The 57,671-nt window shown below is 49.4% G+C and carries 49 protein-coding genes and 1 pseudogene (2 of these 50 cut by a window edge); 21 read left to right on the top strand and 29 right to left on the bottom strand.

Annotation, left to right across the window (positions count from 1 at the left end; translation table 11 throughout):
• The 6 genes from ispH to murJ all read right to left on the bottom strand — a co-directional run.
• Positions 1-929, bottom strand: partial view of a 4-hydroxy-3-methylbut-2-enyl diphosphate reductase gene (gene ispH / locus C2M34_RS12140; protein ID WP_105200975.1) — the 5' portion only. It extends 1 nt beyond the left edge of the window; the window shows 929 of its 930 coding nt (coding positions 1-929); its start codon is at positions 927-929; only part of the stop codon is in view: it crosses the left edge, with 2 bases visible at positions 1-2.
• A complete protein-coding gene (gene fkpB, locus C2M34_RS12135) occupies positions 929-1,369 on the bottom strand; it encodes an FKBP-type peptidyl-prolyl cis-trans isomerase (protein WP_105258938.1) in 441 nt (146 codons plus the stop codon). Before fkpB ends, ispH begins: the two co-directional genes overlap by 1 nt.
• Positions 1,362-1,859 carry a signal peptidase II gene (gene lspA, locus C2M34_RS12130; protein WP_442792493.1) on the bottom strand — a complete coding sequence of 166 codons (498 nt, stop codon included), beginning with the start codon at positions 1,857-1,859 and terminating at the stop codon, positions 1,362-1,364. Before lspA ends, fkpB begins: the two co-directional genes overlap by 8 nt.
• 20 nt (positions 1,860-1,879) lie before the next feature.
• The gene (ileS, locus tag C2M34_RS12125) at positions 1,880-4,702 is read right to left on the bottom strand and encodes an isoleucine--tRNA ligase (RefSeq protein ID WP_105258937.1); all 2,823 of its coding nucleotides are present in this window, start codon (positions 4,700-4,702) and stop codon (positions 1,880-1,882) included.
• 21 nt (positions 4,703-4,723) lie between these two features.
• Positions 4,724-5,674, bottom strand: coding sequence for a bifunctional riboflavin kinase/FAD synthetase (gene ribF, locus C2M34_RS12120; RefSeq protein ID WP_105213068.1), 951 nt, complete (start codon positions 5,672-5,674; stop codon positions 4,724-4,726).
• A gap of 63 nt (positions 5,675-5,737) precedes the next feature.
• Complete coding sequence (gene murJ / locus C2M34_RS12115) at positions 5,738-7,318, bottom strand: murein biosynthesis integral membrane protein MurJ (RefSeq protein WP_105258936.1); 1,581 nt, start codon at positions 7,316-7,318, stop codon at positions 5,738-5,740.
• Between the two features lie 326 nt (positions 7,319-7,644).
• Here murJ and rpsT point away from each other — a divergent pair, with 326 nt between their 5' ends.
• Positions 7,645-7,905: a 30S ribosomal protein S20 gene (gene rpsT, locus C2M34_RS12110; protein WP_105190149.1), complete on the top strand. Its 261-nt coding sequence runs from the start codon at positions 7,645-7,647 to the stop codon at positions 7,903-7,905.
• 130 nt (positions 7,906-8,035) lie between these two features.
• On the opposite strand, the gene C2M34_RS12105 is transcribed toward rpsT, so the two are convergent.
• Positions 8,036-8,416: a response regulator gene (locus C2M34_RS12105; RefSeq protein ID WP_105200969.1), complete on the bottom strand. Its 381-nt coding sequence runs from the start codon at positions 8,414-8,416 to the stop codon at positions 8,036-8,038.
• Positions 8,417-9,005: 589 nt separating this feature from the next.
• On the opposite strand from C2M34_RS12105, the gene C2M34_RS12100 reads away from it, so the two are divergent.
• Together C2M34_RS12100 and smrA are read left to right on the top strand one after the other, a co-directional pair.
• Positions 9,006-9,242: a hypothetical protein gene (locus C2M34_RS12100; protein ID WP_105200968.1), complete on the top strand. Its 237-nt coding sequence runs from the start codon at positions 9,006-9,008 to the stop codon at positions 9,240-9,242.
• A gap of 112 nt (positions 9,243-9,354) precedes the next feature.
• Complete coding sequence (gene smrA, locus C2M34_RS12095) at positions 9,355-9,948, top strand: DNA endonuclease SmrA (RefSeq protein ID WP_105259287.1); 594 nt, start codon at positions 9,355-9,357, stop codon at positions 9,946-9,948.
• Between the two features lie 318 nt (positions 9,949-10,266).
• Here smrA and C2M34_RS12090 read toward each other — a convergent pair whose 3' ends face one another.
• Positions 10,267-11,190 (bottom strand): 2-hydroxyacid dehydrogenase, encoded by a 924-nt coding sequence (locus C2M34_RS12090; RefSeq protein WP_105213070.1) that lies wholly within the window; start codon positions 11,188-11,190, stop codon positions 10,267-10,269.
• A 178-nt stretch (positions 11,191-11,368) separates the two neighbouring features.
• Here C2M34_RS12090 and C2M34_RS12085 point away from each other — a divergent pair, with 178 nt between their 5' ends.
• Positions 11,369-13,108 (top strand): GNAT family N-acyltransferase, encoded by a 1,740-nt coding sequence (locus C2M34_RS12085; protein WP_105258935.1) that lies wholly within the window; start codon positions 11,369-11,371, stop codon positions 13,106-13,108.
• 75 nt (positions 13,109-13,183) lie between these two features.
• On the opposite strand, the gene dapE is transcribed toward C2M34_RS12085, so the two are convergent.
• Positions 13,184-14,359: a succinyl-diaminopimelate desuccinylase gene (dapE, locus tag C2M34_RS12080; protein WP_105259286.1), complete on the bottom strand. Its 1,176-nt coding sequence runs from the start codon at positions 14,357-14,359 to the stop codon at positions 13,184-13,186.
• Between the two features lie 230 nt (positions 14,360-14,589).
• On the opposite strand from dapE, the gene C2M34_RS12075 reads away from it, so the two are divergent.
• Entirely contained in the window at positions 14,590-15,243 is a 654-nt protein-coding gene (locus C2M34_RS12075; RefSeq protein ID WP_105200965.1) for an OmpW/AlkL family protein, read from the top strand.
• A gap of 203 nt (positions 15,244-15,446) precedes the next feature.
• Here C2M34_RS12075 and C2M34_RS12070 read toward each other — a convergent pair whose 3' ends face one another.
• Positions 15,447-15,980, bottom strand: coding sequence for a thioesterase family protein (locus C2M34_RS12070; RefSeq protein WP_105258934.1), 534 nt, complete (start codon positions 15,978-15,980; stop codon positions 15,447-15,449).
• A 192-nt stretch (positions 15,981-16,172) separates the two neighbouring features.
• Positions 16,173-17,728: pseudogene (tyrR, locus tag C2M34_RS12065) on the bottom strand (transcriptional regulator TyrR).
• A 423-nt stretch (positions 17,729-18,151) separates the two neighbouring features.
• Between tyrR and C2M34_RS12060 the strand changes: the two are divergent.
• The 5 genes from C2M34_RS12060 to C2M34_RS12040 all read left to right on the top strand — a co-directional run bounded on the left by C2M34_RS12060 (position 18,152) and on the right by C2M34_RS12040 (position 24,068).
• Positions 18,152-19,621 (top strand): peptide MFS transporter, encoded by a 1,470-nt coding sequence (locus C2M34_RS12060; RefSeq protein WP_105200963.1) that lies wholly within the window; start codon positions 18,152-18,154, stop codon positions 19,619-19,621.
• 263 nt (positions 19,622-19,884) lie between these two features.
• On the top strand, positions 19,885-20,931 hold the full coding sequence (gene hppD / locus C2M34_RS12055; RefSeq protein ID WP_105258933.1) for a 4-hydroxyphenylpyruvate dioxygenase: 1,047 nt from the start codon (positions 19,885-19,887) through the stop codon (positions 20,929-20,931).
• Between the two features lie 130 nt (positions 20,932-21,061).
• On the top strand, positions 21,062-22,372 hold the full coding sequence (fahA, locus tag C2M34_RS12050; RefSeq protein ID WP_105258932.1) for a fumarylacetoacetase: 1,311 nt from the start codon (positions 21,062-21,064) through the stop codon (positions 22,370-22,372).
• A 189-nt stretch (positions 22,373-22,561) separates the two neighbouring features.
• On the top strand, positions 22,562-23,674 hold the full coding sequence (locus C2M34_RS12045) for a M23 family metallopeptidase (RefSeq protein ID WP_105258931.1): 1,113 nt from the start codon (positions 22,562-22,564) through the stop codon (positions 23,672-23,674).
• A gap of 7 nt (positions 23,675-23,681) precedes the next feature.
• Positions 23,682-24,068, top strand: a complete 387-nt coding sequence (locus C2M34_RS12040) for a bactofilin family protein (RefSeq protein WP_233997986.1) — start codon at positions 23,682-23,684, stop codon at positions 24,066-24,068.
• Positions 24,069-24,071: 3 nt separating this feature from the next.
• On the opposite strand, the gene C2M34_RS12035 is transcribed toward C2M34_RS12040, so the two are convergent.
• Complete coding sequence (locus C2M34_RS12035) at positions 24,072-24,545, bottom strand: hotdog fold domain-containing protein (protein WP_105200958.1); 474 nt, start codon at positions 24,543-24,545, stop codon at positions 24,072-24,074.
• An 876-nt stretch (positions 24,546-25,421) separates the two neighbouring features.
• Between C2M34_RS12035 and C2M34_RS12030 the strand changes: the two genes are divergently transcribed.
• The 4 genes from C2M34_RS12030 (at position 25,422) to C2M34_RS12015 (ending at position 31,018) form a co-directional block, all read left to right on the top strand.
• Positions 25,422-26,471, top strand: a complete 1,050-nt coding sequence (locus C2M34_RS12030; RefSeq protein WP_105213076.1) for an alpha/beta hydrolase — start codon at positions 25,422-25,424, stop codon at positions 26,469-26,471.
• A gap of 505 nt (positions 26,472-26,976) precedes the next feature.
• Entirely contained in the window at positions 26,977-28,185 is a 1,209-nt protein-coding gene (locus C2M34_RS12025; RefSeq protein ID WP_267894354.1) for a multidrug effflux MFS transporter, read from the top strand.
• A 279-nt stretch (positions 28,186-28,464) separates the two neighbouring features.
• Positions 28,465-30,279: a S8 family serine peptidase gene (locus C2M34_RS12020; RefSeq protein ID WP_442792791.1), complete on the top strand. Its 1,815-nt coding sequence runs from the start codon at positions 28,465-28,467 to the stop codon at positions 30,277-30,279.
• A 100-nt stretch (positions 30,280-30,379) separates the two neighbouring features.
• Positions 30,380-31,018 carry a LysE family translocator gene (locus C2M34_RS12015; RefSeq protein WP_105200954.1) on the top strand — a complete coding sequence of 213 codons (639 nt, stop codon included), beginning with the start codon at positions 30,380-30,382 and terminating at the stop codon, positions 31,016-31,018.
• Between the two features lie 22 nt (positions 31,019-31,040).
• Here the strand turns inward: C2M34_RS12015 and C2M34_RS12010 are convergent, their stop codons facing one another.
• The 4 genes from C2M34_RS12010 to C2M34_RS11995 all read right to left on the bottom strand — a co-directional run bounded on the left by C2M34_RS12010 (position 31,041) and on the right by C2M34_RS11995 (position 36,426).
• Entirely contained in the window at positions 31,041-31,694 is a 654-nt protein-coding gene (locus C2M34_RS12010; protein WP_105258929.1) for an HAD family hydrolase, read from the bottom strand.
• 48 nt (positions 31,695-31,742) lie between these two features.
• Positions 31,743-32,033 (bottom strand): hypothetical protein, encoded by a 291-nt coding sequence (locus C2M34_RS12005; protein WP_105190169.1) that lies wholly within the window; start codon positions 32,031-32,033, stop codon positions 31,743-31,745.
• Between the two features lie 112 nt (positions 32,034-32,145).
• Positions 32,146-34,437, bottom strand: coding sequence for a TonB-dependent receptor (locus C2M34_RS12000; protein WP_105258928.1), 2,292 nt, complete (start codon positions 34,435-34,437; stop codon positions 32,146-32,148).
• A 384-nt stretch (positions 34,438-34,821) separates the two neighbouring features.
• Entirely contained in the window at positions 34,822-36,426 is a 1,605-nt protein-coding gene (locus tag C2M34_RS11995; RefSeq protein WP_105258927.1) for a mechanosensitive ion channel family protein, read from the bottom strand.
• 185 nt (positions 36,427-36,611) lie between these two features.
• On the opposite strand from C2M34_RS11995, the gene C2M34_RS11990 reads away from it, so the two are divergent.
• Both C2M34_RS11990 and C2M34_RS11985 read left to right on the top strand, forming a co-directional pair.
• Complete coding sequence (locus C2M34_RS11990; protein WP_325042620.1) at positions 36,612-37,850, top strand: Xaa-Pro dipeptidase; 1,239 nt, start codon at positions 36,612-36,614, stop codon at positions 37,848-37,850.
• Between the two features lie 9 nt (positions 37,851-37,859).
• Positions 37,860-38,411 carry an HdeD family acid-resistance protein gene (locus C2M34_RS11985; RefSeq protein WP_105200950.1) on the top strand — a complete coding sequence of 184 codons (552 nt, stop codon included), beginning with the start codon at positions 37,860-37,862 and terminating at the stop codon, positions 38,409-38,411.
• 117 nt (positions 38,412-38,528) lie between these two features.
• Here C2M34_RS11985 and C2M34_RS11980 read toward each other — a convergent pair whose 3' ends face one another.
• The 6 genes from C2M34_RS11980 to C2M34_RS11955 all read right to left on the bottom strand — a co-directional run bounded on the left by C2M34_RS11980 (position 38,529) and on the right by C2M34_RS11955 (position 43,171).
• Complete coding sequence (locus C2M34_RS11980) at positions 38,529-39,101, bottom strand: tRNA-(ms[2]io[6]A)-hydroxylase (protein WP_105201093.1); 573 nt, start codon at positions 39,099-39,101, stop codon at positions 38,529-38,531.
• A 75-nt stretch (positions 39,102-39,176) separates the two neighbouring features.
• Complete coding sequence (locus tag C2M34_RS11975) at positions 39,177-39,818, bottom strand: sulfotransferase family protein (protein WP_105258926.1); 642 nt, start codon at positions 39,816-39,818, stop codon at positions 39,177-39,179.
• A 179-nt stretch (positions 39,819-39,997) separates the two neighbouring features.
• The gene (locus C2M34_RS11970; RefSeq protein ID WP_105258925.1) at positions 39,998-40,702 is read right to left on the bottom strand and encodes a LiaF domain-containing protein; all 705 of its coding nucleotides are present in this window, start codon (positions 40,700-40,702) and stop codon (positions 39,998-40,000) included.
• A 177-nt stretch (positions 40,703-40,879) separates the two neighbouring features.
• Entirely contained in the window at positions 40,880-41,482 is a 603-nt protein-coding gene (locus C2M34_RS11965; RefSeq protein WP_105258924.1) for a YqaA family protein, read from the bottom strand.
• Between the two features lie 66 nt (positions 41,483-41,548).
• The gene (locus C2M34_RS11960; protein ID WP_105258923.1) at positions 41,549-41,932 is read right to left on the bottom strand and encodes an MmcQ/YjbR family DNA-binding protein; all 384 of its coding nucleotides are present in this window, start codon (positions 41,930-41,932) and stop codon (positions 41,549-41,551) included.
• Between the two features lie 54 nt (positions 41,933-41,986).
• Complete coding sequence (locus tag C2M34_RS11955) at positions 41,987-43,171, bottom strand: DUF4124 domain-containing protein (RefSeq protein WP_105258922.1); 1,185 nt, start codon at positions 43,169-43,171, stop codon at positions 41,987-41,989.
• Positions 43,172-43,323: 152 nt separating this feature from the next.
• Between C2M34_RS11955 and adhP the strand changes: the two genes are divergently transcribed.
• Together adhP and C2M34_RS11945 are read left to right on the top strand one after the other, a co-directional pair.
• Positions 43,324-44,337: an alcohol dehydrogenase AdhP gene (adhP, locus tag C2M34_RS11950; RefSeq protein ID WP_105258921.1), complete on the top strand. Its 1,014-nt coding sequence runs from the start codon at positions 43,324-43,326 to the stop codon at positions 44,335-44,337.
• A gap of 188 nt (positions 44,338-44,525) precedes the next feature.
• Entirely contained in the window at positions 44,526-46,409 is a 1,884-nt protein-coding gene (locus C2M34_RS11945) for a propionyl-CoA synthetase (protein ID WP_105258920.1), read from the top strand.
• 46 nt (positions 46,410-46,455) lie between these two features.
• Here C2M34_RS11945 and C2M34_RS11940 read toward each other — a convergent pair whose 3' ends face one another.
• A complete protein-coding gene (locus C2M34_RS11940) occupies positions 46,456-49,767 on the bottom strand; it encodes a bifunctional diguanylate cyclase/phosphodiesterase (RefSeq protein ID WP_105258919.1) in 3,312 nt (1,103 codons plus the stop codon).
• A 248-nt stretch (positions 49,768-50,015) separates the two neighbouring features.
• Entirely contained in the window at positions 50,016-50,489 is a 474-nt protein-coding gene (locus C2M34_RS11935) for a VOC family protein (RefSeq protein ID WP_105258918.1), read from the bottom strand.
• Between the two features lie 150 nt (positions 50,490-50,639).
• Here C2M34_RS11935 and C2M34_RS11930 point away from each other — a divergent pair, with 150 nt between their 5' ends.
• The 3 genes from C2M34_RS11930 to C2M34_RS11920 all read left to right on the top strand — a co-directional run bounded on the left by C2M34_RS11930 (position 50,640) and on the right by C2M34_RS11920 (position 53,914).
• Positions 50,640-51,050, top strand: coding sequence for a hypothetical protein (locus C2M34_RS11930; protein WP_105258917.1), 411 nt, complete (start codon positions 50,640-50,642; stop codon positions 51,048-51,050).
• An 18-nt stretch (positions 51,051-51,068) separates the two neighbouring features.
• On the top strand, positions 51,069-51,362 hold the full coding sequence (locus C2M34_RS11925) for a hypothetical protein (RefSeq protein ID WP_105258916.1): 294 nt from the start codon (positions 51,069-51,071) through the stop codon (positions 51,360-51,362).
• Between the two features lie 368 nt (positions 51,363-51,730).
• Positions 51,731-53,914, top strand: a complete 2,184-nt coding sequence (locus C2M34_RS11920; protein ID WP_105258915.1) for a S8 family serine peptidase — start codon at positions 51,731-51,733, stop codon at positions 53,912-53,914.
• A gap of 120 nt (positions 53,915-54,034) precedes the next feature.
• Here C2M34_RS11920 and C2M34_RS11915 read toward each other — a convergent pair whose 3' ends face one another.
• The 5 genes from C2M34_RS11915 to C2M34_RS11895 all read right to left on the bottom strand — a co-directional run.
• Entirely contained in the window at positions 54,035-54,790 is a 756-nt protein-coding gene (locus tag C2M34_RS11915; RefSeq protein ID WP_105200932.1) for a GNAT family N-acetyltransferase, read from the bottom strand.
• Complete coding sequence (locus C2M34_RS11910; protein ID WP_233997983.1) at positions 54,780-55,229, bottom strand: DMT family transporter; 450 nt, start codon at positions 55,227-55,229, stop codon at positions 54,780-54,782. Before C2M34_RS11910 ends, C2M34_RS11915 begins: the two co-directional genes overlap by 11 nt.
• Before the next feature lie 8 nt (positions 55,230-55,237).
• The gene (locus C2M34_RS11905) at positions 55,238-55,864 is read right to left on the bottom strand and encodes an NAD(P)H-dependent oxidoreductase (RefSeq protein WP_105258914.1); all 627 of its coding nucleotides are present in this window, start codon (positions 55,862-55,864) and stop codon (positions 55,238-55,240) included.
• Positions 55,865-55,949: 85 nt separating this feature from the next.
• On the bottom strand, positions 55,950-56,561 hold the full coding sequence (locus C2M34_RS11900) for a Crp/Fnr family transcriptional regulator (protein WP_233997982.1): 612 nt from the start codon (positions 56,559-56,561) through the stop codon (positions 55,950-55,952).
• Between the two features lie 177 nt (positions 56,562-56,738).
• On the bottom strand, positions 56,739-57,671 hold the 3' portion of the coding sequence (locus tag C2M34_RS11895; RefSeq protein WP_105258913.1) for a M56 family metallopeptidase. Its footprint extends 660 nt past the window's final position; 933 of the gene's 1,593 nt are visible here — the last part of the coding sequence; its start codon lies off the right edge, out of view; the stop codon is at positions 56,739-56,741.

Below are 57,671 nucleotides of genomic sequence, written 5' to 3'. Positions count from 1 at the left end.
TATCTAAGCTCTGCAGGAACGGCAAAGACTATATCTTCTTCACGTCCCGGGTTTTCCACCACCTGCTCACCGCCAAGTGATTTAAGGTGATTGACCACCTCTTTTACCAACACCTCTGGCGCCGATGCGCCTGCTGTTACGCCAACGCTATCAACATTTTGTAACCAGTTGGCATCAATGGAGCTGGCATCATCAATCAAATAGGCTGTGGTGCCCATCTTACTGGCCAGTTCGCGTAGGCGGTTAGAGTTGGAGCTATTCTTAGCACCGACAACTAAAAGCACATCAACCTTGTCTGCCAAATCACGCACCGCATCCTGACGGTTTTGTGTGGCGTAGCAGATATCGTCCTTACGCGGGCCATCGATATCCGAAAAGCGCTCACGCAATGCGTCTATCACATCGGCGGTATCATCCACCGACAAGGTGGTTTGGCTGCAGTAAAACAGCTTACTAGGATCTTTAACCTCAAGCTTGGCCACGTCCTCTGGGGTTTCCACCAGATAGATACCGCCTTCAGGGTTGTCGTATTGACCCATGGTGCCTTCCACTTCTGGATGACCCTGGTGACCGATCAAAATACATTCGGTGCCACGGCGTGAAGCCCGGGTTACTTCCATATGTACCTTAGTAACCAAAGGACAGGTAGCGTCAAATACTTTCAGCTCACGACGTTTGGCTTCCTGGCGTACCGCTTGCGATACTCCATGAGCACTGAAAATCACGATACTGTCATCGGGTACCTGATCCAGCTCTTCAACAAACACGGCGCCTCGGTCTTTTAGACCATTGACCACGTATTTATTGTGCACCACTTCATGACGCACATAGATGGGCGCCTCGAAAATATCCAAGGCACGCTCTACTATACTGATCGCTCTATCGACCCCGGCACAAAATCCGCGCGGGTTGGCTAACATGATTTTCATCAGTTAATTACCTCTAAGATCTCCACCTCAAACGTCAGCTTTTGACCGGCTAAAGGATGGTTGAAATCAATGGTCACCGACTCGCCTTGCACTTCACGCACTACACCCGGTAGCTCGGTGCCATCTGGCTGAGTAAAAGCAATAATTGCGCCCACCTTAGCTGGCGCTTCGGCGCTGAACTTGCTGCGATCCACATGATAAATGTTGTCCGGATTAGGTTGGCCAAAGGCATCCTCAGGCTCAAGCTCAAAGCTTTTTTCCTCACCGGCACGCAGGCCCAGCAAACACTTCTCAAAGTTTTCCGTCAGGCTGCCATCACCCATTACCAGTTTAGCAGGCTTGTTGTGAACCTTGGTGGAATCGGCGGCAGAGCCATCCGACAACTTGATCGAAAAATGAAACACTACTTCAGAATTAGCACAGATAATGGCTTCACTCATTGACCGACTCCTTTTTACTGCTTGATTTAAAGGCATCAATTAACAATAGCGCGGCACCAATACAGATGGCGCAATCGGCAATATTAAACTTGGGGTAATGCCAGTTCTGATAATACACATGAATAAAATCAATCACATAGCCATAAACCATACGATCATAAAGATTACCTAGGGCGCCAGCCAACACAAGGGCATAGGCACAGCCAAGTAATTTATTCGATGCGGGTAAGCGTTTAAGCCACCAGATCAGTAACACCGAAATCGCCACCGCAATGGCACTTAAAAACCAACGTTGCCAGCCACCGGCATCGCTTAAAAAGCTAAATGCAGCACCTGGGTTATGTACATAGGTAATATTAAAAACAGGCAGAATATCTATGGTCTGCCCTAAGGTCATGGTATTCACTACCAGGGTTTTGGTGGCCCAGTCGACCACCAAAAGCACCACAGTAAGTACCAACCAAATTAATCCATTACGCTTAGCTGACACATTCACTCCTACAGCTGAGATTATGCAAATTGACGTGTTTCGCCATCGCCATCAACGTTAGTAACACAGCGACCACACAGCTCCGCATGCGCTTCAACACTGCCTACATCATCACAATAGTGCCAACAACGCTCACATTTTTGTGCATTAGTGGCGGCCACGAATACGGCTAAGCCAGTCAATTCAGACTCTTCAATGTCAGCCGGCTTATCAACATGGGCAAGCACGGATACTTTAGAAGTCAGCAGCACAAAGCGCAGCTCGTCAGACAAGGCATCCAGTGTCGCTTTAAGCTCGTCATTGGCGTACAGAGTCACCTCTGCTTGCAAGGTAGCACCGATAATGTCTTCCTTACGGGCACTTTCCAGGACACGGTTTACCGCATCACGGACGGTCAACACGGTTTGCCATTGCTCATCAGAGAACTTACCTTCAACCGAAGTTAAACCTTCATACCAGGTAGCGGTAAATACAAACTCGCTGCGCTCACCCGGCAGCACCTGCCAGATTTCTTGAGCGGTAAAGCTTAGAATAGGCGCCATCCAACGTGTCATCGCCTCGGCAATATGGTACAGAGCGCTCTGACATGAACGACGAGCGTGCGAGTCAGCCTTGGCCGTATACTGACGGTCTTTGATCACGTCTAGGTAGAAAGAGCCCAGCTCGCCGGTACAGAAGTTCATTAGCTTCTGTGTAACCACAAGTAGCTGATACTCGTCATAGGCATTAACGATTTCTTCTTGCAACTGCGCCGCACGAGAGACGATCCAACGGTCAAGCTCAACCATGTCGGCCACATCAACCAAATCAGTGCTTGGGTTAAAGCCATTTAGGTTAGCCAGTAGGTAACGGCTGGTATTACGAATACGACGGTAACGATCCGCGGCGCGTTTGAAAATTTCATCCGATACCGTCATCTCTGCGGTAAAGTCGGTCGACGCCACCCAGAGACGCAGAATGTCGGCGCCCATTTTATTCATCACGTCTTGCGGTGAAATCACGTTGCCTAAAGACTTAGACATCTTACGGCCGTTTTCATCCACGGTGAAACCATGGGTCATCACCTGGCGGTATGGCGCGCGGCCATGAATGGCAACACTGGTCATTAGCGATGACATAAACCAACCACGGTGCTGATCCGACCCTTCCAGGTATAGATCCGCAGGTGAGCTCAGCTCATCGCGAGCATCCAGCACACAAGCGTGAGTTACACCCGAGTCAAACCACACGTCCAGAGTATCTTGTACTTTTACATAACGCTCGGCATCCGCACCTAATAGGGTTTCCGGCTCAAGGTCATACCATGCCTGAATGCCACTTTTTTCTACCAGTTGCGCCGCTTTTTCGATTAGTTCGCTGGTATTCGGGTGTAAATCACCCGTGTCTTTATCAACAAACAAAGCAATCGGCACACCCCAGGTACGCTGACGCGAGATACACCAGTCCGGGCGACCTTCAACCATGTTTTCGATACGGCTTTCACCCCAGCTTGGCAACCACTCTGTCTTCTTGATTTCAGCCAGTGAATCCTGACGCAAGCCCGCTTTATCCATGGCAATAAACCACTGCGGCGTAGCACGGAAGATAATAGGCGTTTTATGGCGCCAACAATGTGGGTAGCTGTGCTGAAGCGCATGGTGATGCAACAAGGCACCTTTTTCTTGCAGCAGCTCAATCACATTCGGATTGGCTTTAAATACGTGCTGACCGGCGAAAATAGGTGTATCCGGAAGATACACACCGTTAGCACCAACCGGGTTCGCCACTTCAAGGCCATAGGCAAGACCTGCCGCATAGTCTTCTTGACCATGGCCCGGCGCGGTATGAACGATACCTGTACCCGAGTCCGTAGTAACGTGGTCGCCAAGAATAACCGGTACATTGAATTCTAAAAATGGGTGCGCTGCTTGCAGGTTTTCAAGGGCAGAACCTTTGGCATAACCAAGCGTGTGGAAATGCTTAAAGCCAAAACGGTCCATACAATCTTTAACCAGTTCAGAGCCAAGCACTAAACGCTGTTGTTGACCTTCGTCTTCTACCTGAACTAAGGCATATTCAAGATTAGCGTGTACCGCTACAGCACGGTTTGCTGGCAAGGTCCAAGGCGTTGTGGTCCAAATCGCGGTGGCGATGCTGCCTGTGCCCTTGTGCTCTGCGCTCAACGCAAATGCCGCTTCAACGGCCTGCTCATCGGCGAACACAAACTTCACATCGATGGCTGGCGACTGCTTGTCTTGGTATTCAACCTCAGCTTCGGCCAGGGCCGAACCACAATCCGTACACCAGTGTACCGGCTTAGCACCCTTATGCAGGTGACCCTTGTCGATAATACGACCTAAAGTACGGATGGCATTGGCTTCGAAATCGAAGTTCATGGTCAGATACGGGTTGTCCCACTCACCGAATACGCCCAGGCGTTTAAAGTCGGCTTTTTGACCTTCCACCTGCTTGGCGGCGTAGTCACGACATTTTTGTCTGAATTCTGCGGCTGTTACCTTGTGACCCGGCTTGCCTACTTTTTTCTCTACCATTAATTCAATTGGCAGACCGTGACAGTCCCAGCCCGGCACATACGGGGCATCGAAATCCGACAGGGTTTTCGACTTGATAATCACGTCTTTTAGGATTTTGTTTACTGAGTGACCTAGGTGAATGTTGCCATTGGCATAAGGAGGTCCATCATGCAAGATGAAAGACTTCTTACCTTTTTTTGCGGCGCGAATTTGTCCGTACAAGTCTTGCTCGTACCATTGCTTTAACATTTGCGGTTCGCGTTGGGCTAGGTTGCCACGCATTGGAAACTCGGTTTCCGGTAAGTTTAAGGTATGTTTATAGTCGCTCATTAATCCTACTTTCCGTATCGGCTACAGACTGCCGCTCTGGGCGGTGGTCGCTAAAGTAAAAAACTGCTTTGCCGCGATGGCATCGTGCTTAATTTGCTGCACCAATTCATCGAAGCCATTAAATTTTTGTTCGTCGCGAAGCTTATGTTTAAGCTTCACTTCTATAAATTGTCCATAAATCGACTGGGCAAAGTCGAACAAGTGTACTTCCAACAAGGCCCGGGTACCATTAAATGTAGGTTTGTTACCTACATTTGCTACCCCATTGTAGGTGCGCCCGGCTATCACCGCCTGCACCGCAAAAACGCCATTAAGAGGGCATACCTGGCGTTTAAGGGCGACATTGGCGGTCGGAAAACCCAACTCGCGACCTTTTTTCCAACCATGGATCACCCGGCCACTGATGGCATAGTCATGACCCAGCATGGTTTTCGCCAGTTGCAAGTCTCCCGCTTTCAAGGCGGTACGAATAGCAGTGCTGCTCACTCTGGCATTGGCTTTTTTAAAGCTTTCCGTGCTTTTTACCGCCATACCGGCGCCCTTGCCCAGCTCTTGCAGCAAAGAAAAGTCACCTTCCCTGCCACGTCCGAAGCGAAAGTCATCGCCCACGGTCAGGGCCTGTACGCCCAGCTTGTCAATCAACACTTGCTGTACAAAATCAGCAGCGGCTAAATTGGCAAATTTGCGGTTAAAGCTGACACAGATCACCCGCTCAACCCCAAGCTTGGCAAGTAAAGCCAGCTTATCACGCAGTCGCGTTAGCCGTGCCGGAGCCTGATCTTTACAAAAGAACTCCTGTGGCTGCGGCTCGAAGATCATCACTGTGCTGGGTAGGTTTAACGCCTTGGCGTCCTCTAGTAACCCCTTGATCACCTCAACATGGCCTAAGTGCACTCCATCAAAGTTACCTATGGTGAGTACACAGCCGTGATGCTGGTCGCGTATATTGTGGATTCCGCGTATAAGCTCCATCGCTCAAAATGCCTTGTCTTTGCGCACTACTGCTGACGAAAGTGCTCGATTATAATCTTTTTTTTAATGTGATTCAGTAGTTGCCACATTTTTTATCGTACTTGGGCGCACACCAAAAATAAAAAGCATACCAAAGTAAGTGCTTGCCGCCGCCCCTATCAGGCCAGCCAGCAGCATTATCTGCTCAAGCAAGGGCCAATCTTGCCACGCAAACTGGGCTTGCACCAGGTAAACCAGGATACCCATAACCACGCTAGCAATAAGGCATTTACTGCTAAAGGCCAAACTAAAGCGGGAAAAATGATACACCTCGTCCTTGGCCAGCTGACGATACAGCAAAAAGGCATTACAAGTAGCCGACAGCGCCGTGGCCAGAGCCAATCCCAGATAACCGATAAAGGGTGCCAACATAAGGTTAAACACCATGTTCAGCGCCATGGCGATAATACCAATGCGCACCGGAGTACGGGTATCCTGACGGGCATAAAAGCCAGGCGCCAATACCTTAATGAGCATAAAGCTCACCAGGCCCACCGCGTAGGCGGCAACACCTAAGGCCACAGCCCTTACATGGTCTTCACCGGCACTGGCAAAGGCGCCATGGTCGAACAGCACGGTAATGATCAGCGGGCTGATGAGCATCAAGCCAACCATGGCCGGCAGTCCAAGGAAAATCACAAAGCGCACGCCCCAGTCCAGAGTAACCTGGAAGTCCGAACCTTTATCGCCGGCATGTAATTTTGACAGCGTCGGCAAGATCACCGTGGCAATGCCTATGCCAAATAGCCCGAGTGGGAATTCAATTAAGCGGTCGGCGTAATAAAGCCAGGCAATGGAGCCGGTCACCAGGAAGGACGCTATAACCGTATCCAAGAAGAGATTGATTTGCGACACCGACACCCCGAACAGCGCCGGGATCATCAGGGTTCTTACCTTTTTCACCCCTTCATCATGCCAGCCCCAACGGGGCCGAACCAACATCTTGGCGCGATATAAAAAGGGGATTTGAAATGCCAGTTGCACCACGCCACCGACAAAGACACCTATGGCCAACGCATAGGCCCCGACATCGAATTGCTGATGCAGAAAAATAGCACAGCCAATAATGGCCACATTAAGCAGCACCGGGGTAAAGGCGGCCACCGCAAAACGGTTATAAACGTTTAAAATGGCGCCACTGAAGGCCACCAAGGAGACGAAGAATAAATAGGGAAAGGTCCATTTCAACAAGCTTGAGGCAAGCAGAAACTTTTCCCCATCGGCGCCACCTTGATACCAGTCCACAAACCAACCGGCACCAAACAGCGCGGCAATTATGGGCGAGCCTATCACCCCAAGCAGGGTAACAATAATTAATATGGTGCCCAGGGTGCCGGCGGCGTGGGCGACAAAAAGCCGTACCGCGTCATCCCCTTGTTGTTCTTTTATCTCGCTCAGAACTGGCACAAAGGCCTGCGCAAACGCACCTTCGGCGAATAAGCGACGTAAAAAGTTGGGAATGCGATTAGCGAATAAAAATACGTCGGCACTGGCATTGGCACCCAATAGATTGGCCACCACCGCATCGCGTACTAATCCTAATACCCGCGAAATCATTGTCATGGCACTGACAATCATACCGGAACGAAACAAGCTGTTAGCCACACATCCTCTCTTGGGCCGACATTAATTGCGGCATTATGCCAATAAAAGCCGAGCGAATACAGCGCTGGTCGCCGCTCATTTGCTTTGCTATAATCCGCCGCGGTCACAGGCCATTAACTGCAATAACAAACCAAATTTTATTGGGTATAGGGTGCGCTAACCCGCTATAGCACCTTATATATGTGTCTCCCGGTAGGCATTGGCGATTCGTTACTCCTGCAGTTGGCTGTGCCACGTGAGTAAATTTGATTGACAAATTGAAAAAAAACGGGCATAGTCCACGGCCTTTAAATATAAGCTTTATTTAAGATTGTTAGGAGCAAACCTTGGCTAACATCAAGTCTGCAAAGAAACGCGCTGTAACCAGCGAAAAACGCCGTCAGCACAACGCAAGCCGTCGTTCAATGATGCGTACATACACAAAGAAAGTAATTGCTGCCATCCAAGCTGGTGACAAAGAAGCTGCACAAGCGGCTTTCGCAGTAGCTACACCTATTTTAGATCGTTACGCAACTAAGGGTCTAATCCACAAAAACAAGGCAGCTCGCCATAAGAGCCGTCTTGCTGCTAAGATCAAAGCGCTATAATTTAGCTCTTAATCTAGCAAAAAAACCGGCCTAGGCCGGTTTTTTTATGTCTGCAAATCAATCACGTTCGAATAAACACATGATTAAGCAGGCGCGGTATACACCTGCTCCCCATTTCTTGAGTTGCCTCTTAGGCAAACTCTATGCTGGGATAAAACTTTTTCAGCATCGCCGCAATCTTCTTTGGTGAAAAGGGTTTCACCACAAAACCTTTGGCGCCCTTGTCTATGGCATCCTTTACATTATCAATAGTAGAATGCGCGCTAACCATCACTACCTTGGCCTCGGGCAAAATAGCGTTAATGTCGGCTATCATCGCCTTTCCGTCACCATCGGGCAGTTCGATATCTAAAAATACAATCTGGTAACGCTTTTGCGCACAGGCCGACATACATTGCGCCGCAGTCGCTGCTTCATCGACATCGTCTATCCCTAAATGCATCAAGGTTTGGTTGAGAAAACTCCGTACCGTGCCAACATCATCCACTATTAATATTGCTATATCGTCCATTGAAACTTCCTAACTTATCCTACTGAATGGGGCAATCCTAAGAATTAACTTAGATAACCAAACTACACTAAAAACCGCCCTTATTATAGAGCGATGCGACTGTTAGGCCAAGCATCTGCCAGCGCCTTGGTAACCAAGCTTACGAGGTAGAAATGACGGGGCGCTTAACTGCCTTATTAAACATTAAGCAAACTTATGTTTATTCTATCGACTTAACCTCAATCAAGTTCCCTATATAGTCATAAAGAAAACGCTAGCCTGCATTAGTTCTAATCAGTAATGCATCATTATCTATTTTTTCAGATGCTAAAAAAAATGATGAACGCCTCCTTAACCACTGATTTGCAGTCATTTACCCCCCTGAATTGGCAATTATCCTGATTTTACCTGAATTCCTTTATTGTCCGGCTAATGCCCAACGGCCCAGATCCTGCACCTCAATATGGATGTATTCTCACTCTGAGCGCATTAAATTTCAGATTAATAAAACTTATCCGAAAATGATATTTTTTTTAGTTTGTTTGCACCCATAATGGCTCGCATAATAGCGCCTCTTTTTTAGTCCTATTACACTTTGGAGTCGAGCAACTTGGACGTCAACCTTGGAATTCAAATCATACTTGGAGCACTGGCTATTGGCGCTTTCTTTATTAGTCATGGCACCCTGCTGCGTATCGCCGCAAGTATCGCCATTGGTTTGTTATTTTTTGTCCATGCTCAGCAGTTGGTTACACCTAATGGTTTGACTAACATTACCCTAGTGTTAATTAATACCTTCTATTTATTTAAGGTATACACCAGCCGCGTTGGCCGCACTCTAGTCTAAAACAGCGCGCAAAAATAACGCACTTGGTACCACGGCACAAAAATGCTGTGGTACAAGTCAAATAAAATAGGCTAACATCAGCCTAGCTGTAATTTATTTGGCCGAGGCGATTATGAACTCTTCTTCTCCAGCACGCGACAGCGACCTATTTGCTGAGTTTATGGGCGATGTTACCCCCATGGCAAAGCCAGATACCGTCAGTTATTTTCAACGCTCATCTAAACCCACGCTTGCACAGCAGGAGAAACGTCGGGCAGCGGAGCAAGCGATCCAGTTCGATGACAACCTGCTCGCAAGCGAACATGTTGAACTGCTCGATCCCCATGATTTTCTAGCCTTTAAAAAATCCGGTGTGCAAGAAGGCGTGTATAAAAATCTGCGCCTTGGTAAATATGATGTGGATGCCACCTTAGATTTGCACGGTCAAACCCTGATCCAGGCACGCAAGGCCATGTATGAAACCATTACCGACTGCCATGAACGGAATATTCGCGTATTACTGATAAGGCACGGCATTGGAGAAAAGAGCCAGCCCCATAGAGGCCTGCTAAAAAGCTATGTGAACCATTGGCTGCAGCAACTCGATTGTGTTTTGGCTTTCCATAGCGCCCTAAAATGCCACGGCGGCCTTGGCTCCACCTATGCATTATTGAAAAAAAGTGCGCAGAAAAAACTGGAAAACCGAGAACTGCACGCCAAGCGCTAAGACTCGAATATCAGGCAAAAAAAAGCCGAGCTCAGCTCGGCATTTTTATGCATTGGAATGGTAGTGTTCTAGCCCTAGACCTTATAAAGGCATGGCGTTAGCTTGGTTGAACCAGGCCGCTAATCCGAGAAAAGCAACCCAAATCAATATATAGCTAAACTTAGCTCCACCTTGATTGTGTTTCATAACGCTTCCCACTTGGCTTAGCCTTTTAGCGGCTAAGATTATTATTATTATTTTTTACATCAAGTATGTAACGGCACACACTATAAGCAAGCGGCAAAAAATTAACAAGCTGTTTACTTAGACAGTAGTAATTTAGTATTGCCGCTGCCTGTCTATGCAATGGAGCAAAGCTTCGCCCCGCTGTAAGCGCTGATAATTAGTCACCACCTGCTCAACCACGGTATCTATCCTGCTTAGCGCACTGCAATGGGGAGTGACGATCAGGTTTGGAGTTTGCCAAAACATGTGCTCTGCGGGCAAAGGCTCCTGATTAAAGACATCGAGAGATGCGCCACCAAGTTGCTGCGCTTGCAGCGCCGCCAGTAAATCCTCTTCCACCACATGGGCACCACGGCCAACATTTATCACTACCGCATGATCGGGCAGTTTAGCCAGCAAATCGGCATTGATTATCCCTCTTGTTTGCTCGGTCAAGGGCAAAATACACACCAGATAATCGCTTTGTGCCAACATGGTATTCAGACCCAGTTCACCATGAAAATGCTGCACCTCATCACTATCGGTTTTAGCGCCATTAGAATAAGCCATCACAGAGCAACCATTAGCGCTTAAACGCTTGGCTATGGCTTGCCCAAGTTGACCAAAACCCAGCAAACCCACCCGATTATGAGAGCGTACTCGCTTGGGCCGCCAAACTTGCTGCTCTTGCTGATGCATATAACGGGGCATATTGGTTTTATGCAGTAACACCTGAGTTAATACATATTCGGCCATATCCGCAGCCAACTCAGGGTCGACAATGCGACCGACGGGCAGGTGCGCGGGAATAGCCGCCAAGTTCAATCCATCGACACCGGCACCAAAAGACATTACCGCGCGCACATTCGGCAACTGCGACCATAATTCTTCAGGTACCTGCCAGCCGAGCACCATGTCTACGCCCTCGGCATCAACTATATTCGGCCATACCTGTACCTTATCAGCCCCCAATTGCGCCTGAAGCTGGGCTTCTAAACGCTCGATATTACGATTAGGAATGGCTAACAATAAGCTCATCGACTACTCCCGAACAATAAAAAAGAGCAGTATCACATAGCCTTAGTGCAGCGTCACTAGGCTATTTTGCAATGGCCGCTTTAACCCTCGCCCAGTCTTAAAACTGTCACTTATTTTACACCTTAGTGTCATGGTCGATTTTTAATCTAGCTATTATTTCGTTGCCAAAGGGCACAGTATGATCAGCATTGATAAGGTCGTAGAAGATAACCTACCGAGTTTAGCAAACTCACCCAAGGTAAAGGGGCTGGTTAAAAAAGGCCTGGGTTATTTGTTACATGAGCAGGAGTTTGTTGCTTTTGGTGATAATTACCCACACTTACAGGGCCTGGAGTTTATCGAGCAAGTTTTAGAAGAGCTGGATTTCAGCGCCCGATTTAACTCCGCGCAACTGGACAATATTCCCAGCGAAGGGCGCTTGGTAATAGTGGCTAACCACCCTATCGGCTCACTTGATGCCCTGGCATTGATCAGCGTGTTGGCGCGAGTCCGCCCGGATATCAAGGTGGTCGCCAACCGCTTACTGATGAGTGTCACGCCCATGCACTCCTTATTATTGCCGGTGGACAATATGTCCGGCAACAGCCGTAAAAAAGAGCTGGGCGCTATTCATCAACATCTTAAGGGTGAAGGAGCCCTGTTGATTTTCCCCGCCGGGGAGGTATCGCGTTTGCGCCCAACCGGCGTCAAGGACTGCACCTGGAACCACGGCTTTTTGCGCATAGCTAAAAAAGCCAGCGCCCCTGTTTTGCCAATTTTAGTTAAGGCCAAGAACAGCCCGCTGTTTTACGGCACCTCGATGATCTACAAGCCGCTGGCCAGCCTCTTGTTAGTCAAGGAAATGTTCAAGCAAAGACAAAAGTCGCTGGAATTTGAAATTGGCGCCGCCATAGTGCCCAAGTCATATCTGCTTGATAACCTCAACGATAAAGAGATCAGCCGCCTGATCCGCAAACAGCTTTATCGTCTTGGCACGAAAAAGCCTGAGCTATTAAAAACTCAGACGCCCATTGCCCATGCCGAATGCCGCAAGGCCTTGGTATCGGCCCTTAATGACTGCGAGCGTTTGGGAGAAACTCAGGACGGCATGCATATTTATCTGTATCAGTATCAGGGCAGCTCGGCGCTGTTTCGCGAACTTGGCCGTCTGCGGGAAATCGCCTTTCGCGCCGTGGGCGAAGGCAGTGGCAAACGTCGCGATATAGACAAATATGATATGGACTATCATCACCTCTTGCTTTGGGATCCAAAGCAGCTGGAGTTAGTAGGCGCTTACCGACTGGCCTGTGCCGACGAAATCATCAATAAACAAGGGCGTCAGGGCCTGTACACGGACAGCCTGTTCGACTACGAGCCGGGCATGGATGAATATTTCCAGCAAGGCATAGAGCTCGGGCGCAGCTTTGTGCAACCAAAGTACTGGGGCCGCAAGAGCCTGGATTATTTATGGTTTGGCATTGGTGCCTTCGTTAGCCGCTACCCCAAGTACCGCTATCTATTCGGCGCCGTCAGCCTCTCTAATGCACTGCCGGAAAATGCCAAGGAGCTGCTGGTGTACCACTACCAACATTATTATGGACAAGTGCAGCAACTGGCTATTCCTAAACATGAGTTTAAACACAGTGACGATACTCAGGCCTATGCGCAAAGCCTGTTCTGCGGAAATGATGTTAAAGCGGACTTTACCGAGTTAAAGCATATTTTGGCCAATATGGGCGCCCAGGTGCCAACCCTGTTCAAGCAATACACTGAACTTTGCCAGGAGGACGGGGTCTCATTTTTAAGCTTTAGTGTCGACCCTGACTTTAATAACTGTATCGACGGCCTGGTATTGGTCGATATGGCCAAGCTGAAAGAGAAAAAGGCGCAGCGCTATCTCACCAATGATGCCCTGATCGCCCGTACAAAAGAAAACTAGTTAACAGATTCCCCCAACCACAAAAAAGCCGGTTTTCACACCGGCTTTTTCATCTCTTAATTACAGTGCCCACTCTTAAGAGCAGGCAAACACCTGCTTTAGCGTCTGGGCATAAATATCGGTAATAGCAGTAAGATCCGCCAATGCAACCCGCTCATTATCCTGATGGATGGTGTGGTTGCGTACACCACACTCCACCACCTGAGTGTGCTCGTTGGCAAAAAAGCGCCCATCGGATGTGCCGCCACTGGTGCTGAGCTTAGGATAACTGTGAGTACAGGCATAAATGGCGCTTTCCAATACCGCAATCAGATCGATATTGCCACCACCGGAGGTGTAATAAGGCTCACAAGGGCGCTCCCAACTGATTTCAATCTCATTTAACCAGGGCGCCAGGGCCTGATTGACCATGTCCTGCACATCATTACTGCGATAACCATGGCTATAGCGCACATTAAAGGTCAGCTGGCACTGGGCTGGCACCAGATTATCCAAACTGTTAGGCACATGCAGGCCGGTCACCTGTAATGTGGTTTTCGAGCCCTCAATATCCTTATGCCAGTGAATTTGTTGCAGCGCCACCGCCAATTGCGCACCAATATGCGCGGCATTGACCGTATGCTCAGGATAGGCAACATGTCCGGCGCGACCCTTAACACTAATACGCGCCGACAAGGCGCCACGACGACCATTTTTGATGGTATCACCGGCATGCAAATCAGCGGTGGGCTCGCCGACAAGACAGGCGTCTAAACGCACACCCTGATTTGCCAGATGCTTAGCAATCTCGGCACTGCCAAACTCGGCCTCGCCCTCTTCATCCGAGGTGATCAACCAATAGAATTGGCCCTGAGTCGGCTTAGCCGCCAATAAGCGATCGGTGGCCGCCAGCATGGCCGCGACCCCGCCCTTCATATCCGCGGCACCTCGACCATAAATTTCGCCATCGATAATGTCGCCAGCGAAAGGATCGCAGCGCCAACGCTCGGCGGCGGCTGGTACCACATCTATATGGCCGCAAAACGCAAAGGCACTCCCTGGGCCAAACTCGTATTTAGCTATCAGATTGCTCACCCCTTGGCACTCAAAGAGCTCACAACTAAACCCCCGCTGTGTAAGTTGCTGATCAAGCCAGGCGATGGCGCCGGCCTCATTGGGAGTAACCGAGGGAAAACGAATAAGCTGTTGCAAGTACACAAGCTCATCCGCAAGATTCGAAACCTTTGCCTTAAGGCGAGCAGCGTTCGACATAAAATGCTCCATAACATGGCGTTAAAGCCATTACAGCGCCTTTTTATGACAGCCTTATGTCAACTTTTTGCCTTATAACCGACGCAAAGTTTAATCTAAATCAAAGATCCACCGAGGCGATACGCAAACGCGGATGAAAGCTTGATCTAGAACAGTTTTTATTTTCCAACAGCCCTGATAATGGCGCCATCTGCACAACAAATTTAAAATTTCTACTTAGGAAGATGAAGATGAAAAAAACACTTAGCGCAGCTTTAGTTGGCCTTTTACTTGGAACCTCTTCTCTTGCTCACGCAAACCTGAGCATTAATGTGGGTGCCATTAATGTAAACCCAGACAGCGAAGTGTCTAAAATCGACCAAGATCCAACGCTTGGCCTAAACGTTGATGACGATACGCAGCTGGGTATTACCATCGACTACGCCCTAAACGACAACTGGGTGTTAGAGCTAATCGCAGCCACGCCATTTAGCCACGACGTGGACGGTCGTACCGGTCTTAAAGGCGCATCAATCGGTGAAGTTAAACACTTACCACCTACGCTTCTTGGCCAGTACCACTTCGGTCAGGCCGGCGATAAGTTCCGCCCATTCGTAGGTGCCGGTATTAACTACACCATCTTCTTCGATGAGCAAGCGAGCCAAGATCTTAAAACCGTATTGGGTACAAACGACGTAGAATTAAAGCTAGACGACTCATTGGGCCTTGCCGCTCAGGTTGGTTTTAACTACGCGCTGGACAAAAACTGGGGTCTACACGGCATGGTCAGCTACATGGATATCGACAGCGACGCAAGCGTTTATGCTGATGGCGTTAAGGCACTGACCGTTGACGTTAAAATCGACCCTGTTGTTGCCATGTTCGGTGTACGTTACAGCTTCTAAATACCAATTCTGTTAAGTATGTGAACAGATATAGCGCTGAATAAATGATGTGATAACAAGGCGGAGTTTTTCTTATGTAGTTATTCTACATACAAAAATTCCAACGCAGTGAGCACGATATTTAGCCCGCTAGAATGATTAGCTATTTAAGTGAATTGGTATAACCAAGCCCACACTTGCTAATGTAAGCAAAGCAAAAGCGACTAACCCTGATTAGTCGCTTTTTTTTGTTCCAGCATGGCCTTCCAATGCTCTATCTCCGGCGGCAAAACCGGCGTTTCACCCTTATAACCAGTCAAGGCCACTATCTCTTCAACATCCACCACACCTTGGCGGCTGCGAAATACGCCGCGCACATAAGCAATGGCATGTAAGCCTTTCTCTGTTGTAAATTTTTGTTCGATATAGAAGTACTTATGATCCCAGCCCACCAAGCGTGTGGACACGGTGAATTTTTGCCATGGCTTAATATCGCGAATATAGGTGATGGCGGTAGCATTAACTATAGGAAACCAGCGGCGCTTCATCACCGCCCCCAGCATGCCCAGTCGCTCTGTCATCCAGGTGCGGGCAATATCCATCAAAGCCAAATAGCGGGAATTAGTCAGATGCAGATTAATATCACAATCCAGGGGCCAGGCGCGAAAGTCGATATCCACGGATTCCAGTAAAGATTGGCGCGCTTTATTACGTTTAATCTTAAAAAATAACCACAACAGCCGAAAATATAGGTTCAAGGTGTGCTCCTAGAGATCCATTAAAACAGGTAAGACCAGCATGGTATCACCGCTTTAATAAAAGCTCACCTATTGCTTTACCCCATTAAAACATACCAGCAAGGCATTGAATCCATTACCTTCATAGGTAAGGGCATATAAAAATGGGCACCCTAAGGTGCCCATCTAAAATAATTTGGCAAAAACTGCCGATTACACTTTTACGGTCTTTCGGTTAATACCGTATTCGCGCAATTTGTTGGCTACCGCGGTGTGACTGAGTCCTAAGCGTTTAGCCAACTGCCGTGAGCTTGGGTAAGCAGGATAAAGCTTGCGCAACAAGGTGGCTTCGAAACGCTTAACCGCCTGATCTAAACTGCCTTCAAAATCCGACTCCAGGTAACCCAGATCATTGGTAAAGGTCGGCAATTGCAGATGCTCTACGGTCAGCTCACTGTCATCGAGTAAGGACACGGCACGATAAATGGCATTTTCCAACTGGCGGACATTGCCCGGCCAAGGGTACTGCTGCAAATACTCTATGGTTTCTTCACTTAAGGTGGGAACCGGAGCACCATTTTGCTGCGCATATTTTTGCACAAAATGCTCGGCCAGCGGGCCAATATCGGCCTTGCGATCGCGCAGTGGCGCAATGTCCAAGGTCAATACATTGATGCGGTAATAGAGATCTTCACGGAAGGTTCCCTCTTGCACCATGGCCGGCAGGTCTTTTTGTGTCGCGGCAATAATACGCACGTTAACCTTAACCTCGTTTTCATCACCGACCTTGCGGAAAGTGCCGTCCTGCAAAAAGCGCAGCAACTTGGTTTGCAGCTGAGATGACATCTCCCCCACTTCATCGAGGAAAACCGTGCCGCCATCTGCCTGCTCTAACACCCCGCGCTTTGGCGCGGCGTTGTCTTCATAGCCGGCATAACCAAAGAGTTCAGACTCGGCAACATCATCGGGAAGCGAGGCACAAGACAGGGCAATAAAGGGCTTAATAGAACGGTTCGACGCATAATGGCAGGCCCGCGCCAATAGTTCTTTACCGGTACCGGTTTCGCCGGTGATCAGAATGGGCGCTTCTAACTGCGCCATCTTTCGGCTTCACGCACGGTGCGGCGCATGGCCGTTGAATAGTTATGTATGGTGGCAAAACTTTCCTGACCGTAACGACGAAACGCGCTAACCTGCTGTCCCAATCGGCTTTGCGATTTGATGTTGATCACCGCACCGGCCAGGGCATTTTGGTCATCCCCTTGCGGGACGGATATTGGCAGAATATCGGCGATAAAGTCTTCCCCGCCCACTTCTACCCGAGTGGTTTGTCCCAACACTTCTTTACCCTCAAGCCAGCGGGTAAAGTTAAAGCCTTTAAGCAGGTTATTTATGTTGGCACCCACAGCTTCCTGCTCTGTCATTTGCAAATCGCGACAGGCGGCGGCATTGCACAGGCGCACCCAGCCCTTGTTATCGATAGAGATGACGCCATCGGGCAGCGCACTGAGCAGGGTATTAAGTTCATTATGCTCACGTTCCGAGGGTAAAAACGCCGTGGTCCGCACATCCTCAACGCCATGAATAAGGCGAATGGACGGCATGATTTTTTGAAACTGTTCAAACTCAATGGGCGGGAAACTAACATACATGCGGCAATTCTTGGCATCTACCTCAATGCCTTTTAAATCAACCTGATAGTTAACCAGTATATTTAGTACCTCTTGGGCGATACCAATTCGGTCCTGACAATAAATTTCAAGACGCATGTGTTCCTCAGTCGCGGTTTATCTGTGTGGCTGGCGCAATCATACGCTAAATTAGCAATAATTGGGTAGCAAATTGTAAAGATTACTGCACAAACTTGCTAATGCCATATTGCCGAGGCGTGACGTCCTCTGCACATAATGGTTCATTTATCGTTAATTCATAACTCTTCCCCTGATGCCAGTGGGTATGTATACTGTGGCGCGTTTGTCGCTAGGATAAAGTGGCGCCCGCGCTACCAGCCAGGTAGTTTGCCGCTCTTTTATCCTGCCGATACAGGCCAGCTATCTGGGTTCATCAAGGGTTTCCATCCAAGGTTTCACCTGAGGTTTACAGTAGCAAAAGCAACAATAATAAGGCCTCACAAATAGCAGCGATGCCCAGCATTGCAAAATAATAAATTTGTAAGTTAGGAAGTATTTTTAATGAGTTCAGTACCAAAAACAGGTGATTTTCTAGGTCACCCTAAGGGGCTCTTCCTGCTGTTCTTCACAGAAATGTGGGAACGCATGAGCTACTACGGTATGCGCGGTATTTTCGTGCTTTACCTTTCTACTATTGCTACCGCTGCCGCCATGGGCTGGGATATGTCCTACTTCGGCATCGACCCAATGTCAGCAGGCGCCGACGAAGAATATCAAAAAGCATTGAATTCAAATGCCCTGAGCATCTTGGGTTTCTATGCCTTCTTAGTATATGTAACGCCAGTACTTGGCGGTTGGTTTGCAGATAACATCTCGGGCCAGCGTAAAGCCATTATCACAGGTGGTGTGATCATGGCCCTGGGTCAATTTGCCCTGGGTACACCGCATGCCATGGTTCCAGGCCTAGAGCTTGAATTTATGTACCTGGGTCTTGGTCTACTTATTATCGGTAACGGTTTCTTCAAACCAAATATCTCGACCATGGTAGGCGACCTTTACTCTGAAGGTGACAAACGTCGCGATGGCGCATTTACCATCTTCTACATGGGTATCAACCTGGGCTCTATCCTGGGCTACTTCGTAGTTGGCTCTATCGGTGAGAAATTTGACTACCAGTACGGCTTCTTAACAGCCGGTGTAGGTATGCTTCTTGGTGTTATCCTGCAGCTGTCTCTTGCTAACAAGTACCTGGGTAATATCGGTACCGTGCCTGCGGCAAAGCAAGGCGGTGACGACAACCAAGGCGCTGCTAAAAAACCTCTTACTAATGAAGAGCGTGACCGCATCAAAGTAATTTTGATCATGAGCTTCTTCACCATCATTTTCTGGGCCGGCTTCGAGCAGGCTGCGGGCTCAATGAACCTTTTCGCTAAATACAAAACTGACCTGGTATTCTTTGGTTGGGAAATGCCGGCGAGCTGGTTGCAAGCAGTTAACCCTATTTTCATCATCTTGCTAGCACCTATTTTTGCCAGCTTCTGGATCCGTATGGGTGATAGAGAGCCGGATTCACCGCGCAAGTTTGCCCTGGGTATGTTCTTCCTTGGCCTGGGCTTTATCTCCATGGTGGGTGCGGCACTGCAAATCGGTGACGATGCCAATACCAAAGCCCATGTGATCTGGTTAGTTATGGCCTATGTATTCCACACCATGGGTGAGCTATGTTTATCGCCTATCGGTCTGTCTATGGTATCTAAGCTAGCGCCACTGAAGTACACCTCACTCCTTATGGGTATGTGGTTCTTCTTCTCGGGTATCGGTAACTACGCGGCCGCTGAAATCGGTAAGCTGGTTGGTGATGCTGGCCCATTAAGCACCTTCGGTGGCGTGGCCATCATGGCGTTCCTCGCTGGTATCTGCTTATGGTTAATGGCTGACAAGCTAGTTGACTGGATGCATGGTGCAGAAGGTACGCATGACGAAGAGCAGCTGCTAGAAGAAGAATTAGAACTCACAGGTGAGAAGCAGTAATTCTTCCATAGAAGTCAAGAAAGGCGCCTTAGGCGCCTTTTTTATTACCCGATTTAACGAAAAGCTTACACCAGCAGGATATCGTACACCTTTATTTACACTTAACCCATTAGTTAATTAGCCCCCCACTCTTTCGCTTTCGAACAAATTCTCCGATTATGCGCTCAAACAATTATGGCTTGATGGCAATGGCGGCGCTTTATTTTCAGCAACGACCTTTACCGCTAGAGCCTAGCCAAACACACAGCAAGTGGAGCTAAATCATGAGTGAAGTAAATAACCCATTAGGCCTTAAGGGCATCGAGTTTACCGAGTACGCAACACCAGATGCGGACTATATGGACAAGATCTTTACCGACTTTGGCTTTTCAAAGTTAAAGAAATTCAAAGATAAAGACATCCTTTACTACAACCAAAACGACATTCATTTCCTATTGAACAACGAGCGCGGCGGCTTCTCTGCAGAGTTTGCTAAGAGCCACGGTCCGGCCATTTGTTCTATGGGTTGGCGTGTAGAAGATGCACAAAAAGCATTCGACACTGCCGTTGAGCGCGGTGCAAAGCCTGCAACCGATTCAACGCACAAAGACATGCCTTACCCTGCTATCTACGGTATCGGCGACAGCCTGATTTATTTCATCGACCAGTTCGGTGACAAGGGCAGCATCTACGACACTGACTTCGTAGACCTAGAAGACCAAAATGTAGTAGAAAGCAAAGGCTTTATCCGCATCGACCACCTGACCAACAATGTGTACAAGGGTACGATGGAAACATGGGCTAACTTCTACAAAGACGTATTTGGCTTTACCGAAGTACGTTACTTCGACATCAAAGGTCAAAAAACAGCCCTATTGTCTTACGCCCTTAAATCACCATGTGGCACCTTCTCGATTCCAATCAACGAAGGTAAAGACAACAACAACAACCAGATCGATGAGTACCTAAACGAGTACAATGGCCCGGGTGTACAGCACTTAGCCTTCCTTACTGACGATCTTGTCGCCTCACTTGATAAACTTGATCAAAGCAACATCGCGACCTTGGATATCGTAGATCACTACTACGACACCATCTTCGACCGTGTTCCTTGGGTTAAAGAAGATAAAGAGAAGATCAAACAGCACCAGATCCTGGTAGATAGCCAAAGCGAAGATTGTTACCTGCTACAAATCTTCACCAAGAACCTATTTGGTCCTATCTTCATTGAGATGATCCAGCGTGTTGATGATGGCGGCTTCGGTGAAGGTAACTTCCAGGCTCTGTTCGAGTCTATCGAGCGTGACCAAGAGCGCCGTGGCGTTATCTAAGCGCCCCCAAATCTAGCGCCAAAAAGCAGCGTCCACCTTTGTGTGGGCACTGCTTTTTTAAGTTCCGAGCCCTTGTTTTTTTTATTCTTGGCTCAATAACAGATAAAAGCTTTAGCAAAAGGAATAACTCATGCAACTCAATGAAACGCACGATATTAATCTGACCAGCTGGGTCAGCTCTGCGAACGACGGCAAAACTGATTTCCCAATCCAAAACTTGCCTTTTGCCACCTTTCGCCGCGCCGGTAGCAGCGAAGCATTCCGTGGTGGCGTCGCCATTGGTGATCAGGTAGTAGACTTAGCCGCCGTGGCCAAACTCGGCATTTTCAGCGGTCTTGCCCAAGAAGCCGTTGAAGCCGCGTCACAAACCAGTCTAAATGCCTTTATGGCCATGGGTCAGGCGCACTGGTCGGCACTGCGTCTTGCGCTTTCACAAGCATTGCGCACGGGTAGCAAGCACGAGCAAGCACTAAGCGACGCTTTGATTGCCCAAACAGAAGTAGAATATGACCTGCCATGTCATATCGGCGACTACACCGACTTTTATACTTCTATCTACCACGCCACAGCGGTAGGCAGCCTGTTCCGTCCGGACAACCCTTTACTGCCTAACTACAAGTGGGTACCAATCGGTTACCACGGCCGTGCTTCAAGCATAGGCGTGAGCGGTCAAACCTTCCCTCGTCCTAAGGGCCAAACTAAGGCTCCGGATGCGGATACACCGACTTTCGGCCCTTGTAAGCGTCTGGACTACGAGCTAGAGCTGGGTATTTACCTTGGTAAGGGTAACGAGCTGGGCGAGTCAATCGCGCTTGATGATGCAGACGAGCACGTATTTGGCTTCTGCCTATTTAACGATTGGTCGGCGCGTGATTTACAAGCCTGGGAATATCAGCCGCTAGGCCCATTCCTGGCGAAAAACTTCGCTTCAACCGTATCTCCTTGGGTTGTGACCAATGAAGCGCTTGTACCTTATCGCTTGGCCTGGACTCGCGACGAGAACGAGCCGCAACCGCTTGAGTACCTGGAATCGGCCAAAAACCGTGAACAAGGTGCCCTTGATATTCAAATGGATGTAGCGGTAGAGACCGAAAAAATGCGCGCCGAAGGCACGCCAGCGGCCAAGCTGTCACAATCAAGCTTTAAGCATTCATACTGGACAGTAGCGCAAATGGTTGCGCACCACACAGTAAACGGCTGTAACTTTAACGCCGGTGATATGCTGGGTTCGGGCACTCAGTCTGGTCCTGAGCATGAAGAAGCGGGCTCGCTACTTGAGCTATCGCGCGGCGGTAAAGAGTCGCTTGACCTGGGTAACGGTGAAAGCCGTAAGTTCCTGGAAGACGGCGATACCGTGATCATGCGCGGCTGGTGTGAGAAGCAAGGCTTCGCACGCATCGGCTTCGGCGAATGTCGCGCCACCGTTTTACCTGCCAACTAATAGATTGCCAGGTAGTTTCCCCTTCCCAGTTGACGGCTTATCTAGCTTGGAAGGATAACTAATAAAAATGCAGCTTTCGTGCTTTTGACCACGATAAGCTGCTTTTTTTTGCGGTCAATTACAATTTTTTGCTGGATTTTTAAACTCACCTTGTTATCTTAGCAGGGTTTTTATCAGTAATTTGTCCTTATGAAGTTTAATCTATCATACTTTATTACTAAGCACTTCCCTGCACGGCAGCTCTTAATTCGCCAAGAGGGTGAAGTGAAAGTGGTTGAGCTAACCACCAAAAAGCAGTGCACCATGGCGCTTAGTGCTTTCGTATGTGTTGCTTCACTTGCCTCTTTTGGTGCTTATAACTTCTGGCAGCAAAGCGCATTGCAATTAAGCAGCGGCGATGTGGTTGCTGAAAATGAGCAATTGCGTCAGCAAATCGCTGCGGCAAAGCAGCAACAAGAGCAATTTATTGCCCAGTTGAGCCAACTGGAGCAACGCCAGCAACTGACACAGAATGTACTGGCTTCCTTGCCCGCATCTTTGTTGCCGGAACAAGGTATTCCCTTTGAGGCCAGCGATACGCCTTCGGCGGATACTGGTGTCGATGAGCGTTTAGCAACGCTACAGCAGCGTCAATACGACACCTTCTCCCTACTCGACCAAGCCATAGTCAAGCGTGAACAAATGCTTGGTGCTGCCATTGCCCGTGCAGGCCTACCCAGCACTGTGATGGATGAGCTGATCGCTAAAAGCGAGGAGCAGGTGGCTCAGGGCGGCCCGCTGGAATTACTCGATACCGATGAGCAGGACACCAGCTCACTCAGCGTGGTCGATAAGCTGTTGACCCTTAACCAGCTAGAGTCCATGTTGGCGCAGGTGCCGCATATGTTACCTGCAGCAGATTACTATATTTCCAGCAGCTTCGGCCTGCGTAAGGATCCCATGAATGGTCGTCGCGCTATGCACAAAGGTGTAGACTTGGCGGCATGGCGTAACACTGAAATTTTTGCCCCTGCGGATGGAACCGTAGTGCGAGCCGGGCGTAACGGTGGTTATGGGCGTTTTATTGAAATAGAGCATGCCAATGGCTTTACCACGCGCTTTGGGCATTTAAATAAAATTCACGTTAAGCGTGGAGATCTCGTCACTAAGGGGGAGGTCATCGCCTTAATGGGAAGCACCGGTCGCAGTACCGCAACTCACCTCCATTACGAAGTGTTGCACAATAATAAACATATCAATCCGGTCAAAATCACCAAGGCATTAACCGATGTTTTCAAAGAACAAAGATACACAGAAGAGTAGTCCCGTTGTGAATAATAATAAAAATAGCAGTACCCCCTCATTAATTTCCGCAGATGTGCGCCTAACCGGCTCACTGTTCAGCCAAGGCGAAGTACAACTTGATGGTCGCATCGAGGGTGATATTAAAGCCGAGGTGTTAATGATTGGCAGCCAAGGCCATGTAGAGGGCAGTGTTGAAGCCGGTGAAGTGACTATACGTGGTCGTGTAAGCGGTTCAATTCGCGCCAATAAGGTGGCAATTGAAAGCTCTGCACAGGTTCAGGGCGATGTGTTCCACAACACCCTGAGCATCGCCGCTGGCGCGCAGATGGAAGGGCAAATCAAACAGCTTAACCAACAAGAAACATTATCGCTTGTCAGCAATGATGAAGAAGCCTTGGTAGCCGAATCTTAACGGCTACTTTTTTCGCGCGGTGATGTACATGGTAACGGCCGCGCGAAACACCAACTCTCCACGCATATTCACTATCTCTACCGGCACCACTAAGTCTTCTTTATCGAACCATTGATGGGGCATAGGAATTTTCGCCGTTGCCTGCATATCGGTATCCACCTTATTTAAATACTCCACCGTCATTCCCTTGGGGATCCAGCGATGGGTTTTATGGGGCACGGTCGCATCCGTCATCACTCCGGCCACCAACTCGGCCAAATTACACTGGGCAATCGCATGTATAGTACCGATATGGTTATGCACGGCACGGCGGTTTTTCACCTTAGCCACACACTTGCCTGGCATCAGCTCACTAATAGCTGGTTTAATAGATGAAAAATACGGCGCTTTCGCACAGACGGCCTTTGAAAACAGCCAGTGCCCACAGGGCCACTTAGTGAACTTTTGATAGGTACGTAATAAAGGGGGTGCAGTCATTGTTCTTCTCCTTAAGCACTCATCGTACCAGTAAACATGCGTTTGGGTATAAATGCAACTACATCCTTAGTCGTATTTATTGGTCTTGAAGGTTCAAGCTCTACTAGTAACGGAGACGCCGCAACTTCAACACGAATAGAAACTTCTGTTCAGGAATGAATCTTTTGCACAGATGCTAATGCAATTAATAAGTTAGATCTTGTCGCGGTGGGCGACGAGCGACCGAAGCACGGCTTCGCAGCGCGAGGAGGTGGAGGCAAGGAGGCCGACAGGAGCCCCGCTTCAAGGATGAATGGCTTGCACATACTTTTAACCCTCCGTAACCCAACATTGCATTATTTCCTCAACGCGCTTCGAGAAGTGAACGTAACCAGCGCGCACAGGGCGTCCATGCCCTGAGCACGCTTTCCCCCGCTGCCCCCTCCTCGCTGAGTTCGTCACCTTCAAGCGGCGAGAGTGAAATTGTTCACTCTCTTATTTCCGCTTTCAGCCCTGCGGGCGATTACTCTTCTCGCATCGCGTTTCGGATGCAATGTAAGGGGGTTTAGCTGATAAATCTGCGTTTCAATTTAGGTTAACGCAAACTGTAAATCTGATTAAAGCGAGGATCGGACGTTCATCCTTCCACCGAAATCACAGTGTATGCGTCCATAGTCGTTGAGTTTCCCCTATAGTCAGGAAACGATCCAATGGGTCGTTTTTGTCGTGTCCACGTTTAGAGCAATGTAGCGTAACTTCAATGCTGGTAAGTACTTCCTAAATTTGCTATCAATGGTCATAGGACAAAAACGAGACAGATTGCGGCAGAAAAACGACCCAATCGCTCGATATTAAATTGTTATATTCCTAGAGTTTCATCAACATGGAGAGTTATAAATGAGAGTATTTATTTTTAGTTTTGTTTTACTTTGTTCACAGTTTTCATTCGCCTCAGATTTAATTTTAGCTGAGGAAATTAAGTTAAAGTCCGATACACTTGGGGAAGAAAGAAACTTATTAATAAAACTTCCAAAGAAATATCACGATGAAGATAATTCGTATCCAGTATTATACGTACTACACGGTCAATGGGATATGCTTTCAACCCTATCGACTATTGATCTATTAGAAGATCAAATTCCAAACTTTATAGTTGTAGGTATAGAAAGTAGAGGAAAAGAACTTAGTCCTGAAAATGGAAAAACAACGCCCTTTGCTGAGTTTCTTGCGACAGAAGTCGTATCTTTTGTTAATGATAATTACCGAGTTGCGCCTTATACAATTCTATCTGGGCATTCTAATTCAGGCCGTTTCGTCTTAGATTATTGGTTAAGTAATAATCCTGGTTTTTCTAAATACTTCGCTTTCAGTCCTTCTCTTGACGATAATTACATCTTAGATATGGTATCCAAATCAAAAATTGAGGATTTAAAAAAGAAAGCTCCTCTTACGATCACCATCGCAAATGAAGGTGAGCATATGCAAAACCCTTTTACTGAATTAACTCAGAAGTTAAGTAACTTATCTAAAAGCTCTTTTGAATTCCAAAAATTCCCAGAGCAATCTCATAGAACCACTAAACATTCTTCTATGCAATATGCTTTACAATCAACATTTGCGGGCTGGGAACCAACCTACGAAGTAAAAACTTCAGGGTTAAACGGTTTAAAAAAACACTATACAGATTTATCTAAAAAGTTTGGGTTTAAGGTTTCTGTTCCAATCGAAACCTTGCAAAAGTTAGTAGCTCATTATGCTATTTCTGAAAATGCGACTGAAGAACTTAATAAGCACATAGCTTTCACGATTAATCAATCTTCAGAAGGCATAGATTCACTGTTTGAAATATCTGACTATTTATCTAGTAATGGATATAAAGAAGCCGGTGAAAATATTCTCAATGTAATATGTGATCAGGCTAAAAATAATCAAAGGTGTAGTGGTTAGTACGGAATATAACAAGGTAATTAAACGGAAAATTAACAGTTGGCTTTTTCCGCTTCGCTTCAAATTATAGCCAACTATCAATTTCCGCTTATTGCGGTGTTACCACAGTCCACTAGTGGCACTTATCAGCCCATCAGCAAACTCTGAAGTATCAGGTGTCGCCTCTCCCGTTTAGATTCGCGCTGGAGAAATCGGCTTTTGTTGTGAAACGTGGGGTGGATAGCGAGACACGATGTCGAGCTAGATTTATCAGGACATGGAGGTGCTGTTAAATCGCATCAACACCTAAGCGGAACGTTTAACAAAACGCAGAATTCGGAAGCTTTGGCGAATCACGGGTTCGCGGAGTTTCCAAAGAGGGAGTCGAATCACTCCCTCTTTGGTTGTCGTCGCCAACGCGACAAAATAAACGCGACAAACACACAAAATATTTCCATATTAATGCTGGCATCTATTTGGCGACATTTTTACAATATGTCTTTGTAAGCTAGGCCGTATTATTATCGTGAATTCTCCTTTAGTTACACCGACTACTCCCCAGAATATTCAACCCAGCAAATCTCTGATCACCGTATTAATGATGCTGGTGGTGTTTTGCCCGCTGGCCATCGATATTTACCTGCCCGCCTTTGTGGTGATGGCCAAAGATTTCCAGGTATCACAACAGCAACTGCAACAGACGGTTGCCATTTTTATGCTCACCGTGGGCTTAGGTCAGCTTGTTGCCGGCCCCCTGGCCGATAAAATAGGTCGCCGTCCCGTTGCCCTTGCGGGTATTGTGATTTATGCCCTGGCCGCCACGGCCGGTGCCATGGCCCGTGATTTAAATTGGCTGTTGGTGGCCCGTGCCGTGCAAGGAATCGGCGCCTGTGCCACCTTTGTTGCCGCGTTTGCCATCGTGCGCGACGTGTTTGGTCCGGCGCGCAGTGGCCAGATGCTGACCTATTTAAATGGCGTGGTGTGCTTTATTCCCGCCCTGGCGCCCATTTTAGGAGCCTGGCTGACGCTGCGTTTTAACTGGCAAAGTAACTTTATCTTTATGCTGATATGGGCCGTGATCGGTGCCCTCGCCACCTGGTTTATCTACCGCGAAACCCGCCCGCATGATAGCCACTATCAGGGCCATATTTTCGATTTTCGGCGTTTTATGCCCATTTTACGCAACCCAATTTTCTTGTTTAACGGCTGCATCACCATGCTAACCATGGGCTCAATTCTAATGTTTGTAACCAGTGCTCCGGGCTGGATCATCGAGCACCTGGGTGACGATATTCCAACCTTCACGCTGTGGTTTTCTCTTAATGGCACCATCAGCGTGGTGGCCTGCTTTATCGCCCCACAGCTTATTAAACGCAGCTCCCGCCGCGCCCTGCGCTTAGGTCTAACCCTGATGTTGGTGTGCGCCATTGCCTTGGTGGCCGGTCAACACAGCGCACACGCCGCAGCGCTGATGATACCCATGTTTGTAGGCGCCCTGGGTTATGCGCTTATTCTTGGCAGTGCCGCCGGCGCCGCCCTAGCCCCTTTTGCTAAGCAGGCGGGCACCGCCTCTGCTTTGGTTGGCGTTATGCAGATGAGCGGCGCAGGAGTGCTGGTGCTAATAACCCAGTCTCTGCCCCTGTCAGCGCCAGCGTTAATCGCTCTGCATATAGGTATGCTACTGCCATTTTGGCTAGTTCTACTCGGCAACAAAGGAAAAATGTTACATAAATAAGACAAACTGTTGCATTTTTAGCCAGTAATTTTTGAAGGGTTCTCAAATTGCTGGCTCCTGTCCCCATAGTAATCCAGCCTTAAAATCCTCTTTTAATTTAGCTAGATAGAAGCCTCTTTATAACTTTCCTGCCCATATCATCTACAGAATATTCTAAAAAAGTAGAAAAAAAGGAACAAAATACTATTGCACTTTGTGCCAACATACGTAACATTGTTAACGAATGTTAAACAACGGTTAACACCCTTCAATGCTTTTGAGGTTACTATGAAAAAAACAATGATTCGCAGCGCGGTTGCGTTAGCACTTCTAAGTGGCGCAACACAGTCTATGGCTGCTGATGACCGTTACATCATCCAAGTTGACAACGATAAGAAAGGCGTCGTGAAAGCGCTCGCTAAAAAACTGGGTGGTGAAGTTAACATGGATAGTGATGGCTTCTTCGCAGCGACTTTCGCTGGTAAAGACTTGGCCACGGTTAAAGGATTACTAAACAACCCACACGTTAAATTGGTAGAAGCAGACCAACGTCGTTACCCAATGGGTCTATATAACGACGACCTTGGCGATCCAATGTCACAACAGCTGACTCCTTATGCTGTTTACCAATCACAAGCTAACCAGGTGACTTTCAACGCCAACGCTGGCATGAAAGTATGTGTTATCGACTCAGGTCTTGACGCATCTAACCCTGACTTCAACTGGGGTGCAATCACAGGTGATAATGATTCAGGTACTGGTAACTGGTTCGACAATGGCGGCCCACACGGTACTCACGTAGCCGGTACTATCGGTGCAGCAGACAACAACATCGGTGTAGTCGGTATGGCTCCGGGTGTTGATATGCACATCATCAAGGTTTTCAACGCCGCTGGTTGGGGTTATTCATCTGACCTAGCTCACGCTACAAACCTATGTTCACAAGCGGGCGCCAACATCATCAGCATGAGCCTAGGTGGCGGCGGTTCAAACAGCATTGAATCGAATGCATTTGCTAACTTTACTGCTGCAGGCGGTCTTGTAGTAGCGGCAGCAGGTAACGATGGCAACAGCGTACGTTCATACCCTGCCGGTTACCCATCGGTAATGATGATCGGTGCCAACGATGCCGACAACAATATCGCAGACTTCTCGCAATTCCCAAGCTGTACTTCTGGCCGCGGTAAAAACGTGACCGAAGATGAAACCATCTGTGTAGAAGTAACTGCAGGCGGTGTTGATACGCTTTCTACTTACCCTGCGGGTATGGCGGCATTCGCTTCAGCTTCAGCTGACGGTGCAGGTGTAGAAGTATCGGCAATGGAAAATACAGGTTCAGCAGCCGGTGATCTTTACTTCATGGGCACGGCAGAAGCGACCGACGGCGGCGCAGCTGGCAAAGTATGTCTAATCGACCGTGGTGTAATCTCTTTCCACGACAAGGTTGCTAACTGTGAAGCTTCTGGTGGTCTGGGCGCGATTATCGTTAACAACGAACCTGGCATGCTTTACGGCACACTGGGCGACACCAACAGCACTTCTATCCCAGCAGTAGGTACAGCCCTTGAAGACCGTGCAGCACTTATGGCAGCAACTTCAGCGACTGTTACTATCTCTGCGAGCGACTATGGCTACATGAGCGGTACTTCAATGGCAACACCTGCTGTTTCTGGTATTGCAGCACTAGTTTGGTCTAACCACCCAGAGTGTACTGGTACAGACATCCGTAACGCGCTTAAAGCGACTGCAGATGACCAGGGTGCAGCGGGTAAAGACGTATACTTCGGTTACGGTATCGTAAAAGCGGCCGACGCTGATGCATACCTAACGGCTAACGGCTGTGGCGGTGACGGCGGCAACGGTGGCAACCCAGGTGCTGACGTTACACTTGACGCTAGCGGCTACAAAACTCGTGGCGACGCATACGTTGACCTATCGTGGGCCGGTGCAGCAACCTCTATGGTAGATATCTACCGTAACGGTCAGCTAATCACAACTACGGCTAACGATAACGCTCACACTGACAGCCTAGGTAAGGTTGCGGGTAGCTTCGGTTACCAGGTGTGCGAGCAAGGCAGTTCAGTATGTTCAACAACTGTTACTGTTAACTTCTAAGCCAAATTAGAAGTAAGTAAATAAAGCGGGCTTTATGCCCGCTTTATTGTTTTTTGTCTAGCTGCTACCCTGTGCGCTTTACAGGCCACCTTTCGTTATCATGCTTAACCCCGAACTTCTCTTGTCCTTTCTCGGCGCCAGTTTTCTAATCGCCGTGGGTCCAGGCCCTTCCAATGCCTTTTTAATGGCGCAAACCTTTGCCAATGGTCGCCGCGCCGGGCTGCATTGTGCCCTCGGTTTTGCTTTAGGCGGCGTGGCCCATACCCTGTTTGCCGTGGTCGGCTTATCGGCCTTGCTCAAGGCCTCCACTACCGCCTATACCACGGTGCAATATTTAGGGGCCTGCTATTTGGCTTATCTCGGCATTATGACTCTCTGGCAAAGCTGGCAGCAAAATGCGGCGAGTGAGGCGTGTGAAGACAAGCCCCATGTGCAAATTAAAAAACAAAGCCCGCTGTTGCAGGCCATGATGACCGAGGTACTGAATCCCAAGGTGGCGCTCTTTTTTATCGCCTTTATTCCTCAATTTGTTGACCCGACACTCAACACCTCCACCACGGTACAACTGGCTATTTTTGGCCTGCTCTACCCTATCCTGGCGTTTCCGGTGGATTGCACCTATATCTATTTCGGTGACAAGATTGCCCGTTACTTTAAACGTAACCCCAGTGCCCAACTCTGGATAGACAGGCTAACCGGCTTGATCTTTATAGCGCTGGCCATCAACCTGCTGCTCTAGCGCAACACGAGCTGACCTGTCTTTATTTTTGCTGCAACAACCAAAGATAGAACTGCTGCAAATCATCAAAGCGCCTGTCCACATGGCTAAAATCCTGAACCTGGGAATGGCAATTAGGGACGGCGGCCACCACCAGTCCGGCATCTTTGGCCGAGCGCGAGCCGGTATGAGTATCTTCAATGGCGATGCCCTGCGCGGCGGGCACCGACAGCTTCTCAAGTGCCATAAGATAAGGCTCGGGATGAGGCTTAGGGTGATGCACATCGTCCTTGCAGACGATACAGCTAAACAGGGAGCTTAGTTGATACCCCTGCAAAATGGGCTCTACCTCATCGCGGGTGCTGCCGGTCACTAGAGCCAGAGTAAAGCCCGCTTGATGAGCCTGACGCAAAATAGTCTCGGCATAAGCCATCAACGGCGGCAAGGTATTTTGTGCCCGCTCGGCAAAGAGCTTGTTCTTTTTGGCGGCCAAGGCCAAAGGATTTACCTGCAAACCATGTTCGAGCACCATGTCCTCGGCCGAGGCCAGTGTTGGCCGCCCAGCATAACGCTGACAAAAGGTCAGTTCATCATAGCGAACGCCATACTCCGCCAGTACCAGATCCCAGCAGTGAAAGTGCACCGCCTCCGAGTCCACCAAGGTGCCATCAAAATCAAATAACAAGGTGGTGATCATGCTCCCTCCCCATAAACACAAAAGCGCCCTGAGGCGCTTTTAATTGGTTTAACTTGCTGTGGGTGGCTCGGCGCTGGCCGGTTCGCCGCTTTCCAGCTCAACCAGCTCATAACCACGAGCCTGGCGTACTACTTTTAGCACCGGCTTTTCAAAAGCGCTTTTTAGTCGCTCAGCATCGGCTTTAAGCTCGTCAAGGTCATGGCCAAAGGGTGCGGCACCGGTTTCTGACCAGTTACTTACCTTGCCATTGGCTGTGTATTCCACTTCGTGGATTTGATAAAGCGGCTCTTTGCCCTGCTCTTCCGCCAAGATAACGCGATAGTTCCAAAATCCAGACATGCAAATGCTCTCATGTATCTATAAAAACTGTACTGTACCAGTAAGGTGATGCGATATAAACGAAAAAACCCGCCATCAAGGCGGGTTTTGCATAACTTGCTTATTCGTTAGCTTAGAAGAAGCTGATCTTGAACTCGGCGCCAATGTAGCGCTCTTCGTTCACCATGGCGGTATTGTTGTTGAAATCAACGGCGCCAATGGCTTGCTGCTCATCAAACAGGTTACGAACGAAAGCCGACACTTCATATTCGTTGTCGCCTTCTGCCCAGCTATAACCAGAACGTAAGCCAACTTCGGTCAAGGCCTTGCCTTCAAACTCCACCGACTCATATAAGAAGAAGTCGATTTCGCTGCGGTATGAAACGTCCGCATAAGTGAAGAACTCACCATCGGCCATTTCACGGCTGTAACGAAGCGTTAGGTTTGAGATCCACTCAGGAGCGTGCGGCAAACTGTTGCCGTCCAAAATAGCTCGGTCTTCAGGACCAAATGCACCCGGCACTTGATAGGTAGGATCCGTTACCGTACACTGAGCACAAACTGCAACCGCTAGGTCATCGTCTTTCAGCTCGGTGTTATTGTAGCTCAGGTTGAAAGTAGCATTTAGGTTGTCTGTTAGTACCCATTGGGTATCTAGCTCAAAACCATAACCAGTTGTTTTATCAGCGTTAACAAGACGGTTAAAGTTGGCACCACCACCTACTGCGGTCAGTTGCTGATCGTCCATATCGTAATAGAATACAGCCAGGTTAACGCGACCACGACCATCCCATACATCTGACTTGATCCCGGTTTCGTACGAGGTCAGAGTTTCAGACTTGGCTACGGTTACTTCGTCGCCAAACAGGATACGACCCTGAATACTTGGTGCACGGAAGCTGTTGGCAACACGGGCGTACCAGTTGATATCATCATTCACTTTATAGTTGGTTGAGATATCCCAGCTCACATGGTCGTCACTTGGGTTTTCCGTTAGGAACAAGGTACCGCCGCCAACTGGGCTCAAGGTACGGTTCGCGCTAAATTCTTTATCGTCGTCGGAGTAACGCAGACCCACGGTCACTTTAAAGTCGTCGGTTACTGTGTAATCAACCGAGCCGAATACCGCCCAGGCTTCGGTGTCTTGCTGCTGGAGCACATAACCGTTCAGGGCACCATTGGCGGCCGTGTCGTAGCTAAAGTTTTCAATGGTCAAAGCTTCATCAAAGTAGAACAAACCTACCTGATAGTTAAAGTCGCCAGAGAAGTTACTGGTCAGGCGCAGCTCTTGAGTATATTGATCGTGATCCGGAATACCGTCGGCACTTTCTGAGGTGAACGGAATAAAGCCTGGGCCACTTGGCACTGCTTGGCCGTCGATTTCATAACCGCCGTAACCACCGTCGATATCGGCGCGTGAATAGATCTCAGCACTTTCCCACGCCGTGATTGAGGTCACTGTGTGCTCATCCAGATCCCATTCCAGGCGCAGGCTGGCACCTTGAGATTCTACTTGCTGAGTTGCACGTGAAGCGGCGTCGTGTTGTACCTTGTCGTGGTCAAAACCGGATACCAAATCATTGCTGCCCGCTTTGATGGCATTGGCACGAAACGCAATAGGCGTGCCGTCCATATCGCGAACATGGTAGTTAAACAGGCCGGTGAAATCGTCGCCTTCGTAAAGGAATTGAATACGCGCGGCTTGGTCGGTGTAACCGCCTAGCACGTCTTTTTGTTCAAAACCCGGAGCGACATTATCGATGTAATCGTCTTTATCTTGCCACAGTACAGAAACGCGCGTTGACAGGCGATCTGTTAAAGCGCCACCTACGGCACCTTCAAAGTCGATAGCACCACGGCTGCCGTATGATACTGAGCCATAACCTTCAAAGTCCTGGCTTGGTTTAACGGTATCGAACTTTACCAGACCCGCCGGGGTATTACGGCCGAACAGGGTACCCTGAGGACCACGCAATACTTCAACGCGAGCCACGTCAAATACTGGGAAACCTTTAAGAATGGCGTTTTCTTGCACCACTTCGTCAACAACTAAAGAAACTGGTTGTGAGGCGTTCAAATCGAAGTCTGTGTTACCTAGACCACGCACGTAAAAACGTGGGAATGAGCGACCGAATGAAGATTCAATCGACAAGCTTGGGATCTTGGCATTCATAAAACGAATATCCATACCCGCGGAGCTGTACGCATCCAGGCTGTCGCCCTGAAGTGCAGAAACGGCTACAGGAACTTCCTGTGCATTTTCAACACGTTTACGAGCTGTGATTTGAATAACTTCAAGTGATTTGTCTTTCGCCGCTGGGCCTTGTTGCTCGGCAGCTGTGGAAGAGAATGCAGAACCTGCAGCAGCAGATAACAGCGTTGCTTTAATTAGATTGGCAAGCGCAGTACGTTTCATCGCTTTCATGTCGGATTTAACCCTTATTTGTACTCTTTTGTTCATTGGTAGATATGTAGCGCCCTATCACCCGGCACAATGTTCAATTTTTCGCGTGCTCCACGCGGACCTTAAATTTGAGAGTACAGGCACCAATAAAAGGCTGAACATTACGGTGGCGAAGTATAGCACCGAAATGAAGCTTCAAATCAGCTTTATTTCATTTTTTTGCAACATTTCCCACCTTTTACCAACACAATCGAGAATTTTAAAAGATTTTATGCGCATTTAAGGACAATTGTCCTTTATGCATAAAAAATAAGCATAGTCTAATTATAATATTTCGCGATACCCACCAAACTTATAAACATAAAAAGCCCAACACCGAACCTAACTGGTTAATAAATATACCATTCAAAAATAATCAGGTGGCGCCAAATCAATCTTCAACTTGTGCAACAAAGACAAGATAGCGAGATTAAGTTCTTCGCTGCGGGCCAGGTACAGATTAAAGTCGGTGGTTTCAATATAACAAAGCACCTCGATACACAGCCCCCGCGGCACAAATCCGGTAAAGCGCGCGCGACAGGGGCTATCTGCAACATCTGGCTGCTGCCCCAGCAGTTGCATCAACTCGGCTTGTAGGTCCGCGATCTGCGCGCTACTGGTACTTCTATCAAGGATCAGCTCGGGACGATAGCCAATACGCTCACGCTCGGAAATGTTTTCCAACTCCATGTCAACAAAACGAGCATTGGGCACATGGATCACTGTGCGGTTTAAGGTGCGCACCCGGGTGGCCCGCAAACCTATTTCTTCCACCGTACCAACCTGCTCGCCAAAGCGGCATACCTGCCCTACCCTTACCGGCGCCGATGAATACAAGGTGATAGCACCGATAATGTTCTCCACCGATTTTTGCGCCGCCAGTGCCACCGCCAAGCCGCCAATACCCAACCCGGCCACTAAGGTGGTGGCGCTAAAGCCAAGGTTTTCCAACCATAAAAATAACGCCATGATGACCACGGCGATTTGCACTACGTTGCCAAGCGGTCGCAGCAAATACACGGCTTGCTCATTGCCTCGTAGGATCAAGCGCTGGCTAAAACGATAACGGACTACGTCAATGGCGCGCAGGGCAAACCAGGTCCAGGCTAGGATCAATAAGGTCGCCCCTTCAAAGACGGCTTTGCTGGCCAGCGTCGAATTGGCCTCTGAGGCCAGGTTGCGGGCCAATATCACCCCGAGCAACAAACACAAGGGGCCATTGATCAAACCACTGGCCTCGGCACTTAAATCCGGCTTAATACGCTTGGCAATAAAGGCAAGCACCCGGGTAATGGCAAGCGCCAGTAATAAATACACCAGTAAATTGGCACTGTAATAGACCCATTGCCAGAGTTTGACCCCGAGAAAACTTTGATCCGGGAGGTGCTTGTAGAGCCACTCGCCGCTTGGGGAATAACTGTAATGCGTCTTTAATAAGGGGATTTGTGCCACCGTGGCATTAGATATCTTCCAGATATAATTACCGCCACTCTCTGCTGGCACCCTTTGTAACAAAATCTGCACCGGCCCCTGAGCGGTTGTGAGTTCGCCCACCAAGTCGCGATAGCTAGGCAGTAAATCCTGCTCCTTGCCTTGTGGCTGACTGCTGAGGCTTGGCAAGTCGACCCAAAGAGTGCGCTCCAGCACCAAATAAAGGATTTCCGCCAATTGCGGTTTGCCCAGCGCCAACACCTCGGGGCTCAAGTTACGAAAATCTAAATAGTCACTGGCCAAGGTAAAATCGCGAGACCTAGCGGCATTAAGATAACCCTGCATGGCCCCACGAGGCGTTTCCCTGTGCAGCTTATCCAGCGCCACCTCTTCAATACCTTGGTCTTGCTCGCTTGCCTCTTGCTCCGTCTGCTCAGGCTGCTGATTTTGCAATATCTCTTTTACCGTTACCTTGCCTTGTGTGGCACCGCACAGGCTACTGGCCAATAACAAAACCAGTAAGCACGCCCTTATCAACATCGTCTAATATCCTTAATTCCATCTTCAATTAGCATAGACAGCAAAATTAAAAAGCTCACACTTTATCGTTAAAAATTGCCTTAAAAGCAGACACTTGATAGATTCAAAAAGCTATTTTTATTTTTGGGATCATTATGTTTAAGCCTTTTTATTCCTTAGTCGGCGCCGCGATAGGCAGCGCCCTTATGGCTTTGGCTAACCCAGCCTACAGCGCCACCTATGTTAAAGCCGACAAAATGTTGGATGTCACCAATGGCAAGGTACTTGAGAATGTCGTTATCAGCATAGATGAGGGTGTTATCACAGACATTGGCCATACCCTGCCGACCCCCTTGGGCGCCGAGGACCAATTAATCGACTTAGGCAACAAGATGCTGCTGCCCGGTTTAATGGACATGCATGTGCATCTGACTTCGGATCCCACCGTGCCCCGAGTGCAACGTTTTAGCGATTCGGCGCCGCGTAAAGCAATAAAAGCGGCCTACTTTGCTCATAAAACCCTGCTCGCAGGCTTTACCACCTTGCGTAATATTGGCGCCACCGGCTACAGCGTGATTGCCCTGCGCGATGGTATAGAAGCAGGTGATGTACCCGGACCGCGGATCTGGGCGGCCGGCCCATCCTTGGGAGTCACTGGAGGCCACTGCGACAACAACCGGGTACCGCCGGAATTAAATTACCGTGCCGAAGGCGTGGCCGATGGTCCCTGGGCGGTGCGCGCCAAGGTACGTGAAAATATTAAATATGGCGCCAACGTCATTAAGTTTTGTGCCACCGGCGGCGTTTTCTCCAAAGGCACCAAGGTGGGTGTACAGCAATACAGCCAGGAAGAAATGAATGCCCTGGTGGAAGAAGCACATCTGCGTGGCTTAACCGTGGCCGCTCATGCCCATGGCACCAGCGGTATCAAGGCGGCCATTATCGCCGGAGCCGACAGCGTTGAACATGTCAGCTATATCGACGACGAAGGCATTAAGCTGGCGAAAAAGCACGGCACCTGGTTGTCCATGGATATCTACAACACCGAATACACCCTCACCTATGGTGAGCAAAATGGCGTTGCCGAGGAAAACCTAAATAAAGAGCGCCAGGTATCCAAGCGTCAGCGTGAAAGCTTTAGTCGCGCCGTGGAGGCGGGGTTGAATATGGTGTTTGGCACCGACGCCGCTATTTATCCGCACGGTGACAATGCCAAGCAGTTTTCTCGCATGGTGGAGTTTGGCATGACACCCTTAGAGGCCATTCAAAGTGCCACCATCAATGCCGCCAAGCTATTGCGCGCCGACAAGCAATTAGGCCAGTTAAACACTGACTTTGCCGCCGACATGATTGCCGTTGACGGTAACCCGTTGGAAGATATCAGCGTCTTGGAGCGGGTTGATTTTGTGATGAAAGCGGGCCAAGTTTATAAGCAGCCGCAATAGGAGAGCATAATGACTATTAATACTTCACTACCGGGTCAGTGGCCAATCTTTGTTATTCAGGGGATCATCGCCATTATCTTTGCCGCCGTGGCCTGGTTTTCACCGCAAGCCACCATAGGCGCCTTGATCTTTGTCTTTGCCGCCTTCTTTATGTTCGACGGTTGCTCGCGGATTTGGCTGGCATTTAAACAAAAGCAGTATTCGTCTTACTGGTATTTAACGCTGATAGCCGGCATTTTAGGTATTGTCGCAGCCATAGTTACGGTCAGCATGCCTCAGCTGACCGCCTTGATCATGCTCTATTTGATCGCCTTTTGGGCCATCATTATTGGCATGATGGAAATGGCGGCAGCGATCAAGCTCTTTAAGCACCTGCAGGGCGTGACCTTGTTGCTGTTAAGCGGGGTGGTATCGATCATCTTTGGTATCTATCTGATCATTAACCCGGGCCAGGGGATCATTGCCATGCTTTGGCTGGTCGCCATTTATGCCTTTGCCTTCGGCATCATCTTATGTTGGCTGGGCTTTAAGCTACGCGCCTTGGATAAGGCGCACGGCTAACTGTGCCTTTGCCACCTACAGCATCTCGTTGTAGGTCGACTGTAGGTCGGGCTTTCAGCCCGACAATGGCTTGCCGACAATGCCCTTTTGTCGACGCAGAGCATCGACCTACAAACCTTAATGTAAGGCGGCGCGATATGGCAAAGAGGCACAGATTTGTGCTTCGCGGGTGATCACCTCGGCCAGACGAGCATCCACTTCTTCTTTATCGAAATATTCGTAGGCCAATTCCACAAACAGATTCTTGTGTTTTTCTTCAGACTTGGCGATGGCGGTATAAAACTCCTTGTCCTTACCCGGCGGCAACGCCTCGGCGATTAAAGCAAAACGCTCATGACCGCGCGCCTCAATCACCGCAGCCACCAGCAGGCGATCGAGCATAAAGACTTCTTTACCATGGCGGAACATGCCGCGCAGCTGATTTACATAGGGGTCTTTTTTATCGTCGCCGAGATTAACATCACGCTCGGTAAGCAACTTCACCACCTGCTTAAAGTGGATCATTTCTTCAAGTGCCAAGTCCGTCATGGCCTTGACCAATTTACGCTTATCCGGGTAGTGAGACAGCATAGAAAGCGCCATGCCCGAGGCTTTTTTCTCAGCGGCGGCATGATCTTGTAAAAAGGCGTCGAAGTCGGCAAGCACCGCATCGGTCCACTGCTGTGGCGTATTAAATTCGAGTTCAAACATAAGCATTACTGACAACTAAAATTGGCGCTATTGTACGCAGCCAGGGCCATTCACGCCAGTCCCAAACCAAGACCCTTAGCCTAACCACCAGCTATCGAGGTTATCCACCTTGCCATTGCGGGTCGAGGCAATTTTCAGCGGGCTTTTAATGTCGCGCCAGGCCATTACCTTATTACCCTTATTAAGGTGGGCAAACTCGCAGCCTTGGGGCTCAACACCCAAATAGCGGCAGAATGTGTGGTAGGCATGGGGCTCGCCTAAATTCAGGCACAACAAACGCTCGCTCTGAGTGGCAAAATAGTCGCGCACCTGCTGTTGGTGGCGGCGATAACAGTGTAAAAGGTGTGCATCATCCGCCAGTGTGTGTGGGTTCAGAGGGGCAAATACCCGCCCATAACTTTGTTTTAATAAAGGGCTAAAGCCGCCATGGGTGCATAACAGGTTATCGCTCATGCGCGCCAGTAATTGCTTAATGGATGCCAGCCAGGCCTGTTCATCACGGCAAAGGAGAATAAAGCGACTGCGCGGATAGCGCCTGGCAAGCTCGGGATAATGACTAAAACAAGGAGTGTCGGCCAGCACTTGAGCCTGTTCAAAGCAGGCCTGAGTATAGGCGGTGTGCGCCGTAGGCAAGCCCAACTGTAAGGCCGCCACACACACGCTGGTGGTGCCGGTACGGGGCAAGCCCAGCACAAATATTTTCTCTACTGCATTCATTAGGGGTGGCCTTGATCCGCGCCCAAAAAATAAGGGCGCCATTATACTCATGCCCCTTCATCTATGCGACCCTGGGCTTGTGCTTTTATGCAGACAAAAAAAAGCGGCGGTTAAATACACCGCCGCAACCGGGGAGCTGCTAATTACAGCATTGCTAAGTATAGTCACTAAAATATAAGTTAGTAATATTTATCGCTTTTATCATTGCCATTGCCGCTGCCATAACCGTCATCAAACAGGGTGCGCAAATTGTCGGCAAAGGATTTTAATTTTTCTTTCATGGTTCTTTTTACGCTGACTTCGACGCTGCCTAAAACATTACGGCCGGTGAGTAAAATACGCGGACGTTGGCGGTCTTGATCCCGCGGACCTAAGGCCACCCGCTGATTGCTAGTGGAGGCAATAATATTGGTGGTTTGCGTCACCACATCAACGCCCTCTGGCACATAAATCTCGCATGAGCCCAAATAGCTGTTCAGGTGAATATGCACCTCCGGATGGCTGAAGATGGCATTACTGAAGTCCAGCTCCAAGGTCCCAAGCACGTTTTTTATCTGTATTTCTTTAGGAACCACCCAATCACCGCCACGGTGATCCGAACTTAAAATGGTGGTGATGGACTCACCAATCGGTTGCTCATCGCCACGACCATATTGTGGGCGCAAACGGGCCGCCTTTTCACTTTGATAGCGCGGGTCTGCTTGCAATGGTAAATCGGCAACCAGGGTCACTAGATATTCTTGATCCGTGCTGTCATAGGCTGCATCCAAACGGCGCTCGAATGCCTCGGCAGAGAGCTCGCCATGGCTGTAATTAAGTATAAGCTGGTCTATGACTTCTTCTTTAACCTGCTCTAGGGGTCTATCCGCGACGGGTACCGACATAATTCAATTCCTTAAAGTGTAATCCTATATAGGCTAGTACTTTTACAGCAAACTTTAGACCAAGATTAAAAACACATATAAATCATATAGATAAATAGAACCTGATAACAAGTGCCGGTAGCAATGACCACGTTTACGTATTTATCACCACTTTTTAGCAAATTTTGCACATGCGTTTTAACTAACGCCGGAAGTTGACCAGCTGCTCGCCAACCACCAGGTGCACAGCACCAAGACACTCAGGGCAGCAATGCCTTTGAGCTTATGTTTGCGGATCACCTTTTCCGCTTTATTACCGGCGTAATACACTACCAAAGCCAGACCAAAATATCGCAACGAGCGGGCTATAGCGGTGGCAAGGAAAAATAACCACAGGGGATAATGAGTCGCCCCCGCCGCCAACATGGCAATTTGAAAGGGAATAGGCACTATGCCCAGGGTCAGCACAAACCAAAAGCCCTGGCTGTGCATTTGCGCTTTGACTTCGGCAAACTGCTCCGGGGTTGAGATAAGTTCGATTAGCCAATCACCCAGCATATCGAAAAGATAATAGCCCAGGGCATAACCAAACAAGGCGCCGAGCATACAACCCAGAGTTGCCACCAAAGCGATGGCCCAGATTTTATCGCGCCGCGCCTGCATCAGCGGCACCAAGAGCGCTTCCAAGGGAATGGGCACTATGGTCGACTCTAAAAACGAAGCCAGGGTCACGCTTGAGAGCATATGCCGAGAGTGGATCCAGCGCCGTGTTTTATGTATCAGTCGCCCACAAATTCCCATCTTGTCTCCCTACATCATTATGTGCCATTTAGTCGGCGCTTTACCAAAGTGATTCGTGTTAACAGCCTAGCGCTGCTCCAACTGCGTCAAAAGCTCTTGCTGCTTGGCTTTCGTTAGTTTCGCCACCACCAAGAGGTAAGAGTTATCCATCATGCGCTCGACTTCCCCTTTAGGAATGCTGCCGTCTAAAATAATCGTGTTCCAAAGTCGTTTATCCATATGGTATCCGGGCAACACGGCGCTAAAAATATCGCGCAGCGCCTGCGCCTCATCCGGGTCGCACTTGAGGTTCATTTGCCACATGGGTTCGCCATCGTCGATTGCACGCAGCGTTAAAGTGGCAAACATCTTACCTGCTACCTTATATACATCAACCCCTTCGCCAAAGGGTTGCTCGACCTTGGTTTGTGGCTTATTGAGCAAATAATTATGGGCTTGAGTCTGATCCATACCGGCACCTTATTATTCATGGTTATTTGGTTACTTTTACTCAGTCTTCAAAGGTTAGTATCTATGGCCGCTGAGTTCACCTTGCTGCCAGCGGCTATAGCCTTGCCTGATGTTAACCGAAACTAATCCCTGTACCTGCTGAGCACTGAGCTTCTGACAGCGCTGCGCCACTTGTGCTTTGACTACTCGCTTGAACGCCTTTCTGCCCTCAGAATTATGCAGCAAATAGCTGATAAAGGCCCAACTGGAGCGATATAACTTGCTACTATCACCATCGTTTTGCCACAAGGCTTCCGCTTGCCATAAATGACCCGGGCTATAAACGCTCTGTTGTAGCCAGCCATCACGAACCCAACTCGGATTAGGATGTACCATCACCAATTGCAGCTCAATCTCGGTGTACTCAAAATATTCCGCCAACCCCTCATTGAGCCAAGAAGGCGTATTGCCTAATACGGCGTGATTTATGGCGTGTACAGCTTCATGTATGGCCGTGCGCATGGTTTGAACATCACCTCGGTATTCTATATAGGCTTCATTGGAACGGCCGAAATAACTGCCGACGCTGTTTGAGGAAGTACTGCCAGCGCGGCGTATGGCTGCCAGGTAACTGCTGCGCGTCGGCAATACATGCAGGCGCAGATCAACCTTACGCATCGCCTCCCTGCCGACCACCTGACTATAGGCTTTAAAGACACCATTTAAGGTCGACTCGATTCGGGCTCTAAATTCACTATTCATACTCGGCGCAATCAGCTCAAGGGCAAAGTAATCCATCACATCAACACCCTCGTACCGATATTCCTGCACCTCAAAGTCGGGCTTTTGGTCACTGACATGACGCACGCCCTGACTATCAGTCCAGGTGTAAATACCCTGAAATTGCTGCACCTTGAGCTCTCCTAAGGAAGTGTCGGTACAGGTAAAACGCTGCCCAAGGTTATGCTTATTGCCCTTTGTCGCCACGACGCTTTTTTCGCCACTCTTTCCGGTACCAGCTCCGATACCGGGCTGAGCTTGTGTGTGTTTAGTCGGTGTGTTTAAAGGCGATTTATTCTGCAGCGGCGCTGGAGCTGGAAACGAGGCTTGTTTTGAGCCAAATAATTGCTGCAGCCAGGTTATACAGGCGGCTACTGGCTCGGGTAACTCCAGCTGTTTTCCCTGCAACTGATTGGCCCGGTGCGCCAGCGCTAAGAAAATAGCTAAGCATATAAATATCTTGATGATTCTTCTTTCCATAACGCGTTTATTTATCTAATCCCTTTGCCCCAGATCATAACAGCGATTACTGGACTGGGGTACAACTAGCATGGACGGCCAAGCAAATTATGCCGTGACTTTAGCGCTAAGCTAGAGATGTCCTCATGATGACAAAAACAAGGAGATTCATTATGAAAGCAGCAGTTGCCCATAGTTTTGGCGCCCCTTTAAGCATTGAAGAAATAGCCAAGCCTACTATCGACGCCCATCAGGTGCTGGTGAAGATTCATGCCTGCGGGGTGTGTCATACGGATTTACACGCCTGCCACGGCGATTGGCCGGTCAAACCCAAACTCCCCCTTACCCCGGGGCATGAAGGTGTAGGTGAAATTGTTGAGCTCGGCAGTGCCGTCAGCCACTTAAAGCTTGGCGACCGAGTTGGGATCCCTTGGCTTTACAGCGCCTGTGGCCATTGTGAATATTGCCTCGATGGCAAGGAGACCCTGTGTCTGGAGCAGCAAAATGCGGGCTACTCCGTCGATGGCGGTTTCGCCGAATACTGCACCGCCCATGGCGACTATGTGGTGAAAATCCCCGAAGGACTAAGCTACCCGGATGCCGCACCGCTGTTTTGTGCTGGCGTGACCACCTATAAGGCACTCAAGGTATCCGAGACCAAGCCCGGACAATGGATGGCGGTTTTCGGCGTCGGCGGCCTTGGACACCTGGCGGTGCAATATGCCGTGGCCATGGGCATGCGGGTTGTGGCCGTGGACACGGGTGAAGCCAAACGTGAACTCGCGCAGCAGTTGGGTGCCGAACATTTCTTCGACTTTAAAACCGACGATGTGGTCAATGCCATCAAAGAAGTCAGCGGTGGCGTGCATGGCAGCGTCTGTACCGCGGTAAGCAAAGCCGGCTTTAGGCAAAGCTATGATGTGGTGCGCCGCGGTGGTAAATGCGTGCTGGTCGGCCTGCCGCCGGAGGACATGCCTTTGCCTATTTTCGATACAGTACTCAATGGCGTCAGCGTGGTTGGCTCTATCGTCGGCACCCGCAAGGACCTGGAGGAATGCTTAGAGTTTGCCGCCCGCGGCAAGGTCAAAGCCATTATTACCGAGAAGGGCCTTGATGATATTAACGATATCTTCGCGGATATGGAAAAAGGCGAGATCACCGGGCGCATAGTCATGAATATGCCCTAGTAAATTAAGCAGGCCACCGCAAGGTGGCCTTAGCTAATACTTAAACCTATCTCTTTCACCTTGAGAGATAGAAGCCGCTATAAACCACCACTTAAATATTTGCCACTGCCGACTATGGTCGCATTTTGCTCAGCGCCAAAAGCTCCTATTTTTATTAACACTCTCACAATTTTATTTTGGAGCCTTGTATGTCAGGCGAATATCAACGCACCTATCGCGCCTTTAGTGATAATCCAGAGCAATTTTGGCTGCAACAAAGCGAGCGCATTGCCTGGTTAAAGAAACCGCAGCAAGCCTATCATCAGGATGAGCATGGCTTTTATCACTGGTTTGCCGATGCCGAACTTAATACCAGCTACCTGGCACTGGATCAGCATGTGTTGAACGGCCATGGCAATGAAACGGCGCTGATTTACGACTCGCCGGTCACAGATAGCAAGCGTCAGTACAGTTACAGCGAATTGCTCGAAGAAGTGAGTAAGTTTGCCGGGGTCATGCAAGGGCTGGGAGTTGGTAAAGGCGATCGCGTGGTGATCTATATGCCTATGATCCCCGAAGCTGTGATCGGCATGTTGGCCTGTGCCCGCCTCGGTGCCATTCACTCCGTGGTCTTCGGTGGTTTTGCCGCCCATGAGCTGGCGGTGCGTATTGATGATGCCACACCAAAACTTATCCTCAGCGCCTCCTGCGGGGTTGAGGTCGATAAGGTGATCGAATACAAGCCGCTGCTCGATGAGGCCGTTAGTCAGGCCCAACATAAGGTCGAGCATTGTGTTATTTACCAGCGCCCGCAATGCTATGCGCCGCTTAGCGAATGCCGCGATATTGACTGGGCTACTGCCATGAGTCACGCTCAAAGCGTGGACGCTGTGCCAGTCGCCGGCGCCGATCCTCTCTATATTCTTTACACCTCAGGCACCACGGGCACACCCAAGGGCGTAGTGCGTGAGAACGGCGGCCATGCGGTGGCCATGCATTACAGTATGGAAACCGTATACGGTATGCGCCCAGGGGAGGTATTTTGGGCGGCCTCGGATATAGGCTGGGTGGTAGGCCACTCCTACATAGTTTATGCGCCGCTGATTTATCGCTGCGCCACCGTGCTTTACGAGGGCAAACCTGTGCGCACGCCCGATGCCAGCGCCTTTTGGCGCGTGGTTGAAGACTACAAGGTTACAGCTTTATTTAGCGCCCCAACCGCATTTCGTGCCATCAAAAAAGAAGACCCCAGCGCTCAAGGTTTTAAGCAATTCGACACCTCAAGTCTAAAACGCTTGTTCCTCGCTGGCGAGCGTCTGGATCCGCCCACCTATGAGTGGTTAAAAGAGCACACCCAATTGCCGGTGCTGGATCACTGGTGGCAAACCGAAACCGGCTGGGCCATCGCCTGCAACCCCATCGGCATTGAGGCCCTCCCCACCAAGGCAGGCAGCGCCACAGTGCCCACCCCGGGTTTTGATGTACAGATACTAGATGTCCATGGTGAGCAATGCGAAGCCAATGAGCATGGCGCCGTGGCCATTAAGCTGCCGCTGCCACCCGGATGCTTGCCGACTATCTGGCAAAATAACGAGCGCTTTAAAAGCGGCTATTTAAGCCAGTATCCGGGCTATTACCTGTCCGGCGATGGTGGTTACTTCGATGAGGAAGGCTATCTGTTTATTATGGGCCGCACCGATGATGTGATAAACGTGGCCGGTCACCGCCTGTCTACCGGTGAAATGGAAGAGATAGTTGCGGCTCACCCGGCGGTGGCCGAGTGCGCGGTGTTTGCCATACATGACAGCCTTAAGGGGCAAATCCCCATGGCCATGGTGGTGCTTAAAGACGACTTCACCGGCAGTCATGAAGAGGTCGAGCAGCAACTTAGAGCCTCGGTACGCTCCACCATAGGTGCCATTGCCTGCCTGCGGGATATTATCTGCGTGCCGCGCTTACCAAAAACCCGCTCGGGTAAAATATTGCGCAAGAACCTGCGCCAGTTGATTGATGGTGAAGAGCTGCAGATCCCCTCCACCATAGATGATGCCAGCATCTTTACCGAGATAAGCGAGCAGCTGCAAGGGCGTTAACTCGGCGGTCAAGGCAACCTGCGGGGGCGTTCATTCGCCCCGCGGTTTATTCCCAACGCGCGATAAAGGCAATAAAGTCCTCAGCCGCCAACGGCTTGGCACACCAGTATCCCTGTACCTGATCACAACCCAGCTCAGCCAGACATTGCCACTGCTGCTCGGTTTCCACGCCCTCGGCTATGCTGCCAATATTGAGCGCCTTGGCCAGTTGCACCATGGCCTTGACTATCGCCACATCCGCCGGCTCGCCGCTGGCCAAATCATCAATAAAGGATTTATCTATTTTCAGCTTATCGACAGCGAAGCGCTTTAAGTAGCTCATTGATGAATAGCCGGTACCAAAATCGTCGATGGACACCCTAAAGCCCGCGGCGCGCAGCGAATTAATGCGCTTAAGTACCGAGTCCGGATCCATCAGGGCGATGGCCTCGGTGAGCTCCAGCTCAATACAGCTGAGGGGCACCTCATAAATCTCAAGCTCGCGCATCAGCGCGCCCAGCAATCCTTGGTCTTCAAAGCTTGCTGCCGATAGATTAACGGCAAACACCAGGTCTTCGACTCCCATTGCCAGCCATTGTTTTATTTGCGCCAGCGCATGCCTAAACACCCAGGCATCCAGGGCTTTGATCAAACCTGCGCTTTCCGCCACAGGAATAAACTCGCCAGGGGAAACCTGACCTAACTCAGATGAGTGCCAGCGCAGCAGCACCTCGGCGCCGACCACCTGACGGGAATCTATACGCACCTGAGGCTGAAAGACCAGGGAAAGTTCATCTTCCAACAGCGCCATGTTGAGGGCATTGATCACCTGCAGTTGTCGCGACGCATGCTGATTCATCTCCCGCGCATAAAACAGGAAGTTGTTGCGACCACGTTTTTTCACTTCAAACAGTGCCGCTTCGGCCAGTTGCAGCAAGCGTTGGCTGTTATCGCCATCATGAGGATAAAGCGCCACACCAATGGAGGCGGTGAGCACCATGTTTTTACCGTCGATATTAATCGGCGTGCGCAAAGATTCGAGGACGCGTTGAGCCTTGCATGAGGCACTGTTGGCCTTGGCATAAGGCATTAAAAAGGCAAAACGGTCACCGGGCAAGCGACAGATCAATTCGTCTTCATCACCTAAATTGAGCAGCCGCTGAGCCAAGGTTTTGAGGATCAAATTGCCCTTTTCATAACCCAGAGCTTCGTTGAGCACCTTAAAGTTATCCAGACCAATAAACAGCAGCGCGCCCTCGGTCAGCCTGTTCTTCGAGCGCAAAGATGCAAACACATGCAGCAGCATCTTGCCATTGGCCAGCCCGGTGAGCTGATCATAGTAAGACAGATGATGTATCTTGGTTTCGTTTTCTATTTGAGCGGTAATGTCGTGCTGAAAAGAGATGTACTTGCTGACCTTGCCGTCTTTATCCTTGATCGGGTAGATGGTGGTACGCTCGATCAGCTCCTGCCCTTGCTTGTTACGGTTGATCAGCTCCCCCACCCAAGGTTGCTGGGCAGTCAGGTTTTGCCACATGGACTGATAGACCTGAGGCGCGGTTTTACCCGAGCTGAGAATAGCCGGATCATTGCCCAGCAACTGCTCGCGCGAAAAGCCACAAAGTTCCACATAAGCGCGGTTCACATACTCGATTTTAACCTCAGTATCCGTGATTAAAATCGGGTGCGGATTTTGCTCAACCGCCAATGACAAGGTGTGCATACGCTCTTCCTGACGAAGGCGGTTTAACCAATGCCAAATGGCCTGGGACCAAATGGTAATAGCCTCTACCTCACGGTCGCTAAAACTGCGCTGGTCATTGCTAAGCAAGATCACCATGCGCAGTACCTCCTGATCGCGCACCGGCACCGCCATTACAACCCCTAGCGCCGATAACTCACTCTCTTGGCTTGACTGCCCCTGCCAATGAGGATGTAAAACATGCTCTTGCGTACCTAGCTGCGGCGACAGTTGTGACAATAAATCCAGGGCCTGTGTCACCTTGAACTGCCCTTCACCAGCTAGCAACTGGTAAGTCCCGTCGTCATTAACCGCATACAGGCCAATACTTTGGCAAGGAACTAGATAGCGGGCATAGCTCACCCCATGACTCAGTAATGCCGACTCACAGCCCTTATAAGCAACATCGGATAAGCCTAGCAAGCCTTCTTTAAGTCTGGCTTCATGGGCCAGAGCATCGACTTGCGCCGCACGTTCGCTGACATCGCGCACCACCACCAAATAATTCGCACTGCCTTGCTCGGCCAGTTTCACCACCACGCATTGGTAATGGCGTTGCTGTTGTTGCCGGGCGACCACTATATTCTCCACCTCGGCCATACCCTGACGCTTGGCCGCGGCCACTGTGTTATATAGGCGGGTTTGATCTTTGCCTGCAAACAAGGTGTAAATGCTGCGCCCTATACTCTCCCCCTGCAGTAAAAACGGTTCGTTTTCTTTGGCATGGCTGCGCAGTATTTTGCCGTGTTCGTCAATTTCAAACACCAGTTCAGGCAAGGCGCTTAAGGTGGCACTCAGGCGATGGCGCGAACGTTCAAGATCAAGAAATGGCCGGGTAATGGTTTCCACAAACAGCACCTGATAAAGCAAAATATAGGCAACAATTTTATAGAGGTGACCACAGAGGTTTAGGGTGTCGCTGATATGAGTGTAAAGGGTAAAATAATATTCGCTGAGAACCATAAGCACGGCGACCACGAACAAATGGCTTAAATTTCTGCTCTGTCGTACCTGCGCCAAACGCAATAAAAAGAGTAATGCCGCAAAGGCATACAGGGCCATCAAGAAATACTCAAAATTGCGCTTAAAGTCGGTTAGCCCCTGCCCGGGAATATAGCTAGGTGGCAGCCAGTCAGGATGAAATAAAAACACATAACTGACAAACGTGGCGCTCATGCCGGCGACAATCAAGGATGGATAAATGCTGCGAGACCCTAAGGCCAGCCAGGGCTGGGCTGCCAGAGCAATAATGGCAACGGCGGTAAATATGCGCCCGGCAAACCAAAAGTTAATTGCCTTGTCGGCGCTTGCTGGGGTAATAAACTCCGGCATCCCCTGGAACGAAAACACATGCTGAAAGTCGAGTACGCCAACCCAAAGCATCACCCCGGAGACAAATATAAAGGTCGGGCTTTTAATATAGCTGCGTGCGCTCCAGCCCACCGCAAAGATAAGCACAGAGACTATGATGGAGACAAGCTCCAAAAAAGAATGCAGCAGTATATAGTGCTCTATAATGCTGACCAGCCCAAGCCGCTCAATAAGCAGCGACAGCCCCAGCACCACAAGAGCTATTACTAAAAACCTAGAGCTTTGCGACCACTCTTTTGCATGACTGGGGTGAATAAGGTTGCGCACCAGAAAACTTGACCGAAATAGAGAGAATTATGCTTGGATATATTGTCGAGCAGAAGTGAAATACAGTCTAATATGCTGAAAAATCAGCATGTTCGGCAATATACCATAACGGGTGAGGACTGTAACTCACAGGCCGCACCCGAGCGCAGAATTTCACCCTGCATTTGATCTGGGTTATCTTTTGCTAAGATTCAAAGGTCGTTGGTGGACCCCCGCCTCTACAATCGCAACCCGAAAAGGTCTAAAAATTAGGCATCTTCTTGCTGGCTCATAAAGTCCGCCATTCTTTGCAGTAACCCTTCTTCGCTGAGATCTTCCTTATGAGTGCCTATGGTCCAGACATGACCAAAGGGATCTTCCAAGGTACCGGCACGATCGCCATAAAATTGGTCGTGCACCGGACGCAGCTCCTTGGCTCCGGCGGCAATGGCCCGGGCAAACACAGCATCCACATCTTCTACATACAGCATTAAACTCACCGGCGTGCCGCCCAGGGCATGTGGGCTTTGAAAATGCGGCTGCGGGCACATATCCGCCAGCATAATATGGGAGTCGCCGATTATCAGCTCGGCATGAGCAAGGCCACCATCGGGCATGGGCATCTGCATCACTAACTCGGCCCCAAAGACCTCTTGATAATAGCTAATGGCACGCACGGCACCATCAATAATCAAATAGGGGGTAACGGCATGAAAGCCTGGTGGAATAGCAGGAACACTCATAAATTTGACTCGCTGTGGTAATTACACTCAGTTTAAGCTTAGTCGACAGACAGCAAGCAAGTACCTTATCAGTGCCCGGCAACCAGGTATATTTCGCGGCGTTTTCAAGCTAGTATCGGATAATATTGATAAGGTGATGGACGCCAGATAATGATCAATACCCTGAGACTACGCGCTTGTGGCAGCTACTCAAGCCTGGGGGAGGTATTTGAAGTGCTGATAGACGGCACACCCTTGCTGGAGCTGGTAAAGCAATTCGAACGGCGTTTTGATCCCCACATAGGTGGCACCTATAGAGCGGCGCTGAGCCTTGACGATATCAGCAAGCGCATGTTGGAAAACAAGGCAACCCTGATGCCACTGGCCTGTGATTGCGGACAGTGGGAATGTTGGTACTTACTTACCCAGGTGTATTGCACCGACGACTATGTGTGCTGGAAGCATTGGCATAACCCCTATCGCGACGCCCAAAGCACACAGCATTGGGATTACCGTGAATTTGATGTATTCACCTTCGACAAAGCGCAATATCAAGCGGAAATCGTTAACGCATTAAGGTAACGACTTAAAGGCTCAATTATGGATGAACAGGAATTACAGCATTATCTGCGTAGCGTAATCAACGAAGCGGACGTCGCCTTGCTCTGTGATGATTGTAGCGGTGCCCTGGCTTTGGTTGTGAGTCGCTTGCATGCCCTGTACGAATTCGATGAAAACCTTCATATTCCGTTACTTGATGAGCTTCCCCAGCGCTACCGTGCCGGGGAGCTGGACACTCCCGAGCAGATCCGGGCCTTTTTCGAGCGCCACCTAGATTCTTTACCCGGCGATACCCTGCCACCGCCACAACCTATCGAAGACGAAACCCGGTAGCCAAAACGAGCCATTCTAAGACCAAATTCAATGCCGGGTCTTAACCCACTCCACTCTCAAGTACCATCCCGTAAAATGCAAAAATAACCTGAAAACGCAAAAACAATGCACATTTGTTAAAATAAACCAAAGCCTTAGCCACAAAAACAAAACCTACAACAAATTGAATTTAAATACCTTTTTACCAACCAACCCCAAATTACCCAAAACAATTACAAAAAACTATACCATTTTTTTAACAACTGTGTTTTCATAATCGGGCCTAACGCGGTAACCGAATTACAACAGGCGGCAACCGCGTCAACGTCAAATACCCTTGTGTCACCAAGGCACAATGACAACACAATAATTAAATAAAGGTATTCACTATGAAGTCTAAATTCTCTCTCGTTGCTACGGCCACCCTATTGGCTCTAGGCCTTGGCTCAGAAGCAGCACTAGCAAACTCTTTACAACCGAATTTAGGCAGCAAGGATAAAGCTGAACAAGTAAAAACGAACGGAGCGAGCAAAGAGCGCGTAATCGTAAAATTCACTCGCGGTAAGTCTGCCGAAGTAAAATCGCTGGCGAAAAAGCTAGGCGGTGAGATTAAAGTTGACCTGGCCAAGCACGATGCCTTCGCCATGGAAGTACCAGCGGCGGCTCTTAAGGGCCTGCGTAACAACCCAAATGTTGAATTTGTAGAAGCCGACGTTAAACGTCACCTACTTGCCACCAATCTCAATACCACAGAGGTTGAGCCATGGGGTATCAGCCGCGTTGAAGCGGATATCGTTTCCGATGAGCTAGCCGGCAACCGCACCGTATGTATTATCGACTCAGGCTATGACATCCGTCACTCGGACCTAGACGCCAACCTGGTATCAGGCACCAACGACTCTGGCACCGGCCAATGGTCAACACCGGGTGGTTCACACGGTACCCACGTAGCCGGTACCATAGCCGGTATCACTAATGGCTCGGGCGTTGTTGGGGTTATGCCAAACGGCAATGTAAACCTTCATATCATTAAAGTATTTAACGAATCTGGCTGGGGCTACTCTTCAAGCCTAATCGCTGCGGTTGATGATTGTGTGGCAGCGGGCGCCAACGTTGTCAGCATGAGTCTAGGTGGTGGCGGTAGCAGCCGCACCGAAGGCAATGCCTTTGCCAACTACTACAGCCAAGGCGTATTAAGCATCGCTGCGGCAGGTAACGACGGTAATACCGCCCACTCTTACCCAGCTTCATATGATGATGTGGTATCGGTAGCGGCCGTTGACTCTGGCAATATGCACGCTAACTTCTCACAGCGCACCAACCAGGTTGAACTTGCCGGTCCAGGTGAAGCCGTACTGTCAAGCGTGGGTCTGGGCGATGGCCAGTTAGCGCAACTAAGCGTTGGCGGTACCGACTACTTCGCCAATGGCGTGGTACCACACTTGTTCTACAACAGCAGCCTGGCGTTTGACCCTGCGGGCAACAATGGCTCAGCCAGTGGTGCGCTAGGCGTGTGTACTACAACGGGTACTTCATACTCGTGTGGCGATATGACAGGCAAAATCTGTCTTGTTGAACGTGGTGAAAACCAAGGTGACAGCTCGACCTCAACGGAAAATTCATACCCTGAATACCGTGGCGCCAATGCCTGTGCCGACGCCGGTGCCGAAGGTATTATCGTTTACAGTAATGCTGCACGCCCGGGCCTACAAGCGCCATTTATGGTTGACTTCAATGGTAAAATTCAAGGCATTCCAACAGCCTCAATTGACCGTGCAACCGGCCTTGAGCTGGCTGCAAAAGCGGGTCAAACGGCGAGCCTGTCTAAAGTAGATGGTCAGGACTGGGATTACTACAATGGTACCTCTATGGCGACCCCTCACGTAAGTGCGGTTGCCGCCCTAGTTTGGTCATATCACACCGCCTGTTCGGCAGCGGAAGTGCGTAACGCCCTGGCGGTTACTGCCGAAGACCTAGATGCAGCTGGTCGTGACGTGAAAACCGGTTACGGTCTGGTTAAAGCACAAGCGGCCATCGATTACCTAGCGGGTACTAGCTGTGGCGGCGGTTCATCTGACAATGCACCGGTAGCGGATTTCAGCTTCTCATGTGATGCCCTGGCTTGTAGCTTCACCGACGGCAGCTCGGATGACAACGGCGTAACCGGTTACAGCTGGAACTTCGGCGACGGCGCTAGCAGCTCGGCGCAAAACCCTAGCCACAGCTATGCGGCAGACGGTTCATACACTGTGACGCTAACGGTAACCGACAGCGCCGGTCAAACCGACACCAGCTCACAAACCGTGAATGTAAGCAGCGGTGCTACGGGCGGCTCTATCGACCTAAATGCGTTTGGTTACAAGGTAAAAGGTCGTCAACGCGTAGACCTAAGCTGGAGCGGTGCAAACAGCAGCAATGTTGATATCTATCGCAACGGCTCGGCTATCACCACAACCAACAATGACGGTGCCTACACTGACGCTATCAACCAAAAAGGCGGCGGTGTATACAACTACTCAATCTGTGAAGCAGGCACGACTAACTGCTCTGCAACTGTAACCGTAGTTTTCTAAGCTTTAGTTAAACTACCGATACATTGCAACACCCATGCCGGTCTATATAGACCGGCATTTTTGTTATAGCACTATTGACCGGTAGGGGCTTTAATGACAAGCAGTAACAGATTTCAATTGTTAAGCGCGGTTGCTATAACTGCGGATCTCAAACTGGGTTATAAAGCCAAGGTTTTCATACAGAGGTCGACCGGCCGCCGATGCCTGCAAGACCATATACTGCGCCCCCGAGGCCACCGCAAGCCTGAGCAAATCCTGCATCATGCTTTTGGCAAGCCCTTGTCCTTGATGCGTTTGTTTTAACGCGACCTGATGAAGGCCGACTACCTCCCCGGTGTAATACAAAAGCGCGCTGGCAACAACCTTTCCCGCCCATACCCCAACATATAATTGTGCTTGCTCACATTCGAGTAAAGACGCAATGGCCCGGGCATCCACACGATAACCAAAAGCCTCATTCACCACCTCTATCCAGGAAGAAACCTCCTCGACCCTAGTAATGTTTCTTACCACCAACTCTGCGCTCGTGATTGTCTTATCCGAGGTGGGTGGATAATCACTTACGGACAAGGGCAAATACATGGCCGTTTGTTCTAAGACGCAATCCCATCCGGCGTGTTTAAGCGCTAACTCACGCTCTTCGGGGAACTGCAATGACGCCCCGTGCAAATCCGGCCAAAGTGGAAACATCACCCCAGCTCGAGCCTCGGCTAGCGGCGCCATGCTGGTCAGCGAACCGGGCTCTGGGTGCCAGCAGCGATGAGGCCACACATGATTGACCTTAAATGGCCATGTGCTCTCATCAGCCAAGGGCGCCGCACCATAGTGCTCCCAAAGGCTTGTTAAGTTCGCTATATTGGCTTGATTAATATCCACTTCTCGACTCCCAATTCACTAAGATAACACCACCAATCAATAACACCGTTCCCAATAACTTGCTGCCATCCAGAGCCTTAACGGGCAAGTTAAACCAACCCAGGTGACTGGCAAGCATGGCCACCACAATTTGCCCCGACAAGGCAAACGACATCATGCTTCCTAGGCCCATTTTTGGGATCAGATAATAAAAGCAACTGACGCCAAACGCACTGAACACGCCGGCGAGCCACAAATACCAGGGCACATTGGTGATGACACCAACACTCGGGTAGCTTTTACTGGTGAATACCAGCACCGCGGTGACAAGAGTAAAGCTGGTTAAAAACGCCACCCCAGTGGCGAACATTGCGCTGTTGAGCAACACCCCCAATTGCGCATTCATGGCCGCTTGTATGGCAATGGCGGCGCCGGCAGCAATGGCCAGTATACAAAGCATTAAGGCCATCATACGCTGTCTACCATCTCGGCATAGTCGAAGCGGACTTTTTCTGCCCTTGCTTGGCTGTCTTCTTGATGTCGATAGCCTATGGGGCAGATCACGGTCGTGGTTAAACCGCGCTTTGTTAACCCAAGAATGCGGTCATACTGCTGCGCGTCAATCCCGCTCATCGGGCAGGTATCTATGCGCATCTGTGCCGCACAGGTAAGCAAGTTGCCAAGCGCAATATAGGCTTGCTGATGTGCCCATTCCTGGCGCTGTGCCGGTGTTTTACTGGCCAGCGCCGACTTCATATGATCACCGTAACGCTGTAAATCGGCAATGGGGGTGCCCGTGACTTCGCTGTGGCGGGCTATATAGCGCTCTACCGTCTCATCACCAATGTTTGTCTGCGCCGCAAAAACAAGCAAATGCGAACTATTAGCCACCTTATCCTGGCCGTAGGAATGAGGCACCAGTTGCTCGCGCAAGTATGTTGAACGTACCAGAATTAACCTATAAGGCTGCAATCCATACGCCGACGGGCTTAAGGAGGCGGCCTGTAACAGGGTTTGCAATTGGTCTTCAGGCACCCTTTGCTGGGAAAATTGTTTTACGGCGTAACGCCACTCTAGTGCGGTTAAAAACTCCATACTTACCTCTGTGTCAATCAAACCATAACTGGAACCTACTCGCTCCAGCGCATGAGAGACAGTGTATCGAGGCGCTATGCGGGGTTCATTTACATAGGTTGATAAGGGATAAGTTTTTTCTCACCCGACTTAACTGGGTCGGCGTTATCCCTAAATGCGAAGCGATATGGTATTGCGGTAAGCGCTCGGCTAAGGCAGGAAATTGCTTGCTAAAATGCAGATATCGAGTGGTGGCATCGTCCTGCACTATCTCGATTTCTCGCTGGTCTTTTGCCAACAACCAATTTTTCTCAAGATAATGGATTTGATAGAGCATAAGTTCTGGATTGCTCTGCATGAGCCGGCGAAAGCCCTTAAAATCGATGGCGATCAGCGTACTTTGCTCCAGTGCCTCAAAGGCCAAACTTGATGCTTGCTGTGTTAACAGCGCCGTCATAGACCCGGGAAATTTGCCCTCATCGAAAAACATCTTATTGTATTCATTACCTTTTTCATCGGTAACAAAACAACGTACCAAGCCTTGATAGAGATAAGAGAAGGACCGTGGCACGACCCCACATGGATAAATCAGCTGGTGCTTATCCGCATGAACCAAGGTGCATAGGGGCTTAAATTGCTGCCAGGTCTGCTCACCGATGGGAGCATACCCTGTCATTTGCGCACGCAAAGAGTCGAACGCAGCCTGCTGCTCACTCACTATTACCTCCAATGTAACTAACCGCCTTACTGGACTTATTTTCGTCATTGGTACGAATACCGACACTGCCAGTCATTATAGTCGGATTGATAAGCAAAACAGTAGCGCAACGTTTTATCTCGTTAACCAACAAAGCAATGATAAAAAAAGCCCCAATTTTGGGGCTTTTTAAGTACTTTATAACTTGGCTAACAATGGCGACATGGGGATACCAAAATCGGGGAGGCTCGGCGGTAAGCTGGCCACTTCTGTAGGTAGCTGCGCTTTAATCCGCTCCATGTTTTCACTGTCACCTTGATGGAAGTAAACATAGTACTTCAAAACGGCTGTGTACTTATTGTCTTCTGGTAACTGCTCAAGGATGGCTAGTGCATTGTCAAAGTCCTCCACCTCTATGTACGCACGGGCCAGATTCATCAGGGTTCCAGGTTTAGTCTGGTCTTTTAGCTGCGCCTTTAGTTCGTTTAACTCATTAATTGCTAAATTAGGCTGCTGCAGCTGCAAGTGCGTTAAGGCCGTTACATTTTTCAAAAAATATGGCGCCGAGTCCGCATCGGGATACCAATCTGCGAAGGCAAGCATAACATCTTCATAACGAGCAAGTTTGTGACCAACATGACTTAGCAGGGTAAAGCTCAGTAGCTTAATTTTGCTTTCGTCCTGTTCGTTGAGTACGGCTCTATTGGCGTGCCAATTTAAGATGTTAGCAAACACTTTATTGAGCTTTTCTACATCTTTGCTTTTAGCCTCGGCTGCGCCATCGAGCAACGCAGCCATTTGCTCATCATAACTAATGGCTGTTTGCTGTGCTTGTAGCTGCTGCGGCTTATCTTTATCCACAATTTGCGCCGCCGCAACGGCACTAAAGGCGAGTGACATAACTAGTGCAATGACATGCTTTTTGTTCATAGTTTTTTCCTTGTCTAACATTTTAATCCGTTGCACGTTAAAGCTCTGTTGTTGAGCAATACTTAACAACGGGGTCATAAATTGCCTATGTCCATTTTTCGCTTGGTGCTGCGATAAAAGGACACTGGCAAGATCCAGTTGATATTGTTCCCGAAAGCTCGCTGCGCACTTTTCATCGCAGCTGAGTTCCAGCTGTTGCTT

It is taken from the genome of Pseudoalteromonas sp. T1lg88 (genome assembly GCF_002964765.1).
Taxonomy (GTDB): domain Bacteria; phylum Pseudomonadota; class Gammaproteobacteria; order Enterobacterales; family Alteromonadaceae; genus Pseudoalteromonas.
Note: the sequence above shows the minus strand (reverse complement) of the source record. Positions and strands in the feature narration are given on the sequence as shown.

What these genes read in the sequence shown, in the direction of transcription:
- fkpB (WP_105258938.1), bottom strand. Translation starts at nt 1,369, where the DNA reads ATGAGTGAAGCCATTATCTGTGCTAATTCTGAAGTAGTGTTTCATTTT.
- ileS (WP_105258937.1), bottom strand. Translation starts at nt 4,702, where the DNA reads ATGAGCGACTATAAACATACCTTAAACTTACCGGAAACCGAGTTTCCA.
- ribF (WP_105213068.1), bottom strand. Translation starts at nt 5,674, where the DNA reads ATGGAGCTTATACGCGGAATCCACAATATACGCGACCAGCATCACGGC.
- C2M34_RS12105 (WP_105200969.1), bottom strand. Translation starts at nt 8,416, where the DNA reads ATGGACGATATAGCAATATTAATAGTGGATGATGTTGGCACGGTACGG.
- smrA (WP_105259287.1), top strand. Translation starts at nt 9,355, where the DNA reads ATGAACTCTTCTTCTCCAGCACGCGACAGCGACCTATTTGCTGAGTTT.
- C2M34_RS12090 (WP_105213070.1), bottom strand. Translation starts at nt 11,190, where the DNA reads ATGAGCTTATTGTTAGCCATTCCTAATCGTAATATCGAGCGTTTAGAA.
- C2M34_RS12085 (WP_105258935.1), top strand. Translation starts at nt 11,369, where the DNA reads ATGATCAGCATTGATAAGGTCGTAGAAGATAACCTACCGAGTTTAGCA.
- dapE (WP_105259286.1), bottom strand. Translation starts at nt 14,359, where the DNA reads ATGTCGAACGCTGCTCGCCTTAAGGCAAAGGTTTCGAATCTTGCGGAT.
- C2M34_RS12075 (WP_105200965.1), top strand. Translation starts at nt 14,590, where the DNA reads ATGAAAAAAACACTTAGCGCAGCTTTAGTTGGCCTTTTACTTGGAACC.
- C2M34_RS12060 (WP_105200963.1), top strand. Translation starts at nt 18,152, where the DNA reads ATGAGTTCAGTACCAAAAACAGGTGATTTTCTAGGTCACCCTAAGGGG.
- hppD (WP_105258933.1), top strand. Translation starts at nt 19,885, where the DNA reads ATGAGTGAAGTAAATAACCCATTAGGCCTTAAGGGCATCGAGTTTACC.
- fahA (WP_105258932.1), top strand. Translation starts at nt 21,062, where the DNA reads ATGCAACTCAATGAAACGCACGATATTAATCTGACCAGCTGGGTCAGC.
- C2M34_RS12045 (WP_105258931.1), top strand. Translation starts at nt 22,562, where the DNA reads ATGAAGTTTAATCTATCATACTTTATTACTAAGCACTTCCCTGCACGG.
- C2M34_RS12035 (WP_105200958.1), bottom strand. Translation starts at nt 24,545, where the DNA reads ATGACTGCACCCCCTTTATTACGTACCTATCAAAAGTTCACTAAGTGG.
- C2M34_RS12030 (WP_105213076.1), top strand. Translation starts at nt 25,422, where the DNA reads ATGAGAGTATTTATTTTTAGTTTTGTTTTACTTTGTTCACAGTTTTCA.
- C2M34_RS12020 (WP_442792791.1), top strand. Translation starts at nt 28,465, where the DNA reads ATGATTCGCAGCGCGGTTGCGTTAGCACTTCTAAGTGGCGCAACACAG.
- C2M34_RS12015 (WP_105200954.1), top strand. Translation starts at nt 30,380, where the DNA reads ATGCTTAACCCCGAACTTCTCTTGTCCTTTCTCGGCGCCAGTTTTCTA.
- C2M34_RS12010 (WP_105258929.1), bottom strand. Translation starts at nt 31,694, where the DNA reads ATGATCACCACCTTGTTATTTGATTTTGATGGCACCTTGGTGGACTCG.
- C2M34_RS12005 (WP_105190169.1), bottom strand. Translation starts at nt 32,033, where the DNA reads ATGTCTGGATTTTGGAACTATCGCGTTATCTTGGCGGAAGAGCAGGGC.
- C2M34_RS12000 (WP_105258928.1), bottom strand. Translation starts at nt 34,437, where the DNA reads ATGAAAGCGATGAAACGTACTGCGCTTGCCAATCTAATTAAAGCAACG.
- C2M34_RS11995 (WP_105258927.1), bottom strand. Translation starts at nt 36,426, where the DNA reads ATGTTGATAAGGGCGTGCTTACTGGTTTTGTTATTGGCCAGTAGCCTG.
- C2M34_RS11990 (WP_325042620.1), top strand. Translation starts at nt 36,612, where the DNA reads ATGGCTTTGGCTAACCCAGCCTACAGCGCCACCTATGTTAAAGCCGAC.
- C2M34_RS11985 (WP_105200950.1), top strand. Translation starts at nt 37,860, where the DNA reads ATGACTATTAATACTTCACTACCGGGTCAGTGGCCAATCTTTGTTATT.
- C2M34_RS11980 (WP_105201093.1), bottom strand. Translation starts at nt 39,101, where the DNA reads ATGTTTGAACTCGAATTTAATACGCCACAGCAGTGGACCGATGCGGTG.
- C2M34_RS11975 (WP_105258926.1), bottom strand. Translation starts at nt 39,818, where the DNA reads ATGAATGCAGTAGAGAAAATATTTGTGCTGGGCTTGCCCCGTACCGGC.
- C2M34_RS11970 (WP_105258925.1), bottom strand. Translation starts at nt 40,702, where the DNA reads ATGTCGGTACCCGTCGCGGATAGACCCCTAGAGCAGGTTAAAGAAGAA.
- C2M34_RS11965 (WP_105258924.1), bottom strand. Translation starts at nt 41,482, where the DNA reads ATGGGAATTTGTGGGCGACTGATACATAAAACACGGCGCTGGATCCAC.
- C2M34_RS11960 (WP_105258923.1), bottom strand. Translation starts at nt 41,932, where the DNA reads ATGGATCAGACTCAAGCCCATAATTATTTGCTCAATAAGCCACAAACC.
- C2M34_RS11955 (WP_105258922.1), bottom strand. Translation starts at nt 43,171, where the DNA reads ATGGAAAGAAGAATCATCAAGATATTTATATGCTTAGCTATTTTCTTA.
- adhP (WP_105258921.1), top strand. Translation starts at nt 43,324, where the DNA reads ATGAAAGCAGCAGTTGCCCATAGTTTTGGCGCCCCTTTAAGCATTGAA.
- C2M34_RS11945 (WP_105258920.1), top strand. Translation starts at nt 44,526, where the DNA reads ATGTCAGGCGAATATCAACGCACCTATCGCGCCTTTAGTGATAATCCA.
- C2M34_RS11935 (WP_105258918.1), bottom strand. Translation starts at nt 50,489, where the DNA reads ATGAGTGTTCCTGCTATTCCACCAGGCTTTCATGCCGTTACCCCCTAT.
- C2M34_RS11930 (WP_105258917.1), top strand. Translation starts at nt 50,640, where the DNA reads ATGATCAATACCCTGAGACTACGCGCTTGTGGCAGCTACTCAAGCCTG.
- C2M34_RS11925 (WP_105258916.1), top strand. Translation starts at nt 51,069, where the DNA reads ATGGATGAACAGGAATTACAGCATTATCTGCGTAGCGTAATCAACGAA.
- C2M34_RS11920 (WP_105258915.1), top strand. Translation starts at nt 51,731, where the DNA reads ATGAAGTCTAAATTCTCTCTCGTTGCTACGGCCACCCTATTGGCTCTA.
- C2M34_RS11910 (WP_233997983.1), bottom strand. Translation starts at nt 55,229, where the DNA reads ATGCTTTGTATACTGGCCATTGCTGCCGGCGCCGCCATTGCCATACAA.
- C2M34_RS11905 (WP_105258914.1), bottom strand. Translation starts at nt 55,864, where the DNA reads ATGGAGTTTTTAACCGCACTAGAGTGGCGTTACGCCGTAAAACAATTT.